This is a genomic window from Streptantibioticus parmotrematis, from assembly GCF_019890615.1.
GTDB classification, from domain to species: domain Bacteria; phylum Actinomycetota; class Actinomycetes; order Streptomycetales; family Streptomycetaceae; genus Streptantibioticus_D; species Streptantibioticus_D parmotrematis.
On record NZ_JAINVZ010000004.1, the window covers coordinates 230,687 to 287,124 of the forward strand.

Consider the following 56,438-nt stretch of genomic DNA (forward strand, 5'->3'; position numbering starts at 1 on the left):
GGCATCGGCGGCGTCGGCAAGACCACGCTCGCCGTCCACGTCGCCCACGCGGCCCGCGACGCCTTCCCCGACGGGCAGTTGTACGTGGACCTGCAAGGCCAGGACGCCAGGCCGTCCGAGCCGGAGACCGTACTCGCCTCGTTCCTGCGGGCGTTGGGCACGCCGGACGCCGCGATCCCGGAGGGCCTGGAGGACCGCGCCGCGCTCTACCGCTCGGTGCTCGACGGCCGCCGGGTGCTCGCGCTGCTCGACAACGCGCACGACGCCGCGCAGGTGCGCCCGCTGCTGCCCGGCACGCCCGGCTGCGCGGCGCTGATCACCTCGCGGGTGCGGATGGTGGACCTGGCGGGGGCGCACCTGGTGGACCTGGACGTGATGAGCCCGGAGGAAGCGCTCCAGCTCTTCACGAAGATCGTGGGCACGGAACGGGTGATGACGGAGCGTCAGGCCGCGCTGGACGTGGTGGCCGCGTGCGGCTTCCTGCCGCTGGCCATCCGCATCGCCGCATCCCGGCTCGCGACCCGGCGCACCTGGACGGTCTCCGTGCTGGCCCGCAAGCTCAGCGACAGCAGGCGCCGCCTGGACGAGCTGAAGGCGGGCGACCTGGCGGTCAAGGCGACGTTCGAACTCGGCTACGGCCAGCTCGCCGACCACCAGGCCCGCGCGTTCCGCCTGCTGGCGCTCCCCGAGGGCCCCGACATCTCGCTGGACGCGGCGGCGGCCGTGCTCGACATGGACGCCTACGAGGCGGAGGAACTGCTGGAGGCCCTGGTCGACATCAGCCTCCTGGAATCCGCCGCCCCCGCCCGCTACCGCTACCACGACCTGCTGCGGCTGTACGCCCGCGACCGCGCGGAGCAGCACGAGACCCCGGCGGACCGCCGGGCGGCGCTCTCCCGGCTGCTGGACTTCTACCTGGCGACGGCGGCCAGCGCCTACGAGATGGAGAACCCGGGCGACCGCGTCCTGTCCCACATGGCACCGACCTCGCGGGAGGGACGGACGTTCACCACCCAGGCGGAAAGCCTGGAGTGGCTGTTCACGGAGGCGACAGGCGTGCTGGCCGCGGTACGGCAGGCCTCCGGCGCCTCGGGGGCCGAGCAGGTCCGGCAGCCCGGGGAGGAATCCGTACGCGCGGAGCGGACGACGGGGGCCGGATGCCTGCGGCGGGCCGTCGACCTGCTGTTCATGACGCAGAACCTGATGGAGTCCGGCGTTCACGCCCGCGCCTACGAGCAGTGCGCCCAGGCGGTGGCGACGGCGGCCACCGGGAGCGGGGACGCCTTGGTGGAAGGCCGGGCGCGGGTGCTGCTCGGGCGCATCCAGAGCTGGTCCAGCAGCCGCTGGGCGGAGGCCGATGTCCAGGCACAACGCGCCCAGTTGCTGGGCCTCGCCAGCGAGGATCTGCTGACCTGCAGCTACGCCCCCAACCTGCGCAGTCTGATCGCTCGCGACCAGCGCAGGTTCGCCGAGGCGGAGGAGTACTGCCTGCACGCGCTGCGGTCCTTCCGGGACGACCACAACGAACACGGCGCGGCGTCCGCTCTCAGCAACATCGCCCGAGTCCGCATCGAACTCGGCCAGCCCGACGCCGCGATCGACGCGGCCGAGCAGGGCGTGACCCTCATGCGCAGGATCGGCGCGGGCTACCGGCTGGGCAACAGCCTCTACGCCCTGGCCATCGCCCTGACGGTCAGCGGCCGCCTCGACGAAGCGCTGACGGCGCTGGACGAGGCGCTGGCCATCTTCCGCGACGCCCGCCAACCGTTGTGGGAGGGCCTGACGCTCTACCGGATGGCCGACGTCCACTTCACGGCGGGCCACTTCAGGCTGGCCGCGACGCACGCGGAGCAGTCACTCGTCCTGCTCAACGAGGGCAGCGGTCACTGGATGAGGACGTACGCGCTCACGGTTCTGGGCCACGCGCTGGACGGCATCGGCCAGCCGGACCGCGCCCGGGCCTGCTGGCGGGACGCGCTGGACTCGTCCCCCGACCCGAAGAGCGGCGAGGCGCAGAAATTGCGGCTACTCCTGGAGCGGCCCGCAGCGTCGGCTCTGGCGGTCTGAACGCCCGATTCGCCCCGAAACAGCCCTGGTCAACGGGATCACCACCCCCGTTTATCGGTTGCTTATCGACTGCTGCCAGGATTCCATCACAGCGAAATCGCTCGCCTGGTGACGCACGGGGGTCGCCACCAGGCGGGCATCGGGCTCCGAGAACACCAACGGGGAGAACCGCATGGACACCAACATTCCGAACGACGGCAAGGGGCAGCGTCCCGGCTTCGACCTCGGCGCGGGCGTCGGCGACCTGCTGGGGAACCGCGCGCCGAAGGAGCAGCCGCCCGCTCCCGTGGAGGAAGCGGAGGAGACGCCGAAGGACGGCAAGCCCGTCATCGGCCCTGACAACTGGCAGAACGGCTGATCCCAGCCGCGACGCCGGCTCGGAGCTCCTCGGGGGAACGGGGGAACACGGGGGTACGGGGGAGAACGACACGGGGGAACAACGGGGACGGGGGACAAACGGGGCCCGCGGGGGAAGCACGTGAACGGGGGAACCCGGACCAAGTAAGGGCCGTACACGGCGCGTTCACCGCGTACGCGATGCCGGCCGTAGCGCGGAGGGGGCGCCACGGCCGGTGTCCGGCGTACGCCCTTTTCCGGAATCAGCCACTCCGACCATGGAGCAGACAATGAGTCTCATACGCAGGGCCGCCCTCGTGGTGGCCGGGACGGCGGCAATCGTCGCCGCCATCGTGATACCGGCGACGGCGGCCAACGCGTCCACGCCGACCGGTATCAGCGCGGCCGTCCAGCCCGACAACTGGGCGTCCGGCTGACAAGGCCCTGCCCCTGAGCGGGGTGGCGACGGCACCGGGGGGTCCGTCGCCACCCCTTTTTTCGCGTTCTCACGAAGATTTCTCGCGTTCTCACGAAGAGCCCGCACAGCGCCCGGTGAGCCGGGCGCCCCCGCGCGGCTCACCGGGCTCCCGCCTCAGGCTTCCTGCCTGCGGGAGCCCGTGCCCTTTCCCGCGTCCAGCGCGTACACGCAGCGGTCCTTGCTGCACGCGTACACCACGCCGTCCCGCACGACCGGTGCGCCGGTGATCTCGCCGCCGGTCTCCAGCTTCCAGCGCAGCTGGCCGGTGCTCGCGTCGACCGTGTAGAGGCAGTGGTCCATCGACCCGAAGTGCAGCCGCCCTTCCGCCGCGACCGGTGCGCCGACCACCTCGCTCTGCGTCGGGAAACGCCACTTGGGCGTGCCCACCGCCGCGTCCAGGGTGTACAACGCGCTGCCGCTGCCGAGGTGGACCAAGCCGTCCGTGACGAGCAACGGCTCCGCGGACTGCCGGGCCTCGGTCGCGACCCGCCAGCGTTCGGCACCGCCGCGGGCGTCGAGTGCGTAGACCGTGCCGAGGTAGTCCACCGCGTACACGCCACCCGCGGCGTACGCGGGGGGCGCGAAGAGGACCGCGGGCGCGTCGAAGCGCCAGTGCTCGGCGCCGTCCGCGACGCCCAGCGCGAGCACCCGGCTGCCCGCCGTCACGTGGACCCGCCCGTCGGCGACCTCGGGCCGCACCGGCATCGTCCCGGCTGCCTCCTCGCCCAGCGGGTACGACCAGCGCTCAGCGCCGGAGCGGGCGTCCAGCGCGAACAGCCGCCCACCGCCCCGGTAGTAGACGACACCGTCGACCAGGGCAGGGCCCGCGTCCGGCGACTCGAAGGCGGTCTGCGCACCGGAACGCTCCCAGCGCGGTTCGCCGGTGACCGCGTCCCAGGCCCGCACCCCGCCGCCGCGCACTCCGGTGACGACCACACCCGCGCCCGCCCGCAACGCGTACACCCAGCCGTCCACCGCGGTCCGCCACAGCTCACCGCCGTCGGCGGCGTCCAGCGCGTACAGGCTCGGGCCGTCCGAGGCGAGGATGCGGCCGTTCTCGACGGTCATCGTCCAGGCGACGTCACGCGTCTTGAACTGCCGCTGCCCGGTGGCCACATCGAGCGCGTGCACCTCGAACGACGTGACGTACAGCCGGTCGGCGGCGACCGCCGGGGTACCCCACACGTCGTTGGACATACGGAACCGCCACGGCCGCCAGCGCACGTCGCGGTGGTGCGGCTCCGGCTGCTGGACGGGGAGGGAGGTGCGGTGTGGAGGTGCGTGCGGGGGCGTCGCGGGGCGGCCGTTGTGCGCTGCGGCGCTGCCGTTGGCGTGCTGCGCGGGGGCGGGGGCGTTGTCCCGGGCGGGGGCGTTGGTGGGCGCGGGGCCGTGGCCCCGCGCGGACCAGTCGATGGCGGGCCCGGCCCCGGCGGCCGCCGCGCCCCGCGGGTCCTTGGCGTCCGCCACGCGCGGCCCGGGCCCTATCGGAACGTTTCCCGCGAGCTTGACCGATCCGCCGTCACCGCCGGCACCGACCAGGTCGCCCCGGGCGGGCGGTTGCGCGGGCATCGGGGGCACGGGGTGCGATGCCGGGCCGACGGGGGCGCCGACGGCCGGGCCGCGCGGCGACGCCGCGGCACGCGCGGGCGCTCCGGCCGCCGCTGCCGCGGCCGCCGCGGCGGCACTGCGACGGCCGCTGCGCTGCTCGATCATCGCGACCGCGTGCGGAGGCAACCAGGCGGAGACCGTCCCACCGTCGTCCGCGGGGGAGAACAGGTGCGGCGCCAACTGGGCCTGCAGATCCGCCGGACTGGGCCGGTGCCCGGCCTCCATCCGCATGCACGACTCGATCAACGGACGCAACTCGTCCGGCAGCCCGGTCAGATCGGGCCCCTCACGCAACAGCATGAAGACGGTCTCGACCGGATTGGCACCCCGGAACGGCGCGTGCCCCGTCCCCGCGAACACCAGCGTCGACCCCAGCGAGAAAATGTCGCTCGCCCCGGTGACACTGCGCGAGTCCCGCGCCTGCTCGGGCGACATGTACGCGGGCGTGCCCACGGCCACGTTGGTCATCGTCAGCCGGGTGTTGGACACCCCGCTCGCGATGCCGAAGTCGATCACCCGCGGGCCGTCCTCGACCACCAGCACGTTGGACGGCTTCAGGTCACGGTGGACCAGCCCCGCACCGTGGATGGACTGCAACGCCTCCGCGATCCCGGCCGCCAGCCAGCGCACCGCCTGCGCGGGCAGCGGCCCCGACTCGTTGATTATTTCCTCGAGCGAGGGGGCCGGTACGTAGGCGGTCGCGAGCCACGGCACCGCGGCCCGCGGATCGGCGTCGACCACCGCGGCGGTGTAGAAGCCGCTGACCGCCCGCGCCGCTTCGACCTCGCGCGTGAAGCGGACCCGGAACAGCTGGTCCTCCGCCAGCTCGGCACGCACCGTCTTGATCGCCACGCGTCGGCCGGACGCCGAGCGGGCGAGATAGACCAAGCCCATGCCGCCGGCGCCGAGCCGCCCGAGGACCTCGAAAGGACCGATCCGTCTCGGGTCGTGCTGCGTCAGCTGCTCCACCACTGCCCTGCCACCTCCCCGTCCCCCGAATTCTTGCAGCCCCGGGCGACCACTCACCGCCGACCGCCCCGGGGTCGGCTGCTGATTCTTCCTGGGATACGTCCCGGTTGCGAACCCGGGGCGCGCGCCCGTGTGGCGCACCCCGCCCCCGTCCACCCCGCGCCCCCACGGACCCGCAGGTCAGACCACATCCGGGCACTTCGGCCGACCCCGCCCTTACCTCGAAGACGGCGAGTCGGCCCACAGAAGAGGGGAAAGGGCTTTTTGTCGGATGTATCGGTTGATTCGGTGTATATCAGCGGGGTGGATTGTCGGTACGGCGGTACGGCAGGACGACGCGCGGCGGGGGCGGCGGTGCGGCGGGCTCGCAGGGTCCGGGGGCCTGCGGGCTCGCGAGGTCGGTGGACCTGCGGGCGCGCGGGGGCGGCGGGCCCGGCGGGCCTGCGGAAGCGCCGGGCAGCAGGCTCGCGAAGACGACGGGCCTGCGGGCGTGCGGGGGCGGTGGGCACGGCGGGCCGGCGGAGGGCGGCACGGGCAGCGGGGCCGAGGCGCCGGGGCCGGGGCGTGCGAGCCGGGGCGGGTGCCTACTCCTGCCCGGTCCGCCTGGATATGTCGATCACCGTGAAGTGCGTGCCCTGGTTGTCCACGACCGAGGCCAGTCGGCCGTGCGGGCTGTCCTGGGGCTCCCGGTCGACCTTGCCGCCGAGCCTGCGGACCGTCGCCACCGCCCGGTCGCAGTCCTCGACGCCGAAGTACACGACGAAGTGCGAGGGCAGCTCGGCGGGGGAGTCCGCGCCCATGCGCATCCGGCCGCCCACGTAGACCTTCTCCTCCCTCTCCGCCTCTTCCCCCTCCGCGTCCTCCCCCTGTACGGCACCCCCGCCCTCCGGCCCCCGTTCGCCCTTCACGGTCCACACCTCGTAATCGAAGGGGCCGTCCGCCTGGCCGATCTGCTCCGCGTCGAAGCCGAAGACCTGCCGGTAGAAGGGGTCCACCGCGTCCTTGTCCCGCGCGTACAGCTCCGTCCAGCAGAACGAGCCAGGCCCGTTCCTCTCCTGGAAGCCCACGTGCCCCGCCCCCTGCCAGACTCCGAACACCGCGTCCCCGGGGTCGGCGGCCATCAGCAGCGAGCCCGCCTCACCGACCACCGCGGGACCGGTGATGATCTGACCGCCCGCCTTGCGGACCCGCGCTGCCGTGCCGGGGAGATCGGGCGAGGCGAAGTAGACGTTCCACACGGTGGGCATGCGCCCGTCGGGCTTGGCGATCAGGCCCGCGACGATCTTGTCGTCCCGGCGGGCCAGCGTGTAGGAGTGGCGCTCGTCGTCTCCCTCGTCGAACGTCCAGCCCAGCAGTTCTCCGTAGAAGCGCTTGCCCGCTTCCAGGTCGGGGAGCATCGCGTCCGCCCAGCAGGGCTCCCCCTCAACGAATGCCGCCATGACCATGGCTCCTCCCGTGCGAGGCATCCCCCTCGACCGGGGGGATGTCGTGATAGCCACGCTATTCCTCGTTCACGGCTTTCGCCCGGCCTGTGGACAACCTCCACTCGAACAGGTGATCAATTTATCCCGAGCATGTCGTCATACCGCGTGAGCTGACCCAGGCGGCACGCGTGGCCGACGTCTCCATGCCATCGCCTCACGCCATCACCCCAATCCCATCACCCCGATCCCATCGCCCTCACGCAATCGCCCTCGTGGAGCCGCCATCGCGCCGTCCCCCTCACACCCAGCCGCCCTCCCGCCGTCGCCCTCCCCCAGTCGCCCCCCGCCGCCGAAGACGCGTCGCCGACCCCTCATGCCGTCTCGGGGGACCTGTCAACAAAGGGCGCCTCCTCGCCGCACCCCACACCATCCCTCCGGGCGTCCACAGCCGTTCGGCGCAGAGTCAGCGCAGAAATGGCCTTTGCGCAAAGGGAGTTGTCCCGAAGCGACGCCCAAGAGCGGATCGGCCGTCACCATCGAGCGTCCTGGCCACTCCTGACGCCCGGATCGATTCCGCGTCACCAGAACGAACCCCACACCACTCCCACAGGCCATTCCCAGGGAATCCCATGAAACGACAGGCAATGGCACGGCGTGGCATGACAGAGCGTGGAGCGATGGGCTTCTCCCGACGCCATCGCAGTTCCCTTTACCCTTCCGGCATCTGACGGAGCACGCTGGGTAACCGGTGCTGACCTGCGCGTTCATGGTCGCGGGGAGCCTCCTCCCCATTTGCAGGCTGCCGAATCGCGCGCTGATCACCCGAAGGTAAACTGACGGCATGACAGGACAAGTTCGCACCGTCGACGGCCGGGTTGCCGGGCGCCGCGGGCAGGCGACGCGGCAGAAGCTGCTCGAATGCCTCAGCGAGATGCTCAGCACCCACCCGTACCGGGACGTCAAGGTCATCGACGTCGCCCGGATGGCGGGTACCTCCCCCGCAACGTTCTACCAGTACTTCCCCGACGTCGAGGGCGCCGTCCTCGAGCTCGCGGAAGAGATGGCCAAGGAAGGCACGACCCTCACCGACCTCGTCGCCGGCCGCAACTGGGTGGGCAAGCCCGCCTACGCCGCGGCCGAGGACCTGGTGGACGGGTTCCTCACCTTCTGGCGCAAGAACGACGCCATCCTGCGCGTCGTGGACCTCGGAGCGGCGGAAGGGGACAAACGGTTCTACAAGATCCGTATGAAGATCCTCAACGCCGTGACCAACTCCCTCACCGACTCCATCAAGGAGTTGCAGAGCAAGGGGAAGGTCGATAAGACGGTCAGTCCGGCGGCGATGGCCGGTTCGCTGGTCGTCATGCTCGCCGCGGCGGCCGCGCACCAGAAGGGCTTCCAGTCCTGGGGCGTCAAGCAGGCCGAGTTGAAGCCGAACCTGGCCCTTCTCGTGCATCTCGGCGTCACGGGCAAGAAGCCCACGAAGTAGGCCCCGCCCGCTTCTCGTTTCACGTCATCCGTCAGTCCTGCCACGCAACGACGCGGGCGTCTGCCGGCCCTCGGGGGAGGTTGCCGGTCCAGGCGCCCGCGCGCGTGCGTCCGGGCCCATCCGGCCCGCGCCCGGCGCACGCCCCTCTTCGCCCCCTCACGCCCCAGCGATCCCCCGCGCCCCGGCCCTGCCGCGTGATCGCCGGGTGTCCAGGCATGATCGGGGGATGCGACAAGAGACGCCGAAGAGTTCCGCCATGCGTCGGCTCACCCCGACCGAGGACAGTTCCTGGACGGTGCTGCGGACGCACCTCGTCATCTGGATCCTCTTCGGACTCCTCTGGATCAGCTGGCAGTTCTGGGGCGACGGCTCGACGTCACGCAGGCTGCTCGGCGTGGTCCTGACGCTGGTGGCGATCGCGCAGATGCTCAGCACGGTCGGCCTGATGCGCAAGAAGCGGCAGAAGGAGCGCGAGCAGCCTCCGCTGTGACCGCCCGTTCGACGCGGTGGCGTACGACGCGATGGCGTACGGCGCGATGGCCTTCAACACGGCAGCGCACGACGCGGCAGCGCACGACGCACGAGTCGGCGCGGCCAACGCGTGGACGGGGCGCACGGGAGCGTCGGTCCGGCCCCGGTCCGCCCCCGGTGCGCACGCAAGCCGTCAACGGTCCCTCGTCCGCCCGTCAGCCCTGGCCGCCGTCCGGGCCGTGGTGACGTCCGGTGCCGGATCCGTGGTGAGGCGGGCGTGCAGATGCACGGTGAGGAAGCCGCCGTCCACGTCGGGCAGCGCGTCGCGCAACGTGCCCTCGTACGCGTACCCGCAGCGCCGGGCGACGCCGCACGACGCGTCGTTGCCGACCGCGTGGCCCAGCTCCAGGCGGTGCAGCCCGAGGTCGCGGAACGCCCACCGCGTGCAGGCTTCCAGAGCGCGCGACGCGAGGCGGCGGCCGCGCGCTTCGGGCAACGTCCAGTAGCCGACCCGCCCGCTGCCCGTTCGCGGGTCGATGCTGTTGACGTTGATGCTGCCGCGTACGACACCGTCCTCGAGGACCGCGAACGACGCCGTCTCACCGCGCCGCCAGCCCAGAGCGCGGGTCCGCACGAAGTCGATCGCCCCCTCGATGTCCTCAACGGGCTCGGCCGCCGGAGGGTTCCAGCGCAGGTAGTCGCGATCGGTCAGTCCGCGCAGCATGTCGGGGGCGTCGCCCTCCTCCCACGGTCGGAGCAGCAGCCCGTACGCCTCGATCTCCACCGGTCGCAGCATCGTTTCATTCAACACCGGGCCGGACGAGCGGCACCCTCACGGAGTCGGTCCACCCGCACAGCCGCGGCCCCCGCCCTCGGCCAGGAACGGCAACCTTTACCGTGCAGCGCGGTTCCCGCCCACCCGACGCCCCAGTAACATGACTGGGCGTCAATTCTGTTGGCCGGCTCACCAGAATCGGACGGGACCCATGCTTGGATCCACACACGGCTCCCTCAGCACCGATCCCCGTACGACACGCGCCGCGACCTGCGGTGAACGTCGGGTGTCCCACGCCGGTGACACCACGGACCTCGACGTCGGCGGCCGTCCACTGCACGCGTCCGTTCCCGACCTCGACGCGTTCTTCCGTCCCGCGACCGTGGCCGTCATCGGTGCCCGCGACGCCGACGACAGCGCCGAAGCCGCCGTCACCCGGCACCTCATGGCGTGGGCCGAGCGGCTGGACGCACGGCTGCTCCCGGTGAACCCGCGTCACCGGACCGTCTTCGGCGTGCCCTGTCTGCCGTCCGTCGCGAGCCTTCCGTGCCCGGTGGACCTCGCCGTCGTCCTGACCGCCGACCCCGCCTGCGAACTGGGGGAACTCGCCGCTGCCCAAGCGAAGTCCGCCGTCGTCCTCGCCCCCGGTCTCACGGCGGCCGAGGGCCGGCGGCGACTGGCCGACGTGGTCTCCGGTTCCGGTCTGCGGCTGCTGGGGCCTTCCACCGGCCTCGACGCCTTCGCCCACCTGCGCGACGATCTCGGCGGCCCCGCCATCGCGTTGGTCACCCAGCACGGCGACCAGGGCCACCCGGTCCTCGCCCTCCAGGATTTGGGCATACGAGTCAGCCACTGGGCGGTCACGGGCGACGAGGCCGATCTCGAAGTGGCGGATTTCGTCGCGTACTTCGCCGAACAGCCGGAGGCCGGAGCCATCGCCGCGCACGTGGACGGGTTCAGGGACGGCAGGGCGTTCCTGCTCGCCGCCGATCGCGCGGCACGCAACGGCGTTCCCGTCGTCGCGATCACGTCCGGCCGCACGCGGGCCGGAACGCGTACGGGGACCGGAAGCCGTACGGGGACCGGAAGCCGTACGGCCGCATCGCGCGCCGACGGGCCGACCGGTTCGGCCTCAGTCGAGGACGCGGTCGCGGACGCGGCGTTCCGGCAGTTCGGCGTCATCAGGGTGGACGGGCCGGACCGGTTGCGGGACACGGCCGCGTTGCTGGCCCGTGCCCGGCCTCCGAAGGCCGACGGCGTCGCCGTCTACGCCCCCTCGGGCAGCACGGACGGAACCGGCGGTACCGGCGCGTACTTCCGCGACCTGGCGACGGCGGCCGGGCTGCTGGTCCCCTCGTTCGACGCCGAGAAGCAGGCAGAGCTGCGCCGGTGGATACCCGGCTCCCTGAGCGTGGCCAACCCCGTGGAACACGGCGGTCGGTCGGTGGGCGGCCGGTACGGGCCGAGGATCCTCGACGCGATCCTGGCCGACCCTTCGGTGGGCGTCCTGGTCTGCCCGATCACCGGTCCGTTTCCTCCGATGAGCGACGCACTCGTGCAGCAGCTGGTGGACGCGGCGGACCGTACGGACAAGGTGGTGTGCGTCGTCTGGGGCTCGCCGGTGGGCACGGAAGTGGCCTATCGCCGCACGCTTCTGCGCTCGTCCCGTGTCGCCACGTTTCGTACGTTCGGCAACTGCGTCGCCGCCGTCGGGGCCCACTTGGACCACCACCGGTTCGTCGTCGGCTACCGCTCACCGTTCGAGAGCGCGCCGCGCACTCCGTCCCCCTCCGCGCGCAGGGCCCGCGCGTTCCTGCGGCCGGGTCAACGGCTGAGCGAGCACGCGGCGAAGCGGCTGCTGCGGGCGTACGGCGTCCGGGTACCGCGCGAACACCTCGTGACCAGCGCCGCCGGAGCGGTCCGGGCGGCCGGGCTGGTCGGCTACCCCGTGGTCATGAAGGCCTCGGGGGCACACCTCGCGCACCGGTCCGAACGCGGCCTGGTCAAGCTGGGATTGACATCCGCGAGCCAGGTGCGCGACACGTACCGGGACCTCACCGACATCGCCCGCCACGAAGGCGTCGGTCTCGACGGCGTCCTCGTCTGCCAGATGGTCGAGCCCGGGATCGAGATGGCCGTCGGTGTCGTCGACGACGGCGTGTTCGGGCCCGCGGTGACGGTCGGGCTCGGCGGCGTCTTCGGGGCTGCCCTGGGGGAACCGGCCGTCCGCGTCACACCGTTCACGGAGGCCGAGGCGCGGCGGATGCTCCACGAACTGCCGGGGTGCGCCCTGCTGGAGGGGGTGCGAGGGCGGCCCCCCGCGGACGTCGACGCGCTGGTCGACATCGTTCTGCGCGTGCAACGCATGGCCATGGAACTCGGCGACGAGCTGGCCGGGTTGGACGTCGATCCCCTCGTGGTGCTGCCGCGCGGGCAGGGAGCGGTGGCACTGGACGCGAACGCCGTCTGCCGTTGAGATCGCCGTCCGCCGCTGAACGGGGGCTCGCGGTGGCGCGAGGCGGGGGCGCGTGCCGGAACGTGTGCCGTTCGGGGGCCGCCGCCCGCCCCCCTTCCTAACCACCGTCACGTCAGCTTCAATTGACGGTGTGATGGGACACGCGGGAATGGCCGCCGCAGCCGTCCGCTACCTCAGGTCGGTCGGCGCCGCGACCTCCGTCGAGCCGGTGGAGCCGCTGCCCAGGCCGGAGTTGCGGGCCGTGCGGGAGGACGAGCGGGCGCCGTTCGACGCGGCGCGGTTCCGCCACGTGCTGGGGCACTTCGCCAGCGGCGTCACCATCGTCACGGCACCGGGCGTGGCCACCGAGGCGCCCGACGCGTTAGGCGGCCGGGCATCCGGCACGTTGGACGCCGACGCGGCAGAGCCGCCCGCACCCGCCGGGTTCGCCTGCCAGTCCTTCTCGTCGCTCTCCCTCGACCCCCCGCTCGTGGCCTTCATGGTGGCCCGTACGTCGGGCAGCTGGCCGCGCATCGCCCGCGCCGGGGTCTTCTGCGTCAACGTGCTGGCGGCCGGACAGGAGGCCCTGTGCCGCGCCTTCGCGGTCAGCGGTGCCGACAAGTTCGCCGGGGTCGAGTGGACGCCCGCGCCCGCGACGGGCGCGCCACTGCTCGCGGGGGTCGCGGCGTGGGTCGACTGCGAGGTGCACGCGGTGCACACCGGGGGCGACCACCTCGTCGTCGTCGGCCGCGTCAAGGACCTGGGCGCACCGGCGGAACCGCTCCCTCCGCTGCTGTTCCACCGCGGCCGGTTCGGCGGCCTCGCCTGAGCGGCAGCCCCCGAGCCGCACCCACGCGACCCCCAACACCTCACGCGGGAGCCGGAATCGCGACGTCCTTCCGTGGCCCCGGCGTCGCGCGGCGCCGGATCACCAGCGCCATCAGTGCCGCCATCGCGCACAGGGCGCCGGACGTGTACCAGGCGAGGTCGTACGAGCCGAAGGTGTCACGCGCCCAGCCCGCGAGGAACGCGACGAAGGCGGCGCCGATCTGGTGCGAGGCGAGCACCCAGCCGAACACGATCGGGGCGTCCTCGCCGTAGTGCACGCGGCACAGCGCCAGTGTCGGCGGCACGGTGGCGACCCAGTCGAGGCCGTAGAAGACGATGAAGAAGACCATCGGCGGACGTACGGTGGCGGCGAAGAGCATCGGCAGGAACATCAACGAGACGCCGCGCAGCGCGTAGTACGTCGCGAGCAGCCGACGTGCGTCCAGACGGTCGGTGAACCAACCTGACGCGATGGTGCCCACGATGTCGAAGATCCCGATCACCGCGAGGAGGCTCGCGGCTATCGTGGCGGGCATGCCGTGGTCGCAGGCGGCCGGCACGAAGTGGGTGCCCACCAGGCCGTTCGTGGACGCGCCGCAGATGGCGAAGGTGCCGGCGAGCAGCCAGAAGGGTTTGGTGCGGGCCGCCGACAGCAGCGTGGTGACCGCCTTGCGGGCCGCGCCGGGCCTCCTCGGTGGTACGGGGACCGGGACCGCCGGGTCGGCCCCGTAGGGCTGCAGGCCGACGTCCTGCGGGTGGTCGCGCAGCATCCAGACGACCAGGGGCACGACGGCCAGGGCGGCGCCGGAGACGACCAGCGAGGCGGTGCGCCAGCCGTGGTGGGCGATGAGCGCGGAGACCAGGGGCAGGAAGACGAGCTGGCCCGCCGCGCCGCCCGCGGTGAGGATGCCGGACACCAGGCCGCGACGCCTGACGAACCAGCGGCCGGTGATGGTGCCGACGAAGGCCAGCGCCATGGAGCCGGTGCCGAGGCCGACGAGCACGCCCCAGCAGAGCATGAGCTGCCAGCTGGCCCGCATGAGGACGGTCAGGCCGCTGCCCGCGCTGACCAGCAGCAACGCGCAACTGACCACCCTACGTATGCCGAACCGGTCCATCAGGGCGGCGGCGAACGGTGACGTCAGCCCGTACAGCGCCATGTTGACCGACACCGCGGCGCTGATCGTCGCGTCGGACCAGCCGAACTCGGCGTGCAGCGGGTCGATCATCACACCGGGTACCGCACGGAATCCGGCGGCGCCCACCAGCGTCAGGAAGGTGACGACCGCGATCCACCAGGCCCGGTGGACGCGCGGCGTACGGCGGCGGGTGGTGGTCTCGTGCGTCGGCTCTTGGCAGGTCTGCGTCACCAGGCCATCCTTCGGCCGCGGGCCCGCCCGAACCAGTGGCCTGATGGACACGATGTGCAAGGATCGGGCCATGAGCACACCGGCTGTGGCAGCCCGCCCCCATCGCGTCGCGGTCCTGGTCCTCGACGGGCTGATCCCGTTCGAACTCGGCATTCCTGCACGCATACTGGGCGGCGCGCGCGACGCCTACGGCGAGCGGCTGTATTCGGTACGTACGTGTGCCGCCGTCCCGGGCCGTATACGTACGGACGCCGATTTCACGGTCAACATCGAGCACGGTCCCGAGGAACTGGCCACCGCCGACACCGTGGTCGTGCCGGCGTCGCACGAACTCGGGCCGGTCTTCGAGGAAGGACGGCTCACCGCACCGCTGGAGCGGGCGTTCTCCGCGATCCGGCCCGGCACCCGCATGGTGTCGATCTGCACCGGCAGTTACGTGCTGGCGGCGGCCGGACTGCTCGACGGGCGCCCGGCGACCACCCACTGGAAGAACGTCGAGCACTTCCAGCGACTGTTCCCGCGCGTCAGGGTCAATGCGGACGTGCTGTTCGTCGACGACGGCGACGTGCTGACCTCCGCAGGGGTGGCCTCCGGGATCGACCTGTGCCTGCACCTCGTGCGGCGCGACCACGGCGCGGCCGTCGCCAACGACGTCGCCCGCGGGACCGTCGTGCCCCCGCACCGGGACGGCGGGCAGGCGCAGTACGTACGGCGGCCGGTTCCCGACACCCAGCTGGCGTCGACCTCCGCCGCGCGCGCCTGGGCCCTGGAGCGGCTGGAGCAGCCCCTGACGCTGCGGGAGTTGGCGGAGCGCTCGTCGATGAGCGTACGGACCTTCACGCGGCGTTTCCGGGACGAGACCGGCGTCAGCCCCGGCCAGTGGCTGGTGCGGCAACGCGTGGAGCGGGCACGGCAGTTGCTGGAGTCCAGCGAACTGCCGGTGGACCGCGTGGCGCGGGAGGCGGGTTTCGGCACGTCCGCGTCGATGCGGATGCACCTTCAGGCGGTCCTGGGGGTGTCGCCGACGGCGTATCGGCGCACGTTCCGGACCGACGAATAGCGACCGGCGGGCGGCGGGGGCGGACCGGCGGGTGCGAGGGGGTCTGACGGGCGCGGGTCAGCGCACGCGGTCGGGGAGCGGGAGTTCGGAGCGCGGTACGAGGCCCCAGCCGGCCAGCGCCGTCACCGGAGCCGCGGGCGGGGCGGGCGGCCCGGCCGCGGCGCAGCGGTCCACCTCGCACCAGATGTGCTTGCCGGATCCCTCGCGCTGCCAGCCCCACCGGTCGGCGAGGCCGTCGACCAGTTCCAGGCCGCGGCCACCGGTGTCGTCGCCGCGCGCGTGACGCGGGGTGGGCGGGCGTTCGCTGGTGTCGGCGACCTCGACCCGTACGGTCCCGGCCTCCGGGACCTCGGGCTGCGGGAAGAGCATGCGCAGGACGGCGGGGCAGCCGGTGTGCACGACGGCGTTGGTGACGAGTTCGGAGATCAGCAGGAGCAGGGTCTCGGCCAGTGGCTCGTCCGCGCCTATGCCGGATCCCTGGAGCCGGGAGCGGGCCCACCTGCGGGCCCGGCCCACCTCCGCCGGGTCAGGGCGTACCTCCAACTGCACCTGAAGCACCTGCACCGTTCACACCATCCGAACCGGCGGACACATCGCCTCGCGCTTCCACCTCGTCACGGATCGTGACGCCGACGGAAGACAGCATGATTGACGTTCAGTCACCGCAACAAGCGCTTCCGGCATATTCCCACGGGATGCGGCGGTGAAGTCGCGCACCGGCCCGCGATTACTGTAAGCTCCGCGCTCGACGCGCTCCGTGAGCCTCGTGTGCGTCTGACGAGCATCGCGCTCCGGCGCACCGGCCGCCACTGGGGCGCCGCCGCGTTCGTCGCGCAACCGAAGCACTCGCACCCGATGGAGCGTACCCGAGCACGGCCCTGACTCCACGCCGTGACGAGTCACACCTAGGACACAACCCGATATCAACGCTCGGTGATCCTTTATTCCGGGCAAAGCGCCACATTTCGACAACCGGGCCCCAGGAAGCGGTGTCCGCCGGTGGCCGGATGCCCCGCCACCGCCACCTCGCGGCTACGCGTCCGCCGCCTCCGCGAACACCTCGTAGGCCGCCTCGTCGAACAGCACGAACCGCACCTCCTCCACGCTCTCCGCGGACGCCTCCCGCACGGTACGCAGCGCGATCCGCGCCCCGTCGGCCATCGGCCAGCCGTAGACGCCGGTGGAGATCGCCGGGAACGCGACCGTGCGCGCCGCCAACTCCCCCGCCACACGCAGCGATTCGCGGTAGCAGGACGCCAGCAGCTCGGAACGGTCCTCCCGCGCCGACCAGACCGGCCCCACGGTGTGGATGACCCAGCGCGCCTCCAGCCGTCCCGCCGGGGTGGCCACCGCCTGCCCGGTGGGCAGGCCGCCGCCATAGTGCGACGCCCTCAACTCCCGGCAGGCGGCGAGGATCTCGGGGCCACCCTTGCGGTGGATCGCGCCGTCCACCCCGCCGCCACCCAGCAACGAGGAGTTGGCCGCGTTGACGACGGCGTCGACGCGCTGCGCGGTGATGTCGCCCCGGACGAGCGTGATGCGTGCCATGCGGCCATCCTCGCACCGCGGACGGCCGAGCCGCGCGCCGCCGGCTCGCGCACCAGTGGCCCACTCGTACGGCCCACGACCGGCCCTCGGTTCCAGGCCACCCGGGCGCCTAGCCTCGGATGTATGACCACGACCAGGGTTGACTTCTACTTCGATCCCATCTGCCCCTTCGCCTGGATCTCCTCCCGCTGGATCCTGGAGGTCGAACGCCACCGCGACATCGACCTGCGGTTCCGTGTGATGAGCCTTTCCGTGCTGAACGAGGGCCGCGAGGGGCTGCCCGAGCGGTACGAGCGACTGCTCACCACCGGCTGGGGCCCCGTGCGCGTCTGCGTCGCCGCCGCCCAGGCGCACGGCCAGGAGGTCCTGCGCGACCTCTACACCGCGCTCGGCACTCGCATCCACAACGCCGACCGCGAGGTCTCCGACGAACTGATCGCGGAGGCCCTCGCCGAAGCGGGCCTGCCCACGGAACTCGTCGCGGCCGCCCACACCGCCGACCACGACGAGGCGCTGCGCAAGAGCCACCACGAGGGCATGGACCCGGTCGGCGAGGAGGTCGGCACCCCCACCCTCCACGTCGACGGCGTCGCCTTCTTCGGGCCCGTGCTGAGCTCCATCCCGCGCGGCGAGGACGCCACCCGGGTCTTCGACGGTGTGCGGCTGCTCGCGGGCTATCCGGACTTCTTCGAGCTGAAGCGCACCAGAACCGGGGAGCTGGACTTCGGCTGACGAACGGCACGCCGCGCGGTAGTAGCCTCGTAGCTCCGCCGGGCCCGCGCGGCCCCGTCCCGCGAAGGGCCGTCCCACGAAGGGTCGTCCTCCGGAGGTCCGACCTCCGAAAGGCCCGTCCCTCAAGGTCCTCGTCCAGAAAGGCAGCACGGTGGCCAGGAGCCGGATTCCCGTCATGATCCTCGCGGGCTTCCTCGGCGCCGGGAAGACCACGCTGCTCAACCACCTCCTGCGCAACAGCGGCGGCACCCGCATCGGCGTCGTCGTCAACGACTTCGGGGCCGTCAACATCGACGCCCTGTCCGTCGCGGGACAGGTCGACTCGATGGTGACCCTGGGGAACGGCTGCATGTGCTGTGCGGTGGACGCGGGTGACCTGGACGACATGCTGCGCAAGCTCACCCGGCCCGGCGCGGGCATCGACGTCGTCGTCATCGAGGCGAGCGGCCTGGCCGAACCCCGCGAACTGATCCGCATGCTGCTGGCCAGCGGCAACCAGCGCATCTCCTACGGGGGCCTCGTCGAACTGGTCGACGGCGCCGAGTTCGAGTCGACCCGCGAGCGCCATCCCGAGCTGGACGCCCACCTGCGCTGCGCGGACCTGATCGTCCTCAACAAGACCGACCGCGTGGACGCCACCGGCCGCGAACGGCTCCTCGGTCATCTGAACGCCGTCGCGCCGGACACCCCGGTCGTGACCGCCGCCCACGGCCGGGTCGACCCCGAGCTGCTCTTCGACCGGCACCGGCGACCGGCCAGGGAGCCCGCCGTACGACAGTTGTCCTTCGACGACCTGCGCACCGGGACGGACGCCGAGGGCGGCGGCCACGGGCACGACGGCGAGCACGGGCAGCACGGCCAGGAGCAGCACGGCCACGAGGCCCATCCGCACGCGGCCTACCAGACGATGTCGTACACCTCCGAACTCCCCGTGGACCCACGCGCGTTCATGGACTTCATGGACACCCGCCCGCCCGGAGTCTTCCGGATCAAGGGCTTCGTCCACTTCGGCGCGCCCGGGCAGGACGAGAAGTACGCCCTGCACACCGTCGGCAACTACCTGCGTTTCCGCAGCACCCCGTGGCGCCGCTCCGAACCGCGCCTGACCCGACTGGTCTTCATCGGCAGCGGCATCGACACCGACGCGCTCACCAAGGGCCTGGAGGCGTGCGCCGACCAGCCCCCTGCCGCCGACCCGCCGCTCGCCGCCACCGACCAACTCCTCGCCACCGACCGGCCCCCCGCAGCCGACGCGTACCCGCACCGCATGATGCCCGTGCTGCGGTACCTGGAGACCTGACCGCGCCGCCCAGGCGGGCACCAGGGCCCCGGGGACGGACCGCTCCGTCGGCTCAGGCGATGCCCGCGAACAGGTCGGTCTCCGGGAGGGCGACGGCGACGCGGCTGCGCGCCAGCACGTAGTCCTCCGTGGGCCAGACCGCACGTTCCAGGTCGCGGGGGTGGGCGAAGAACGGGTTGTCGTCCGCGGCCTGCGTGGCGTGCGCGCGGAACGCCCTGTCGCGTATGGGGAAGTAGTCGGCGCACTCGACGCGGCTGGTCACCTCCAGGGCCGGCGCCCACTCGGGCCAGTCGTCCAGCACCGCTCCCATCTCCGACTCCAGTCCGCGGTCCGTCATCGCCTCGTGCAGCGTCTCGAACCACCTCTTGGCGAAGGCCGCCTGGTAGTAGAGCTTGTGCGGCCGCCAGGGCCCGGCCGCGGTCGCCTCGAAGGCGGCGAGGGCGACCCGGTGGGTCTGGACGTGGTCGGGGTGCGGGTAGCCGCCCGAGGGGTCGTAGGTGATGACCACGTGCGGCATGAACTCCTCCATCACCGCCCGCAGTTCGGCAGCGGCGTGGTCCATCGGGGCCCGGGCGAAGCAGTCCGGTGGCAGCGGCTCGCCCTCCCCTTGCAGGCCGGAGTCGGTGAACCCCAGGAACCGCTGCCGCACACCGAGCACCTCGGCCGCGGCGGCCATCTCGCGCCGCCTGATCGCGGGCAGGTCGGCACGGACCCGTGGGTGGTCCAGCGCGGGGTTGAGCACGTCGCCGCGTTCGCCGCCGGTGCAGGTGACCACGAGGACCTCGGCGCCCTCGGCCGCGTAACGGGCCAGCGTGGCCGCGCCCTTGCTGGACTCGTCGTCGGGGTGCGCGTGCACCGCCATCAGCCTCATCCCCGCGGCTCTCCCGGCGCCTTTCGCCCGCATCCCCGTCGCCCCCATGTCCCCCTCCGCCGCCTTCGTGCTTCGCGCGCTCGCCGTGCCTCGCGTCTTCGACATCGCAGGTCATCCTTTCGCGCGGGCCGCGCCCGCCGGGTAGAAGAGCGCCGGGACGAAGCCCAGCAGGGACAGGCCGAGGGCCCACACGAAGGCGTGGCCGTAGGCGGTCGCGGCTCCCGCGTGGCCCGCGAGCCCGCGTTGCAGCACCACCGTCAGCACCGCCGTGCCCAGCGAACCGCCCAGCCGGTTGAGCACGTTGACCGTGCCCGCCGCGCGCGGGGCGTCCGCCGTGGAGACCGACGCGTAGACGGCGGCCATGCCGGGCACCATCGCGATCCCGAGCCCCGCGCCGCGTACCACCAGCGCCAGCGTCAGCAGCCGGCCCGCCGGGTCGTGGCCGAGGAAGGCGAACGGCAGCGTGCCCAGCAGCGCCAGCGCCAGCCCCGTCAGCATCAGCGGACGCGGTCCGTGGCGGTCGTTGAGTCTGCCGGTGAAGAACGACACCGCCGCCGTGCCGACCGCCTGCGGCGCCAGCAGCAGCCCCGCGTGCATCGCGTCGGCCCCGCGCACCTGCTGGAAGTAGAGCGGGAGCAGCAGCATCGCGCTGTAGAGCGAACCGCCCAGCAGGAAGGACGAGGCGGTCGCGGCGGCGAAGCCGCGCCGGGCGAACAGCCGCAGGTCGATCAGCGGGGTGCCGGTCCGGCGCCGCAACGCGTGGACCGCGTAGGCGGCGATCAGCACCACGCCGACCAGCGCGATGCCCCAACCGCGCGACGAGCAGCCGTACATCAGCCCGGCCAGCCCCGGCGACAGCAGGAGCAGTCCGCGCACGTCGAGCCGCGCGGGCGACGCCGCCCTGGTGGTGCGCGGCAGCACGCGCGCCGCCAGCACCAGGGTCACGATGCCGACCGGCAGGTTGACGTAGAACATCCAGCGCCAGTCGAGGTCCTGGACGATCAGGCCGCCCAGCACCGGCCCGGCGACCGGCGCGAGCGTCACGGGGATGACGCTGGCGCTGATGACCCGGCCCAGGCGTCCGGGCCCCGCGGCCTGGGCCAGCATCGACTGGCCGACCGGCTGGATCATGCCGCCGCCGATGCCCTGGAGCACCCGGAAGACGATCAGCGCGGGCACCGACCAGGCGAGTCCGCACAGCGCCGAGCCCGCGGTGAACAGGGCTATCGAGGTCATCCAGACCGCCCGGCCGCCGAAGCGGTCGGTGGCCCAGCCGGTCAGCGGCATGACCAGGGCGACGGCCAGCAGGTATCCGGTCGACACCCACTGGACCGTGGTCAGCGGGCTGCCGAGGTCGTGTCCCACGGAGTCCAGGCCGACGCTGACGATCGTGGTGTCCAGCAGCGCCAGCACCGGCCCCAGCAGGAGCACGGCGGCCAGCCGCCACACGGCCCGGTCGATGGGCGCGCGGGCGTCCGCGACCTCGACGGGCCGCCGGGCGGAGGCTGCCCGCGCCCCCGCACCCTCTGTGACCGTCTTCTCGCCCGCCTCGGGTCCCGTCGTCGCGGGGGACGGTCGTCGCGAAGTGATTAGCATGGACCTAAATTTAGGTCGGACCTAGCAATGGAGTCAAGAGGATTTTTAGGTCCGACCTAGGAATCCGGGCTAGGCTTGCGTGCATGGCCCAGCTCCGTGAACTCAAGAAGCAGCAGACCCGGCAGACGATCAGCCACGTCGCGACCGGGCTGTTTATCGAGCGAGGCTTCGAACGGACGACGATCGCCGACATCGCCCGGGCGGCCGGGGTGTCGAAGATGACCGTCACCAACTACTTCCCGCGCAAGGAGGACCTCTTCTTCGACGCGGCCGAGGAGCTGATCGAGGGCCCGGCCAGGACGGTTCGCGAACGGGCCGAGGGGGAGAGCGCCCTTGCCGCGCTCCGCCGCGCGTACCTGACCGCCGCCGAGCGGCACGACCCGCTGCTGGGGCGGTTCTCCCCCGGATTCGCCCGCCTGCTCCAGGACAGCCCGGCGCTGCGCGCACGGCTGCGGGAGATCTACGACCAGCAGGAACAGGCGCTCGCGGAGGCGCTCAGGGAGGCGGTCGGCGAGAAGGGAGGCCGTCTCGAGCCCGTGCTGGCGGCGGCCCAACTGGGCGGCGTGCAGCGGGTTTTGCTGGACGAGGCGCGGCAACGGGTGCTGCGCGGCGAGACGGAGGAGGAGTTCTTCGCCGGTCTGGCGCGGGCGGCACGTGAGGCGTTCGACCTGCTGGAGCCGGCCCTGGGCGACTACGCGGTCCGCTGACCGCCAGGACACGACCGGCCCGTCCCTCAACGCCACTGGCTACGCAGCCCCTTTCCGTTCTCCGGGTGTTCCGGGGCCGCGCCCTCGGTCGCCGCGTGACGGGACGACGGCACGGTGTCACGATGCCGCCGCGTCGCGCGCGTGACGGCGATCCCTTCCCCGCAATCCCCCGTTCACACCCACCCGACACATCGCCCGAAACGTTCACCCTCGGCAAGAACCCGAAACCGTTCGGTTGTCGCTTGATGCAAAGGGGCGCACTCTGTCGGACCCGGCCGATACATTCGACGGGTACGGCAAGGACGGAGAGGCAGGACCGACGAGCAGGGACGGACGGGCCAGGACGGACGGGCGGAGCCGGTGCGTGTGACGATGCGCACGGTTGCGCCGACCGGTATCGGGAACGGAAGCGGGGAGCCGAGAGAGGACGGCCGGATGGCAGCGCCCGCACCACCACGGTGGGACCGCAAGATGCAGCAGCGGCTCGCCCGCGGCGAGGAGGCCGCGCTCGGCGAGCTGTACGACCGCTTCGCGACGCTCGTCCACGGACTCGCCCACCGCGTCATGGGGGACGAGGAGGCGGCCGGCCTGATCACGCGTGAGGTCTTCGGCTACATCTGGGAGAACCCCGACGCGTACGACCCCAAGGACGGCAACATGCGTTCCTGGATCGCCACGCTCACCCAGCGCCAGGCGGTCGGCAAGCTGCGCAGTTGCGAGGCGGAGCGTGTGGCGTCCGGTGGCGAGCGGATATCCGAGCAGTTCGAGGAACGCGTCCGGGAGGCCAACACCGCGGCCCGCGCCGACTTCATCCGCGACTCCATGCCCGCCTCCATCCGCGCCGCGCTCGACCTGGCCTACCTCCAGCGGCGCGACTACCGGCAGGCCGCGCACGAACTCGGCCTCACCGAGGTGGAGGCCCGCCGCAGGATGCGGCTCGGCCTGCAGATGCTGTCCACCGCGATCCAGCACGAGCACCCCGGCGGTACCCGGTGACCGACTCCCACGGCCCCGACGATCCCCAGGACCCCCACGGCCCCGAGGGACCGGACGAACCCGACCGTCCCGGCGACCGGAACGACCCCGCGGGTCCGGCTGACGTCCCCCGCGGTGCCCACGAAAGCGGCTCCTACGAGGACGGCAGCGCGTACGGCAACGGCAGCGCGTACGGCGGCGGTTACGACGGTTCGGGGCCCTATGACGGCTCCGCCCCCTACGACGGCCCCCATGACGGCGGGGCGCGCCGGGAGGTCGGCGGCTCGACACGGCCCGTTCCGCCCGGCAGGCCGCTGCCGCGGGTGCCGCTGCCCCGGGGCGCCGCGGAGGACCGGCCGCTCGGGCCGGCACCGGTGCCCCCGGTGACGCCCGTGCCGTCGTACGACCACTCCACGCTCAAGTCGCTGCTCGGCGCCTGGGCGCTGGCGGCCTGCTCGCCCGAGGAGACGACCGCGGTCGAGGCGCACCTGACGGACTGCGCGTTGTGCGCGGACGAGGCGCTGCGGCTGCGCGACGCGGTCGAACTGCTGCGTCCCGAGGACCCGTTGGACCTCGATCCGCTGCTGCGCGCCCGGGTACTGGAGAACTGCCTGGGGCGTCGTCCGGCCCGCGTCCCCGTGCCCGAGTGGGCCGGTCCGTACGACGCGGAGACCGCGCGGCTCGACGCGCTCCTGCGCGATCTGGGCAGCGGCGACTGGAACGCCTCGGTGCGCCTGGAGTGGCACGACGGTTCGTGCGACGTCACGGTCGCCGAGGTGATCGGCCATCTCACCGCCGTCGACGGGCTCATAGCCGCAGCGCTCGGCATGAGCGAACCGCTGGGCACCGGCGCGCAGGACCCGATCGACCCGGCGGAACGCACCAAGGCGTACTGGCACCGCTTCGGCGACCGGTCGCCCGCCGAGGTCCACGACACCTGGCGCGAGCAGGGCCACGCGCTGCTGCGTACGGTGTCGTTCGCGGGCCGCGCGGCCGGTGGCCTCGACGTGCCCTACGGTCCCGCGCGGCTGCCGCTGCGGGACGCGCTCGTGGACCGGGCGATGGAGTGCTGGATCCACGCGGGCGACATCGCGGAGGCGGTCGCCTATCCCTACGGCCCGCCCGCGCCGCGCCATCTGCACCGCATGATCGACCTCGCGGCGCGCACCCTGCCCGGGGTCCTGGCGGGCCGCCGCAGGGCCGGGCTCGCGGTCTCGCCCACCCGGCTGGTCGCGGCGGGCGCGCCGGGCCGGTCGCTGCACCTGGAGGTCGAGGGCGCGGGCGGCGGCGACTGGTACATCCCGCTGGACTCCCCGGCGGCGGTGGGCACGGCGGCCGGGAGCGTGGCGCACGTCGCGCTGGACGGCGTGGAGTTCTGCCAGCTGACCGCGGGCCATCGCAGCCCGCAGGACCTGGCGGCGGGCCAGGAGGGCGACCGCGCCGTGATCAGCGACGTCCTGGCAGCGGCGGCGGGCATGTCCCGCATGTGACCGCGCCGGCGGCGCCCCGGCCCGGAAGCGGGCCTACGGGAAGACCACCGTCCGGCGCCCGTCGAGCAGCACCCGGTGCTCGCTGTGCCACTTGACCGCGCGGGCCAGCGCCTGGCACTCCACGTCGCGGCCGACGGCGACCAGTTGCTCGGGCGTCACGCCGTGGCCGACGCGCTCGACCTCCTGCTCGATGATCGGGCCCTCGTCGAGGTCCGCCGTGACGTAGTGCGCGGTCGCGCCGATGAGCTTGACGCCGCGCGCGTGCGCCTGGTGGTAGGGCTTGGCGCCCTTGAAGCTCGGCAGGAACGAGTGGTGGATGTTGATGATGCGACCGGACAGCCGCTTGCACAGGTCGTCGGAGAGCACCTGCATGTAGCGGGCGAGCACCACCAGGTCCACGCCCTCCTCCTCGACGATGCGCAGCAGCTGCCCCTCCGCCTCCGCCTTGGTCTCCTTCGTCACCGGGATGTGCCGGAACGGGACGCCGTAGGAGCCGGCGAGTTCGCGGAAGTCCTCGTGGTTGGAGACGACCGCGGCGATCTCGACCGGCAGCGCGTCGATGGAGGCGCGGAAGAGCAGGTCGTTGAGGCAGTGGCCGAACTTGCTGACCATGATCAGCACGCGCATCTTCTGGTCGGCCGGGTGGATGCTCCAGTCCATCTGGAAGCTGTCCGCGATCGCCGCGAAGCTGGCGCGCAGCTTGGCGGTGCCGGCGTCCGGGTCGGTGCCGACCTCGGCGGAGAAGTGGACGCGCATGAAGAACAGACCGGTGTCCTGGTCGCCGAACTGCTGGCTGTCCACGATGTTGCAGCCGGTCATGAACAGGTAGCTGGAGACGGCGTGCACGATGCCCTGCTTGTCGGGGCAGGACAGCGTCAGGACGTATTGCGCATCGGTCACCGCAACAGCCTCGCACATCCCCCCGTACGAGCCCCACCTCGTCCGGGTGCCGAGACCCGCCCCGGCGCCGCCCCGGACACCGGCGCGACGCGCCTCACGCCGACCGTGTGCAGCGCGCGCCTCACGCCGACCGTGTGCGGACCGCGCCTCACGCCGACCGTGTATAGATCGCCAGCACGTCCAGCGAGCGCGGCGGGGCGTCCACGTCGTCCTCGTCGTTGCCGGCCAGCATCACGTGCGCCTCGCGGGCCGCGCGGACCGCCTCCGGCCAGTCGGGGTGCTCCAGGTAGACGCGCACCGGCGCGTCCGCGCCGACGTCGTGCAGCACGCGCAGCACCCGCAGCACGGCGGCGTCCACCACCGCGGCCTCCGCATCGTCTCGGAAGACGGTCCCCACGTATTTCTCGGCCGACCAGTTGTCCAGCCAGGTGTCCTCGACCAGCCGGTAGACGGCGTCGGTCACGTCCCCGTAGCCGGGGCGGGCGGCCAGCCAGCAGTCCTGCTGGAAGACCGGGTCGCTGATCATGTGCAGCGCGGAGCGCACGTTGCTGCGCCAGCGCCACCAGGGCATGTCGTTGAGCGGCATACGCCCCATCGTGGAGGAGCGGGCGCCCCGGCGGGAAGACTTCTCCGAACTGTGCACGGTCATCGATCGTACGTACCGCTTCTACGACCCCGCCGCCCGGGACCTCGGGACGCGGCACGCGGCCACCCCCGCCGACCTCGTACGACACGCCCCGCACGGCCTGTTCACTCCTCCGTCACCCTTCGTTGCCGTTCGGTCACGCATACGTTGACCGCCACCGTGAACCGTAGGGGCCCATGAGGCGTTACGTACGGTTCGGTGCCGTGGGCGCGGTGGCGTCGTTGCTGCTGACGGCCTGCGGAGTCGTCCCCGGGCTCTCGGGGCAGTCGCACGATCCGATCGTCGTGATGACCTGGGCGCCGGAGAACACCAACTCCACGAACATGCCCGGCATGCCCGCCATGGCGCAGGCCTACGCGCGCATGGTCGACGCCCAGGGCGGCCTGAACGGGCGCCCGTTGAAGGTCCTCACCTGCGACGAGCACAACGACCTGATCCGCGCCGAGCAGTGCGCCCAGGACGCCGTCGACGCCAAGGCGGTCGCCGTCGTCGGTTCCTACAGCCAGTACGGCACCAGCTTCATGGGCGATCTGGAGGTCGCGGGCATCCCGTACCTCGGCGGGTACGGCGTCGCGCCGGAGGAGTTCACCAGCCCGCTGTCGTACCCCGTCAACGGCGGCGCCCCGGCGCTGCTCGCGGGCAACGGACGGCAGCTGGCCGGGGTGTGCCGGAACATCGCGCTGGTGCGTCCTGACACCGCGACCGGCGACCAGTACCCGGAGTTCCTCGACGCGGGGCTCGCCTCGCTCGGCCACAGGCCCGCACTGGACGTGCGAGCCCCGGAGACCGCGACCGACTACTCGGCGGCCGCGACCACCGCGATCGGCGACGACGCGCCGGGGCGCTGCGTGACGGCCGTGATGGGCGACAGCACCGGCACGTTCTTCGACTCCTTCCGGCGGCTGGGCGACGAGACCGGGGTGCGCACGGCGTCCGTGCTCGGCAGCGTCGAGCAGTCGCTGCTGGACAGCACCGGCGGCGCGGACAGCCCGCTGGAGGGCGCGTACGCGACGAGCTGGTACCCGCCCGCGAGCGATCCGGCGTGGAACGCGATGCGGGACGCCGTCAACCGCTACGCGTTCGGCGACACCCGCATCGACGTGGCCGACCCTGGCGCCGAGACCACCTGGATCGCGTACACGGTCCTCGCCACCGTCGTGCGCTCCCTGGGCCACGGCCAGGTCACCGCGCAGACCGTGCACGACGCTCTCGACCGCGCGCACGGCCTGTCCACCGGCGGACTGACCCCGCCGCTGGGCTGGCGCTACGCGGACCAGCTCGGCGTGCCCAACTATCCGCGCATGGTCAACCCGGACGTGACGTACCAGGTCGTGCGGGACGGGGAGTTGACGGGGTTCGGCAAGGGCGGCTTCGTCGACGTCCGGACCACCTTGGACCGGCCGGCGCCCGGCGGCGGCTCCTGAGGGAACGGCTCCTGAGCGAACAGCTCCCGAGGGAGCGGCTCTTGAGGGAGCGACCCCTGAGCGGGCGCCTCCGGGCCTCCCCCGGCGTGGGCTCCTTGACCGCTACAGCTGCGTGTACTGGCGCTGGGTGAGCCCGTAGCGCTGCGCGATCGGGTTCCACAGGTCCGCCGCGCGCTTCTTCGCGAGCGTCGCCTCACCGCTGGAGGCGTTGCCGCGCTGCGCCTCCACGGTGCTCTTGGCGTGGCCCTTCTGGCAGCCCTTCTTGCCCGCGACCTCGTCGGCCCAGGCGGCGTAGTGCTTGTCGGCCGCCGCCGACGCCTTCCACGCGATCGTCAGCTGGCTGACCAGCTCGGCGTGGTCGGGCAGTTGGCCGAGGTCCATGTGGGACAGCTTCGTCACCAGATCGTCGCGCTGACCGGCGGCGGTGCGCAGGTCGGAGGCCGAGGTGCCGAGGTTGGAGCAGGTCTTGATCGAGGCCACGGCGTTGATGACCGCGGTGCGGCTGCCGTCGCTGGTCTGGAGCAGGCCGTCGAGCTGCTTGGCCTGCGCCTGCGCGGCGTCGCTCCCGCCCGACGAGCCCGCACCGGCCGACGAGGTGGCGCCCGCCGGCTGCTGGTCCTTGCCGCTGCCGCCGCCGCTGAGCAGCGCGCCCGCGCCGACGCCCACGACCGCGAGCACCGCGACGCCCACGCCGACCAGCACGACCGGTGACGGCTTCTTGCGGCGCGGCCCGTCGTCGTACCGCCCTCCGTCGTATCCGCCGCCGTCGTAGCGGTTCGCACCCGGACCGCCGTCGTGCGGGCCGCCGTGGCCGGGCATCCTGTCGTACGCGGCAGGGGCCTGCGGGGCCTGCGGCGCGGGCTGCCGGGGCGGCTCGTCGTCGCGGCGGTAGAGGTAGTCGTAGTCGTCGTCCGGCGCGGCCTGGCCCTGCTCCTGCGCGCCGAAGCCCGCGCCGCCCTGGCCGTGGCCCTGGCCCTGGTGCGGCCCCTGGGGGCCCTGGTCCCAGGAGTCGGTGAAGCGCGGGAGCTGCTGGGTCGGCTCGACCGGGGCCGGTTCGTTCCCGTACGCGGGCGGCGGGTGCTCGTCCGGCGTTCCGGGGCGGATGGCGTAGGGAGCGGCGCCCGGCATCGGCGCCTCGACGGCGGCCGGGATGCGCGCTCCGGCGGGCGGCGGGCCCTGCGGCAGCGGCGGGACGGGCGCGGCGAAGCTCTGCTCGGGCGGCAGCGGCTGCCGCAGTTCCTCCGGCTGCGCGGGCAGCGCGGCGGACGGCTCGCGGTAGGGCGCCATCAGCTGCGTCTTGTCACCGTCACCGGCCACCCCGCCCGGGCCCAAGTGCGCGGGGCCGTCGAGGGGCGGCAACGGGTGCTGCGTGTACGGCGGGATGAGCTGGGTCTTCTCCGCGTCGCCCGAGCCGGGCCGCGGGCCGCCGCCGTAAGGGTCGCCGTACGCGGCATCGGGGGCCTGCTGGCCGGGGTGCTGGGGCTGGGCGGGGTGGCCGCCCTGCGGGAAGTGCTCGGGCTGTCCGGTGTACGGCGGCTGGCCGGTGTAGGACGGCTGGTCCGGGTGGCCCAGCTGGACGTAGCCCTGCGGTTCGCCGAAGCCGGGGGCCGCGGGCGGCACGGGAGACGTGGGGGCCGCGCCGAAGCCCTGCTGCTGCGGGGCGCCCGCGTGCGTGCCGGAGCCGTACGGCGTCAGCAGTCGCGTCGCCTCGGCGCCCTCGTCGGGCTGCGGCGGCGTGGGCTGCGGTTCGCCCCACGGCCGTCCGGCCGCGGGCTGCGCGCCAGGTGTGGCGGGTCGCGTCGCGTCGGCGCCGGGCTGGGCCCAGCGGTCCTCGGCGGGCGGCTGCCAGGGGTCGCCGTGCGCGGGGAACACCACGCCCTGCCGAACCTCCGAGGCCGCCGGCGGGCGCGGCTCGTCCGGGAGCGGCATCGGCCGGTAGGTGTTCTCCGACGCCTCGTCTCCCTGTCCGCTGTGCATCACCGGAACTCCTGCCTGCTGCGTGATCCCGGGGTCTCCCCCGGGGCCCCGACCGGACTTTCGGAACGTCGGCTCACGCTACCGGGTGAATTCCGGTCCCCACCACGCACCGGTGGCCAAGACCCGCGCCGGGCGGCCGGACCGTCGTTCGCAAAGACCGAACAGTCCGGGATATGCAACGCGTTATCGCAGGCCAGGACGGCTGTGTCGGTAGCGTAACGATTCCGTCCGGATCCGTGGCCGACCCGTCGCGCCCGTCACGTAACCTTTTCCGAACGCGATGTGACGGCGCGCGACGGCCGGTTCGCGGTGGCTGGTTCACGACGGAGGACGGTCCCCGGGCGGCCAGGTGCGGCCCGCCCGGGTCCCGTTCGCCGCCGGTTCGCGGCACGTCAGGCGGCCACCTCGCTCTCGTCCTGGAGGCGGGCGCCGAACTCCCGCACCACCGGCTCGTTCCTGAACGGCTCCAGCCGGCGCCGGAAGTCCTCCAGGTACTCGGCTCCGCGGTTCGAACGCAGGCCTCCCAGCAGGGCCGTTGCCTGCGCCGCGGTGTGGCAGGCCTGCTCGACCTCGCGGGCCTGCACCTGCGAACAGGCCAGCACCAGCAGCCCGATGGCCCGGCGCCGCACGCGGGTCGGCGGATGTCCCGCGAGCGCCTCCTCGGCCCGCTGCACCGCGGGCCCCGGCTGGTCGAGGTCGCGGTGGCAGTGCGCCAACTCGTCGGCCAGGTAAGCCTGGTCGAAGTGGGCGATCCACTCCGGGTCGTCCTGCGGCGTGGCGTGGCCGAACGCGTCGACCGCCCGCCCCGCCGCCACCGCGCACGCCCGCGCGTCCCCCAGCAGCGCGTGCCCCCTGGCCTCGGCCGCGTGGAACATCGCCTGCGCGGTCGGCGTGACGTGCCCGCGCGCCCCTTCCTGTGCGGCGCGGGCGAGTTGGGCGATCTCGCGCGGGTTGCCGAGGGTCGCCGCGAGGTGGCTCATCCCGGCCGCCAGCACGTAGCCGCCGTACGCCCGGTCCCCGGCGGCCTGCGCCATCCGCAGCGCCTGGATGTAGTAGCGCTGCGCCAGGCCGGGTTGGCCGGTGTCGACCGCCATGTACCCGGCGAGCTCCGTCAACCGCGCCACGGCGGCAAAGAGTTGACGGCCGGTCGCCTCCCGGTACGAACCGGCCAGCAGTCCCGACACCACACTGTTGAGGTAGTGCACCACGATCGGGCGAACGTGGCCGCTGCCGAAACGGTGGTCGAGATCCGTCAGCGCCCGGGTCGTCGCCCGCACCGCCTCCACGTCCGCCATGCCCACGCGCGGTCCGCCGCTGCGCGCCACCCCCGCGTCCGGGCCGGTGATCAGCCAGTCACGACTGGGCTCCACCAGCGCGGAGGAGGCGACGGTCGAACCGCTCAGGAAGTCCCGGCGGCCGACGTCGCTGCGCCACAGCTCGCACGCCTGCTCCACCGCGCCCAGCACGGTCGGCGCGAAGTGCAGGCCGACGCCGGACGCGAGGTTCTTGCCGTTCGCCATGCCGATCTCGTCGATCGTCACCGTGCGGCCGAGCTTGCGGCCCAGCGCCTCGGCGATGATGGCCGGAGCCCGGCCCCTCGGCTGTTGTCCTCGCAGCCAGCGGGCCACGGAGGTCTTGTCGTAACGCAGGTCGAGGCCGTGTTCCGCACCGCACATGTTGACCCTGCGGGCCAGTCCGGCGTTGGAGCAGCCTGCTTCCTGGATGAGCGCCTGGAGCCGTTCGTTCGGCTGGCGCGCCACGAGCGGTCGCGCGGCCATCGTCGTCCCCCTCACGTTGCGTACCTGTTCAGGTACCTCTTCCGGTGCTCACGACCGGTCGTTGACGTCCGTCGCTCACGTTCCGGCGGTCACGAAGCGTCCCTGACGGTCCCGTTGGTCACGGGCCGCCCCCTCCGGTCACGTGCGGTCCCCTTGGTCACGGGCGGTCCCGCTGGTCATGTCGGTCACGCCCTGACCCGCACGTTCCGGTCGGTGCGTGATCTCTGCCCCACCATGCCGGGAGAATATGCCGTTGATGTCGTGGTTTTTCCTCCCTTCTCACCGATTCTCATCACTTCGCGTTGTTTTGAGGCACGAGAGCTGCCGCAACGTGCCGAAGAGGACCTACCCAGCACGGGTGCCACAGCTCACCACGCGCCCCCGTACGTGCACCCGTGCGCCCCGCGTGCCGGACCGGCGGGGCCAATGAGGCCGCGAGGCCCCGTAACCCTTGCTGACAAGGGGAGTTGTGCAGCACGTGGAACACACCATCGGAGCCCCGGCCACCGCCACACGTCCTCCCGCGCGCCCCGCCGTGCGCCCCGGCGGCGACCCGGCGCCGTCCGCCGGTCTGCTGGAGACCGCCGTGCGGTACGCGCAGGAGCGGCACTGGGACGTCCTGCCCGGCACGTGGCTGGAGGACGTGGACGGCGGCCGCCGGTGCTCCTGCGGCGATCCGGCCTGCCCGGCGCCCGGGGCGCACCCGACGCGGCCCGACTGGCCCGGCCAGGCCACCGGGAGCGGCGCGGCGGTGCGGCGGATGTGGGCGCGGGAGCCGAGGGCGTCCATCCTGCTGCCGACCGGCCGCGTCTTCGACGCGATCGACGTGCCCGAGGTCGCCGGCTGCCTGGCGCTGGCCCGGATGGAACGGATGGACCTGCCGCTCGGCCCCGTCCTGTGCACGCCGACCCGGCGACTGGTCTTCCTCGTGCTGCCCGGCGCCACGGCCAAGGTGCCGGACCTGCTGCGCAGGCTGGGCTGGCCGCCCGCCTCCCTCGACCTGGTGGTCCGGGGCGACGGGGACTACGTGGCGGCGCCCCCGACCCGGATGAGCGGCACCGGTCACGTCCAGTGGGCCCGCCACCCCGGCGCCGTCAACCGCTGGCTCCCCGACGCGGAGGAACTGCTGAGCCCTCTGGCGTACGCGTGCGGGCGGGAGGCGGCGGCGCAGCGGGGTCGCTGAGGTCACCGGGTCTCTCGGCTTCGTAACGCAGGTCACCGGCGAGGGTGTCGATGTCGTCCAGGGCGGCGATGAGGCGGGCCGGGTCGGGGTGCAACGCGAACAGGCAGGCGCAGTGCGCCGGTTGGCCGTCGTCCCCGCGCAGGTACCAGGCGTACCGCAGGCAGGGCAGCAGCGCGCCGCCCGCGCGGTCGTCGGTGGTGTAGCGCAGGACGCGCAGCCCCTGCCCGAGGAACGGATTGCCGAACTCCTCGACCACGGGCGGCTCGACGGCGTACGGGTCGTCGGCACCGGTGAGGTGGCGCAGGATCTCGTGCCCGGGGTCCTCGGGTTCCGTGGTCAGGTCGCCGAGGTAGACGGGCAGAGGGTTGTCGCGGGGCCCCGGCAGGTGGAGGAGGACCTCGAACCCGGGGAAGGCGCCGGGGAAGTGGTGGGCGGCGTAGGCCAGGACGTCGGTGAGCCCGGTGACGTCGGCCGGGCCCGGGGTGAGCGGGCTGTCCTCCCAGATCGCGCGGGCGGCGGTCGCGGCCCAGGTGGCGGGGTCCGGGAACTCGCGCTCGAAGCCCGGCAGGGGCCACTCCGTGGGCAGCCCGACCCAGCGGGCGGGATCGCGGTGCGGAGTGGAGAGCCGGAGTCCGGACACGGTCACTCAGGCCACCTCGGCCTTCAGGGTCCAGCGGAACGTGGTCATCAACGCGTCGAACAACTCCACGACGGCACGTGTGAACTCACTGTCCGGGTCGCCGTTCCCCGCGGTGGCGAAGGTGACGGCGAGGTAGCGGTGGGGGTCGCGGGGGACGGGTAAGGCGTAGTCGACGTGGCGCGAGGCGAGCGGGACGTCGCGTTCGGGGGCGGCCGGGCGCACGTACTCACGCCGGACGGCGGGGAACCCGGCGATGTCGGTGAGGTCCCTGCGGCGCCCGGCGCACAGGGCGTCCAGCACGGCCCGCGGGGACATGGTCCCCGGCAGCACGACCTCGGACACCAGGAAGGAGGCGGCGAGGGCGGCACGGTAGCGCGGTTGGACGGGGAGATAGAGGTCGAGGCCGTTGGCCGCACGGGCGGCGGCGACCTGGGCGTTCAGGGCCTGACGAACGGCGAGACGGTAGGCGGTCGCGTGATCGCGGGGGATGTGCGGGGGGATGTGGCGCAGCCGCGCCAGCACGAGCTCCTCGACCGCGTCCCGGGTCCCCTCGCGCAACGGCACCCGGACCCACCCCGGCGGCAGCACGATCCGATACCCCCCGGCACCCGCCCCGACCCCCCGAACGACGCGCTCCGCGTTCCCGCCACCCCCGGAGGGTTCGCCTTCCGGGGGAGGCACCGACCGCTGCCGACACACGCTCTCCGGGGACTGCCCCTTCCCGGAAGGAATCTCCTTCTCCCTGTCTCCCGACATCCCGTCCCGTCCCATCCCGTCACCACTCATCCCGCACGTCACGCCCCCACCCCCGCGCCCACTCCCCGCCGCCGCAAAAGCCGCCGCTTGGCCACAGTGGCAACTACGGGGGGAATCCAGGGGATGAGGGCCGCGACGTACGTCGCCTTGGAACCGATGGTCAACAGAGTTCCCCCTGCCACGAGGCTGGTCATGAGGGCCCCTGACCACAGGTATCCGATGATTCCGCAATCCCATCCGGCACTACGCCTGAGAGAGTTCATGCCGATCCAGACAACCGTCTCGCCCAGTACAGCGAAAGCGAGGACAACGGCCACGTATTGCCCCCTGCTGATGAGCGACTTGGACAGCGGGGAGAGCAGAACGAGCGTGAAGTTGAGGAGCGCCCAGGCCAGTGACGGCACCATTGAGCCGTACCTGGCAATCCGTTCGCTTCTGCTGATCTCCGGGTCGTCATTCGGGTTGACGATGAAGGCCACTACGCCTCCTTTCTGAGTTGCACTTGCGCCGTGGAGGATCACCAGCCGGTACCCACAGTGCTCGTGAACTGGTCCTTGAAGTCGTCGTACGGGCCGAAGGAAGGCTTCATCGGAAGCGCGTCGCTGTGCCCCAAGGTCTTGTCGATCCCGTCCGATGCCATACCGACTCGCCAGCCGGCATTGAATGTTGATCGCCATCCCTCCATATGGGCGCTTGCCTTCTGGACCTCTGGGCTTTGGGCGTACTCCTCGCGCAGGCGCGTGATGTTCTTGCAGGCGCTCGCCGCCTCCCTGTCGCCGCCGAAGGCGAACGCCTCGCGTGGGGTCGCCTCGAGCAGCTCACGGGATCGTTCTGCCTGGCGGGCCGCGAGGCCCGCCTGCCGCGCTCGGGCCAGCGCCCCCGCCCGAACCCTCCGCGCCTCCGCCTTCGCCGCCCCCGAAGAACCGCGCCGGTTCGTGATCCGGTACGTCCGGTCCAACACCCCCCGCGACTCGTGCAGGCTCTCCGCCGCGGCCCGTTCCTCCGCCACCGCCTCCGCCGCGGCGCCCGTGGCCGTCTGGATGCCCTTGAGCATGCCGAAGGCGACCTTCCCCGTGCCCATCGTCAGGAAGCCGAGGGTGTCCATGCCGATGTCGAACCACGAGCCCTCGCCGACCGCCAGCGCCAGCACGTCCTTGGCCGCGAGCGCGAAGGTGATCCCCAGGGCCAGGTCGACGACCCAACCGGCGGGGGTCACGAAGAGCGCGACCACGCCGACCACCGTGACGACCCAGCTCGCGAGTTCGAAGAACTTCTGGCTCCACTCGTTGTCGAACACCGCGTCCGCCGCGTCCTCGAAGGACTCCCACGGGCTGTCCTTGATGACGTCCTTGCAGGCGCGTTTGATGCGGCCCGCGTAGTGGGACGCTCGTTCGTCGCGCAGGGCGGTCAGGCGGGTCAGGGCGTCTCGGTAGGGCTTCAACGCGTCGTCGTCCCCGGAACGGCGGGGAGCCGCCGTGTCCTGGGCCCGGCGCAGGATCGTGGCCGACTCGGACTGGAAGTCCTCCAACTCGTCCGCCCAGGACGCCAGATGGCCTTGGACGTGCTCGTAGCGTTCGGCCGTCTGCCGCAGGTGGCACTCCAGCTCGCGTGCCCCGCCGCGCAGCGCGTCCGCGTACTGACCCTTCAGGCCGTCCTCCGCACCGATCGCCTTCAGTTCGCGGGCCTGGTCGCGCAGCGTGGACGCCAGCCGCCGCATGTGGGTGACCTCGTCGCGCAGCGCCGCCGGGTCGCCGGGTACCGGGTCGCGTTCGGCGAGCGGGGTCCAGTCGTACGGGCGCCTGCCGCGCGCCCGCATCAGCGGTCGCCCTTCGCGCCGGAGGCCAGGCGCTCGTCCACCCGCCGGAACGTGGACCGCGTCTGCGACACCAAAGTGCCCACCGACTCGATGGAGCTCAGCAACTTCTTGCGGTAGTGGGACCAGTTGTCGAAGAACTCGTCCATCGCGTCCGTCATCGCCGAGTCGCCCAACTCGGCGTGCAGCGCATCGCGTTGACCGTCCAGCCGGGCGAACTCGCCGTGCAGGCGGGACAGTCGCCGCTCCGAATCCGCCAACACGCGGTCGTCAACCTGCAAGTCCGCCATACGAAAGGCCCCTGAAGCGCGATGTGACCGTTAGGAACCGGAGAGTCCGGCTACTGATCGTATGGGAGCAAAACGTACGACTCGGGGGCTCGGTCGGCGCAGAAACGTGCAGCCTCACGTATTGTGATCGGTTCGTTACCGCATGGCGGACTCCTGCGTCGGCCCGGCGTCCAGGAAGGCGGTCAGCGCCTGCTGCCACTCCTGCGGGCGGTCCCACGGCACCAGATGGCCCGCGTCGGATATTTCCGCGTACTCGCCGCGCGGCAGCACCCGGACCATCTCCTGGGCCTCGGCCCGGCCCAGCTCGCCGTCCACGCCCCGGACCACGAGGGCGGGGCAGCGGACCTGGGCCAACTCGTCCCAGTGCGCGTCGCTCACCCAGGCGTCGCGCGAGCTGAGCATGTGGTCGAACGAGAACTGCGGCCACCAGCCGCCGCCCCGCTCCTCCATGACCTCCGCGAAGAACGCGCCGCGCTCCGGGCGCGGACCTTCCAGCGTCGGGTCCTCCTCGGCGAACCACCTGCGCACGTCGGCGAGGGTCGCGAAGGGCAACGGCCACGACTTGAACCACTGCTCCCAGTCGCGCTGGCTCGACTCCCCCACCGCCGACGCCCGCATGTCACACACCACGAGGGCGCCGACGAGATCGGGACGGCGCGCCGCCGTCTGCCAGGCGGTGAGGGCACCCATCGAGTGACCGACGAGCACGACCGGCGCCAGGTCCAGCTGCTCGATGGCGGCCTCCACGTCGCGGACGTAGGCCTCGCGGTCGTACGCGGCGGTGTCTGGCTTGCCGGAACGGCCGTGGCCGCGCTGGTCCAGGGCTATCACCCGGTACCGGGGGGCGAGCGCGCGGGCGGTGGCCGCCCAGTGGGCGGCGCGGCCCATCAGCCCGTGCAGGAACAGGATCGACGGGCGGACCTGCTCGCTCACGTCGGCGCCCTCGCCCACGCCGACCCCCGCGCCTACGCCGACTCCCGCGCGCACGTCGACCCCCGCGCCGCCGGCGACTCCCCCGCCGTCCCTCGGCTCCGCACGCTCCTCGTCCGTGAAGTCCCAGGCGGCGAGTCGTACGCCGCCTGCTCCGGTCACCTCGACGCGACGCACCATGATCGGCACCCCCGGGTCACCCTCGCCCACTCCGTCCGGTCGGGTGACCGGACGCCTCCACGTTATCGAACTCACCTTCGAAAGAGGCCGTTCGGCAAGCAAGATCGCCCTTTCGAGTGACACCGCTCAAGTGTTGCCCCCCGTTGCCGAGGGGAGGACTTCCAGCGTGGAGGGGAACGTCCTCGACGGGCGAGGGGAAGGGCCCGGACAGCTCGGGGTTCCGGGTAGAACGCCCAGGGGACGATGGGCCCCGGCGCCTGATGGCGCCGGGGCCTTCAGCCTGCCCGACCTCCGCCGCACTCGCGATCACCCCTGTGATCGACGGGTGACGAGGCGTACGCGGTGGGTGATGAGCGGCGGCCCTGGCGGGCCGCACCCGCAAACGCGACGCGCCCGCCCCCGGCTCGGGCTCCGGCTCCGGCTCCGGCTCCGGCTCCGGCTCCGGCTCCGGCTCCGGCTCCGGCCACAACGACCGCCTAGCCACTGCCGCCCGCCTCACTGCCGACCGCCTCGCCACCGCCAACCCCTGGCCCGCCCGCCAGTCGCCGCGCCGCCGCCGACCGCCCGGCCCGCACGCCGCCCGCCCCGCCCTCGCCCCGCGAAACAGCCGCCGAAAAGCGACAAGCGCGCCCGCCACCGCGTTCCCGCGGCGCGGACGCGCCTGTCACCCATCTCAACCGTGCGAGGTGGCGCCGCGCTCCGCCCGGAGCGGCCCGATCGGGGCCGTCCCACAAGCGGAACGCGGCGAAGCCTCAGCTCTTCGCGACGAAGACGTGGCCCGCGACCTCCTGGGTCAGTTCGGCCGCCTCGCCGCCGCTGCCGACCAGGACGCCGCCCGCGGAACCCGTCACGCTCACCACGGCGCCCGGCTGCACACCGGCCCGCCGCAGCGTGTACATCAGCTGCGCGTCCATCTGGATGGGCTCGCCGATGCGGCGGATGACGACGTTCTTCGGGTCGGTGTCCGGCGCCATCTCGGCCAGGCTCAGCGTGCCCTCCTCCAGGAACGGGTCCGCCTCGCCCTTCTCCCCCAGCTCCGCCAGGCCCGGGATCGGGTTGCCGTACGGAGACTCGGTGGGGTGCCTGAGCAGTTCGAGGACGCGGCGCTCGACCGCCTCGCTCATCACGTGCTCCCAGCGGCAGGCCTCGGCGTGCACCTGCTCCCACTCCAGGCCGATCACGTCGACCAGGAGGCATTCGGCCAGCCGGTGCTTGCGCATGACGCGCGTCGCCAGCCGCCGTCCTTCCTCGGTCAGCTCCAGGTGGCGGTCGCCCGCGACCTGGACCAGGCCGTCCCGCTCCATCCGCGCCACCGTCTGGCTCACTGTGGGACCGCTCTGGTCCAGCCGTTCGGCGATGCGGGCGCGCATGGGGACCACACCCTCCTCCTCAAGCTCCAGGATGGTGCGGAGGTACATCTCGGTCGTGTCGATGAGGTGTCCCGACATACGTGCCCCTCAGTAACTCGTGCGGTGGCCCTGTAGCAATTCTGACGCATACCGCCGACAACCCGGGTCCCGTCGTGTTGACAGGCCCCGTCGGCAGGCTCCACGGTGATCGGCGACTACGAGCGGGAGGACGCCACATGACGGCCGGGGATCTTGCCGAACGGTACTTCGACGCGGCCATCGGCCTGCTGACCCGGGTACGGGACGAGGAGGCGGAGCACGTCGCGGAGGCCGGGCGGCTGATCGCCGAGGCCGTCGAGGCGGGCGGCCGCGTCTTCGCGTTCGGCGCGGGCCACTCCTCGCTGCCCGCGCAGGACGTCGTCTACCGCGCGGGCGGCCTGGCCCTGGTCAACCTGCTCTCGGTGCCCGGCACGGTCGGCGTCGACGTGATGCCCGCCGTCCTCGGCAGCGCGCTGGAACGGGTCGACGGGCTGGCCGGCGTGGTGCTCGACGCCAGCCCGGCCCGAGCGGGTGACGTTCTGATCATCATCTCGCTGTCGGGCCGCAACGCGCTGCCGGTGGAGATGGCCCTGAACGCGCGCGCCCTGGGCCTGAAGGTGATCGGGGTGACGTCGCTCGCGTACCCGCCGAGCACCAAGTCACGTCACGCTTCGGGGACGTATCTGAAGGACCACTGCGACGTGGTGCTCGACAGCAAGATCGCGGTGGGGGACGCGGAACTGGAGGCGGACGGCGTGCCCGCGCGCTTCGCGCCCGCGTCGACGGTGGTGACCTGCGCGCTGGTGCAGGCGGCGGTCGCCACGGCCGTGGGCACGCTGGCCGAGCACGGCGTCACCCCGCCGCTGCTGCGCTCGGGGAACGTGGACGGCGGCCACGACTGGAACGGCCGGGTGATGGACGAGTACCGCGACCGGATCTTCTACCGCCACTGACCCGCGCCCGCCGTCACCCCGACCCGCGCCACGACGCCACGACGCCATCGAATGCGCCGCCGCGACTGATCCGCGTGACGACAGCGTCGAACGCGGCGCCGCCGCCGACCCTCGCGGCTGCGGCCCGAACGCGACGCCGCCGCCCCCCTACTCCCCCGCCCGCAGGTCCAGCGCGGAAGCGACCCGTGCCGCCACGTCCTGCGCGTACGCGGCGTCCTCGCGGTCGAACGGGGGGCGCCCGGCGCCGCGCAGGAACGTCAGTACGCCCACCGTCCGCCCCCGGTTGCGCAGCACCGCGCACAGGCCCGCCACCGTGCCGTCCGGCCAGCGCAGCTCCTCCGCCCGGCGGGGCGAGAGGTCGGCGGCGCGCACCGGGCCGGTCCTGCTCACCGCCTGCAACGCCGGGTGCCCGTCCTCGTAGCGCGCCGGGATCCCGGCCGACGCGACCGGCAGGCAGGGCCCGGGTCCGCCCGGTGTCCCCGCGGCGCGCACCAGCCGGGGTGCGGCGGCCGTCTCCGCGTCGTCGTCGGGGGCGGTGTCCCGCGGGGCGAGCAGGTCGAGCAGGACGTGGTCGGCGAAGCCCGCGAGCGCGTAGTCGAGGTAGCCGGTGGCCGCCTCCATCGGGTCCTCGCACTCGGCCGCGGCGGCGGCCGCCCGGCGCAGCTGGGTGGTGCGGAAGCGCAGCCGGGACGCCTCGCCCGACGCCTTGCGGTCGTCGGTGACGTCCTGGAAGAGCCAGCCGACGCCGAGCGGCACGGGCTCCTCGCCGAGCGGCGAGCCGAGCCGGACGAACCCGACGCGCCAGCAGCGCCGCCGCCGCTCGGCGTCGCCGCGCAGCGTGACCCACAGGTCCAGCGGGGCCGGCGGGGTGCCCTCGGACAGCACGTGGTGCAGGGCGTTCTCCAGCTCGTCCACGCCCTGGTCGAGCAGTTCGCCGAGCGGGCGGCCGAGCAGCGACTCGCGGCCGGTGCGCAGCAGGCGGGCGGCGTGGTCGTTGACGACGGCGGGACGCAGGTCGGCGTCGATGAGCACGACGCCCCAGGACGCCTCCTGGAAGAGCGCGTCGCTGAGCGCGATCGAACGCTCCAGGTCGATCTGGGCGTGGACCTCGGAGAACGCGCAGTAGACGCCGACCGGCCGCCCGTCCGGTGCGTGCACGGCGGCGGTCTGGGCCCGTACCAGGACACGGTGGCCGTCCTTGGTGAGCAACGGGAACTCGTTGACCTGGCGTTCCTGGCGGCCCTGCCCGGTCATGACGCCCAGCAGCCGTCCCATCAGGTCCTCGGCGTCGGCGCTGCGCACCGCCCAGCCCGCGAGTCCCGGGCGGCCGATGGCGTCGTCCGGGGACCAGCCGAGCACCCGGGCGGCCTCGGCGTTCCAGTGGGTGACGACGCCGTCCGCGTCGAAGGCGCACAGGGCGGCGTCCATGCTGGCCAGCAGCGCGGCGAGGAGCCGCTCGTCGACCCCGGTCAGCGGCTGTGCGGGCTGCGCGTCGGAAGGCTGCACGTTTCCCCATTCAACCCCTCTGTGACGCAGCCCACATCAGGTTCCGGAAAATCGCTTGTTCTGGCGTGAAGTGGTTCTTAGGCTGGCGGTACACAGGAAGGGAGGTGGTCCGAAGAATGAGTGATTATCGGACGTGTGAGGTGGCTGCGGGCTGAGGCCCGTGCACCACGCCTGCGGCGCGTTGTTCGTACCGCAGCCTTAAACCAACGCAGTCACCCGACCCGTGGGCTCGCCGGATACGTCCGGCCGGTAGCCGGAAGATCTCTTCCGGTTGGCAGCCCACGGGTCGTCTGCGTTTTCGGGCGCCTACGTTCTGAAAAGTCCTCGTACGTATACGTGCGGAACTCGTACGTATACGTGCGGAAAACGCCCCGCCCCCGCCGCCCTCACGGGCACAATCGCGCCACCGTCCAGCCGCTTCCGGCCATCGCGCCGCGCGCCTCAGCGGTCCCGCCCGCCACCGCGGCCTCTCCCGCCGCCCCGGTGTCCTCCGACCGCTCGTAGACCAGCCGGTCGTGCAGCCGGTCGCCACGGCCCTGCCAGAACTCCACCGTCCGGGCCGCCACCCGGAAGCCGCCCCAGAACGGCGGCGCGGGCACCGTCTCGCCCTGCGGGTAGCGGTCGGCCAGGTCGGCGAAGCGGTGCTCCAGCTCCTCGCGCGAACCCACCCGCGACGACTGCTCGCTCGCCCACGCGCCGAGTTGCGAACCGTGCGGGCGGGTGCGGAAGTAGGCGACCGTCTCCTCGCGGCTGACGCGTTCGACCGGGCCGGAGACGATGACCTGCCGGGCGACGGCGTGCCAGGGGAAGAGCAGCGAGGCGTACGGGTTGGCGGCCAGGTCGCGGCCCTTGCGGGAGCCGTAGTTGGTGTAGAAGACGAAGCCGCGCTCGTCGTAGCTCTTCAGCAGCACCGTGCGCGAGCTGGGGCGGCCCTGGGCGTCGGCGGTGGAGACCACCATCGCGTTGGGCTCGGGCAGACCGCCGGTGGCGGCGTCGGCGAACCAGCGGGCGAACTGCTCGTACGGATCCGCCGCGAGGTCGGACTCGTGCAGACCGGCGGCGCGGTAGTGGGCGCGCATCGCGGAGGGATCGGGGTGGGGCACCCGTTCATCTTGCAGCACCCGGTGCCCGCCCCACACGCGGCACCGCGCCCGCGAAGACGTTCCTCCTGGTCGGGGCAGGGGCGGGACCGGAAGGTGGCACTGTGTGCCACGTCACGCTTCCCGTCATGTGCGGAAACCGCCAAACTTACGGGTTGGACCGCTGTGACAACCCGACATCCCGCGATGTCGCGTCGCTTCGCAACGACCGTCCGTCCGCGTCCGCAACGCCGGTGCAGACCAGGCCGCCACCGTCCCGTGCCTGATTACTCCCCGGCAGGGTGACCCACACCCGAGCGGGGCATGACCGGGGTGTCACCTGCCACCCGTCGCACACATCGTGAGGAGCCGCCTGATGTCCGACTTCGTTCCCGGGCTCGAGGGAGTCGTCGCGTTCGAAACGGAGATCGCCGAACCCGACAAGGAAGGCGGTTCGCTGCGGTACCGGGGCGTCGACATCGAGGACCTGGTCGGCCAGGTCTCGTTCGGCAACGTCTGGGGGCTGCTGGTCGACGGCCGGTTCAACCCGGGCCTGCCGCCCGCCGAGCCGTTCCCGATCCCGGTGCACTCCGGCGACATCCGGGTCGACGTGCAGTCGGCGCTGGCCATGCTGGCGCCGGTGTGGGGCCTGAAACCGCTGCTGGACATCGACGCCGAGCAGGCCCGCGACGACCTCGCCCGCGCGGCCGTGATGGCGCTGTCGTACGTGGCGCAGTCGGCGCGCGGGCAGGGCCTGCCGATGGTGCCGCAGAAGCAGATCGACAAGGCGGAGACCATCGTCGAGCGGTTCATGATCCGCTGGCGCGGCGAGCCGGACCCGAAGCACGTCAAGGCCGTCGACGCCTACTGGACGTCCGCCGCCGAGCACGGCATGAACGCCTCCACCTTCACCGCCCGCGTCATCGCCTCCACCGGCGCCGACGTGGCCGCCGCGCTGTCCGGCGCGGTCGGCGCGATGTCCGGCCCGCTGCACGGCGGCGCGCCCTCCCGTGTCCTCGGCATGATCGAGGAGATCGAGCGGACCGGCGACGCGACCGCGTACGTGAAGAAGACCCTCGACAAGGGCGAGCGCCTGATGGGCTTCGGCCACCGCGTCTACCGCGCCGAGGACCCGCGCGCCCGGGTGCTGCGCCGCACCGCCAAGGAGCTGGACGCGCCGCGCTACGAGGTCGCCGAGGCGCTGGAGAAGGCGGCGCTGGAAGAGCTGCACAGCCGCCGTCCGGACCGGGTGCTCGCCACCAACGTGGAGTTCTGGGCGGCGATCATGCTGGACTTCGCCGAGGTACCGGCGCACATGTTCACCTCGATGTTCACCTGCGCGCGCACCGCGGGCTGGTCGGCGCACATCCTGGAGCAGAAGCGCACCGGCCGTCTGGTGCGGCCGTCCGCCCGCTACATCGGCCCCGGCCCGCGCGACCCGCGCGACGTCGACGGCTACGGCGAGACGCACCACTGAGGCGTACGCGAACGACGGCCGCGGCCCGGCCTCCCCACGCGGGAGGACCGGGCCGCGGCCGTCTTCGGGCCGGCGCGAGCCCGCGAGCGGCGAACCTCGAGTCCGCGAACTCCGCGGTTCCTCGGGGCGCAGCCCGTCCGCCTACAGATACTCCGCCAGCACCTCCGCGAGATGCCGGGCCTCCACGCCCGCGAGCTGCGCGAGCTGGGTGTGGCAGGAGAGCCCGTCGGCGAGGACGACCGCGCCGTTGGGCGCGTTCCGTACGGCGGGCAGCAGGTGTTCCTCCGCGCAGGCCGCCGAGACCTCCCAGTGCCCTCGCTCGAAGCCGAAGTTGCCCGCCAGCCCGCAGCAGCCGCCCGCCAACTCTCCGGTGAGACCGGCACGTTCGCGCAGCGCGCGCTCCGCCGCGTCGCCCAGTACGGCGTGCTGGTGGCAGTGGGTCTGGCCGGTCACCGGGCGGTCGACGCGCGGGGGCGTCCAGTCGGGCGCGTACGTCCGGAGCGCCTGCGCGAACGTGATGACGGACGCCGCGAGCCGCCGCGCGTCCGGGCCGCCGAGCAGCTCGGGCAGGTCGGTGCGGAGGGTGGCGGCGCAGCTCGGTTCGAGCCCGACGACCGGAAGACCGGCGTCCAGCGCGGGCCGCAGCGCCTCGACGGTGGCGCGCATCGCGGCGCGGGCGCGGTCGAGTTGCCCGGTGGAGACGTACGTCAGGCCGCAGCAGACCGGCCCCGGCGGGACGACGACCCGCAGTCCGGCCGCCTCCAGGACCCGCACGGCGGCCCGGCCCACGCCCGGCCGCAGGTGGTTGGTGAACGTGTCGGGCCACAGCACGACCGTCCGCCCCTGACCGCCGCCGGCCCGCCGCGTCCGCCCGCGCCACCACCGCTGGAACGGCTCCGGGGCGAGGCGCGGGATCCCGCGCCGCCCGTCGATCCCGCCCAGCCGCCTGGCGAGCGCCGCGGCAGGCGTCGTGGCCAGCGCGTTCACCGCCGGGGCCAGCCGCAGCGCGGCGATCACGCGCAGCCACACCGGCAGCAGCCCCAACGAGTAGTGCGCGGCGGGCCGCCGTCGCCCGGCGTAGTGGTGGTGCAGGAACTCCGCCTTGTACGTGGCCATGTCGACGCCGACCGGGCAGTCGCCGCGGCACCCCTTGCACGACAGGCACAGGTCCAGCGCCTCGCGCACCTCCTCGGAGCGCCAGCCTCCGGTCACCACCTCGCCGGCCAGCATCTCGTGCAGCAGCCGGGCCCGGCCGCGCGTGGAGTGCCGCTCCTCGCCCGTCACGCGGTACGAGGGACACATCACGGACGCCGAACCCGCCGCGCTGTCGCGGCACTTGGCGACGCCCACGCAGCGCCGCACGGCCGCCGTGAAGTCGCCGCCGTCGCCGGGGTAGCCGAACTCGACGTCGACCGGGCGCCGGGGCAGCGGGGTGAAGCGCAGGTTCTCGTCGAGGCGGGCGGGGCGCACCAGGATGCCGGGGTTGAGGCCGCCGTCCGGGTCCCACGCGTCCTTGAACTCCTCGAAGACGCGGACGAGTTCGGGCCCGTACATCCTCGGCAGCAGTTCCGCGCGGGCCTGCCCGTCGCCGTGCTCACCGGACAGCGACCCGCCGTGCGCGACCACCAGGTCGGCCAACTCGCCGGAGAATCCCCGGTATCGGGCGATGCCCTCGGGCGTCAGCAGGTCGAAGTCGATCCGCACGTGGACGCAGCCCTCGCCGAAGTGGCCGTAGGGCGTGCCGCGCAGGCCGTGAGCCGCCATGAGGGCACGGAAGTCGCGCAGGTAGGCGCCGAGTCGCGGCGGCGGCACCGCGCAGTCCTCCCAGCCCGGCCACGCCTCGGAGCCGTCCGGCATCCGGGTCGCCGTGCCCGCGGCGTCCTCCCGCACCCGCCACAGCGCCCGCTGCGCGGCGGCGTCGGTGACCACCTCCGCGGCCGTCGCGTCCCCGGCGCGCACCACCGCCTCGGCCGCCGCCCGCGCCTGGGCCGCCGTCGCGCCGCCGACCTCCACGAACAGCCAGGCGCCGCCGTGCGGCAGGGTGCGCGCCGCCGCACCCGCGAGGTCGGCCGCCATGCCCTCCACGGTCAGCGGCCGCAGCGGCAGCAGCCCGGGCGCCGCGTCCGCCGCCGCGCTCTCGTCGGGGTAGCCGAGGACCGCGAGGGCGCGCGCGGCGGGCACGTCGACCAGGGCGACCGTCGCCTCGGTCAGCACCGCGAGCGTGCCCTCGCTGCCGGTGAGCGCGCACGTGACGTCGGCCCGCCGCTCGGGGAGCAGCGCGTCCAGCGCGTAGCCGGAGATGCGGCGGGGCAGGTCGGGGTAGCCGGTGCGCAGCAACGCGAGGTGGCGTGCCGTCAACTGCTCGATGCTGGTGGCGATTTCGGGCGGCAGACCCGCGATCCCGGAGCCGCTCCCCGATCCGGCTCCCGTTCCCGTTCCCGCTCCTGTCCCCGTTCCCGCCCCCGTCGTGAACCGCCGCCCCCGGTACGTCACCCCCGCAAGGCCGCGCACGTTGTCCGCCGTCGTCCCCCACGCCACCGAGTGCGCGCCGCAGGAGTTGTTGCCGATCATGCCGCCGAGGGTGCAGCGGGAGTGGGTGGACGGGTCGGGGCCGAAGGTCAGGCCGTGCGGCGCGGCGGCCTCCCGCAGGCGGTCGAGGACGACGCCGGGCTGCACGACGGCCGTGCGCGCCTCGGGGTCCAGGGAGCGGATCGCGTTCATGTGGCGGGTGAAGTCCAGCACCACGCCCACCCCGGTCGCCTGGCCCGCGATGGACGTGCCACCGCCGCGCGCCACCACCGGCACGCCGTGCTCCCGGCAGACCGCGAGCGCGGCCTCGACGTCGTCGGCGTCCCGGGGCGCCACGACCGCGGCCGGGACCCGCCGGTAGTTGGAGGCGTCCATCGTCATCAGCGCGCGGGAGCCCGCGTCGCACACCACCTCACCGCGTACCGACGCCCGCAGCGCCTCTTCCAGGTCCCGCGTCACCTCTGCCATGGTCACTACAGTGCCCGTCCCGCTCCGTGTCGCACCGCGTCTCGCGTGGTCGCCCCGGGGTGTCTCATCGACTGGAACACGGTCCGCACCGGCCCGGTGACGGATTACGCTGCGAACGTGGCCGATATCCAGATTCCCGCAAACATCAAGCCCGCCGACGGTCGCTTCGGTTCGGGCCCGTCCAAGGTGCGGACCGAGGCGCTCGACGCCCTGGCCGCCACCGGAACCTCCCTGCTCGGCACCTCCCACCGCCAGGCTCCGGTCAAGAACCTGGTCGGTTCGGTGCGCGACGGCGTCCGCGAGCTGTTCTCGCTGCCGGCGGGGTACGAAGTGGTGCTGGGCAACGGCGGGTCCACCGCGTTCTGGGACATCGCGACGCACGGCCTGATCCGGCGCAAGTCCCAGCACCTGTCGTTCGGCGAGTTCTCCTCGAAGTTCGCCAAGGCCGCGAAGCTCGCGCCCTGGCTGGCCGACCCGACCGTGATCGAGACCGAGCCCGGCACCCACCCCGAGGCGTCCGCCGAGGCGGGCGTGGACGTGTACGCGTTCACCCACAACGAGACCTCCACCGGTGTCGCCATGCCGCTGCGGCGCGTCGACGGCGCCGACGAGGGGTCACTCGTTCTGGTGGACGCCACCTCCGGCGCGGGCGGCCTGCCCGTGGACATCGCGCAGACGGACGTCTACTACTTCGCGCCGCAGAAGTCGTTCGCGGCGGACGGCGGCCTGTGGATCGCGGTCTTCTCGCCCGCCGCCCTGGAGCGCGCGGCCGAGATCGCCGCGTCCGACCGGCACATCCCGGCCTTCTTCGACCTGCCGACCGCGATCGACAACTCGGCGAAGAACCAGACGTACAACACCCCGGCGCTGGCCACCCTCTTCCTGCTGGACCAGCAGCTGAAGTGGATCAACGGCCAGGGCGGTCTGGAGTGGGCGGTCAAGCGCACCGCCGACTCCTCCTCGCGGCTGTACGGCTGGGCCACCTCCTCCGACCACGCCACGCCGTTCGTGCACGACCCGGCCAAGCGCTCGCAGGTCGTCGGCACGATCGACTTCACCGAGGGCGTCGACGCCTCCGCGATCGCCAAGGCGCTGCGGGCCAACGGCATCGTGGACACCGAGCCGTACCGCAAGCTGGGCCGCAACCAGCTGCGCGTCGCGATGTTCCCGGCCGTCGACCCGGCGGACGTCGAGGCGCTGACCGCCTGCGTCGACTACGTCATCGAGCGCCTCTAGCCGTCACGGGCGGCGGGCCCACGCGGGCCCGCGTCCCCCGGCACACCCCGGCGCCGCGGTCTCACCGGCCGCGGCGCCGCAGTCTGCGCGTACCGACGACCAGCAACGCGGCGACGGTGAGGAAGGCGAGGCCGAAGAAGGTGTGCCGGTGGCCTCCCGAGCCCGCCGCCGCGCCGCCGGAGGCCGGTGCGCCCGATCCCGAGGGATCCGCCGACGCCCTTACGGAGTCCGGGAGTTCGCTGCCGGACAGCGGCACCCGGTAGACCTGGCTGTCCGTGCCCTCGCTGCCGGTCATCAGCGCGCGCCCGTCCGGGGTGAACGTGACCGACTCGCCCTGCTGCTGGACCGGCACGTCGGGATTGCCGATCTCGGCGCCGAGCCGGTCGCCGTTCCAGCGGTACTCGCTGCTCATGAAGTAGCCGCGGAACACCAGCCGGGTGCCGTCCGGCGAGAACGCGCCGTCGGTCACCCAGGGCACGTCGGCGATCGGCCTGAAGACGTTGATGCCGGAGGCCGACAGCTTCGCCGGGCCCTCGTAGAGGTGGCCGCCGTCCTCGTTCTTGCTGGCGATGTAGACCCGGCCGGTTTTCGGCTCGACCATCAGCGACTCGGCGTTGCGCGGCCCGTCGGAGTAGCGCACGGTGTACGTCGTGGCGTCCACGGTCTGGTCGCGCAGCGTCTTCGGCTCGGGGAAGCGGTAGAGGTAGACCTCGGGCCAGGCCCCGTTGAGGTTGTCGCCGATGTCGCCGAGGTAGATGTCGCCGTCCGGGCCGATGGAGATCGCCTCGCAGTCGCGGGCGTGCACGCCGCGCAGGGTGATCCGGGCGACGGTGGCACCGGTCCTGGAGTCGATCGCGTAGACGTAGGGGCCGTCGCCGCTGTCGTTGTGCGTCCAGTAGACGCCCCGGTGCAGGTGGCTGGCGGCCAGGCCGCTGGACTCGGTGATGCGCGGGTCCTTCATGGTGAAGGCGACGGCGGGACCGCTGTCGGCGCAGGCCGGGACGGCGGCGGTGACCGCGAGGACGGTGGCGGCCAGCGGGACGGCCCAGGTACGCGCGCGCATGCGCCCAGCCTGCCATCCCGGCGGAGTGCCGTCGTCTCCGGCGTCCGCGTCCCGCTGTCGCCTGTGGCCGCGCGTCGCTGTCGCCTGTGGCCGGATTCACGCGGCCCGGCCTCGCGGCGCGGCGCGGTCTTCCAGGATGATGCGCGCATGCGGTATCTGTTCGTCGGCGACTCGATGACCATCGGCAGCGCCGGCGACCACACGTGGCGCTACCGGATGTGGCGGCACCTGAGCGCGCTGGACGAGCCGTTCGCGATCACCGGTTCGCGGACCGCGCTGTACGACAAGGACGCCGACGCTCCCGTCTCGCACCGCTACGCCGACCCCGCCTTCCCGCCGTCCGCGCGCGGGCACTTCGCCGGGTGGGGCGAGGGCTGGCTCCAGCTGGCGCCGCTGGTGCGCGCGGAGGTGGCGGCGCAGCGGCCGGACGTACTGCTGGTCTCGCTGGGCCTGATCGACCTCGGGTTCTACACCGACGCGGCGCGCACCGAGGAGTCGCTGCGCTCGTTCGTGGCCGAGGCGCGGGCCGCCTCGCCGTCGGTGCGGATGGTGCTGCTGCCGGTCATCCCCAACACCCGTGCGCAGAGCGACGCGTGGTTCGCCGCGCAGTGCGACGAGCTGAACGTGCGGACGGCCAAGGCGGTCGCCGACCTGGACTCGGCCACCTCCCCGCTGCTGCTGGCGTCCCGCCCGCCGGGCTACGACATCCACCGCGACACCTACGACGGCACCCACCCGAACGCGACCGGCGAGCACCGCATCGCGGCGGCCTTCGCGAACGCAATGCACCAGGCGTGGGGCGTGGGCGGGCCGTACGCCCTGCCGAGCTGAGCGGTTCGCGGCGCGCGCCTCATCCGCCACCCCCGCCGCGTCGTCGGGCCGCCTCGATCGGTGGCGACAAATGCCCTGACGGGGTCATCGTCCGCCATGGAGAACGCTACTCTGAGTTGTGCATTGCGTCACACCAAGTAGCTGTCAGGGAGCGGCCCATGGACGTCCACAAGGTGGTGGGCGAGCGCATCGCCAAGGCGCGGCGCCGCAAGTACTGGTATCAGCGGGAGCTGGCCCTGGCAATCGGCAAAGGCGAATCCTGGGTCTCGCAGATTGAGCGTGGGGCGCTGTCCCTGGACAGCATGAAGACCGCCGAGAAGATCGCCGAGGTGCTGGGGCTGTCCGTCCCGTACGTCTTGGCGTTCGATGTTCGCTGTCCTGACTACCGTCCTGTCCCTGACGCCACCCGTTCGGACGACCTTCCCGCTGCGGCTGTGGATCTGACAGACTCGGACATCGTGTTACGACGTACGTTTCTCAGTACCTCCGCAGGAGTCGCCGCGACGGCCGCCGTTCCGCACGAAGAGCACGGAAGCGGTCTCGACTCCACGACGATGACTGATCTGCGGTCCACCTCAACGGCGTACCGTCGCGCATATCGTGCAGTGCCCGCCGAAGCGCTGCTGCCCGCCGCGCGGGCACAAGTCCACCTGGTGCACTCATTGCGGCCGGAGGCACAGCCCGATCGCCAACGACGTGAACTGCTCCGGCAGTTGAGCGAGATGGCCGCGCTCACCGGGATCATGTCGTACATGGACGCCGGCGACGAGCGAACGGGCAGGGCGTACCTGGATTTGGCGCACCGAGCTGCCAAGGCTGTCGGCAGCGCGGACCTGCTGGCGATGGCGCTTGCCACGAAGGCCTTCGTGAACAGCTACACCGGTGATCCGGACGGTGGGCTGGACTGCGCACTGGCGGCAGTCGACCATGCCGAACACGGCACCGATCCGCGGATGCACGGCTGGGTACTCGCGGTGTGCTCCGAGATGCACGCCAGCCTCGGAGAGGAACGCGAGTGCCGCCTCGCCCTGGACCGTTCGCGTCAGATCATCGACGGTCTCGACCCCGATCCGGTGTGGTCCGGGATCGGCTGGTACGACATGGCGAAAGCGGATGCCTACGATGGCGGAGATCTGGTTCGGCTGGGCCGCTATCGCGAGGCACTGCCATGCCTGAATGCCGCGTTGGCCTCGCTCACGCCGGACATGATGCGCCACCGGTGCACGGCCCATGTGGACCGGGCGGAGGCGTACGCGGCAGCTGGTGAGGTGGACGCGGCCGTTGAGGACGCCCACACCGCGCTGACCCTGCTGGAGCAGACTCACCACGCCAATAGTTTGGACCGGATCACCCGGCTCCACCGGAATTTGCGTCAACGCGACAGCAGGGCTACACGAACACTTGCCGAGCATTTGATCCACACCCGAGCCCTCGTCTCCGCTGGAGCGCCCGCATGAACCGTACTGGTCTCGTACTCGACTTCGGTGGCGTGCTGACCACGCCCTTGTTGCCTGCGGTTCTGGCCTTCGAACAGCGTGAGGGGCTGGCCGAGGGGGCCTGCATCACCGCGCTGTACCTGGACGAGGAGGGAACCCGGCGGACCCACGACCTGGAGCGCGGGGCGATCTCACAGCGTGAGTGGAACGAGGCTGCGGCGAGGAGCCTCGGGGTAGCGGCGGACAACCTGATGGGCCGCATCTTCGCCGACCTGCGCCCCGAGGCCCGGATGATCGAGGCCGCCGCCGCGGCACGGCGCGCGGGGCTGAAGGTGGCTGTGCTGTCGAACTCCGTCGGACTGGACCCGTGGGATCTGTACGACGGGTACGACCTGGACCGGCTGTACGACGCCGTGGTGATCTCGGAGCACCACAAGATGCGCAAGCCGGAGCCGGAGATCTTTCACGTCGCGCTGGAGTTGCTGGGGCTGCCGGCCAAGGAGTGCGTCTTCGTGGATGACACTGCCCACTACCTTCCCGCCGCAGCGGAGCTGGGCTTCGCGACCGTGCACGCGACAGCCCCTGACGCCACGATCGGCCAGTTGGAGGGCTTGCTCGGGATCCCCCTCACTCAGGAGGTCTAGACCCACCCACAGTCACATTGCGGGTGACAGCATGACTGCGCACGGCGGATCCCGGATCTCGGTTCACTGAATTCCGGCGTCACCATCACAGAACCCACGGCGACGCCCTCCACAGGAACCGAACGAGGGACGACCCGATGAGGCACAAGTCGGCGTACGAGGAGTCGGCTTCGAGCACCACGAACACTTTGCGATTCGACATCCCCGGCCAGCCGTACTTCGTCAGCGTCGCGAGAAGACGACTCGTCGCCACCGTCCGCGACTGGAATGGCAACGCGGTAGCGGCAGATGCGGCGGAGGCTGTTGGGCTTGTCGCCTCCGAACTTCTGACGAACGCCGTGTCGTACGCGGAAGGCTCATTGGCCATCAGCCTTCGGCAAGAGGGAACGCGCGTCCTCCTGGAAGTGCGCGATCAGAACCCCCAACTCCCTATGCTCCGCTGCCCGTCCGAAGACGACGAGCACGGGCGCGGCCTGGCACTGGCCTCGGCTCTGGCGCTGAGATGCGGCTGGGAAACAGTGGCGGGCGGGAAGGTCGTCTGGGCTGAGTTGGCCGTCTGTCCGGCTCAGCCGGACCCCACGGTCCGCCGTCCGCTCCGGCCCACCACGCTCGGGCCCCTCCGGCGTGCACCAGCTCCCCTACCCGCTTCCGCTCCCGGCCGTCGCGTGAAAGCCGTTCCGGCCATGGCGCATCCGAAGAACGGTGACGGCCGGCCCGACGACCTGCCGACGAAGACGCCGGCCCGGCCGCCGCGTCCCGGCGCGGACTGACCACTTCACACACCACCATCCTGACCCAGCGCAGAAGGGCGGAAGCTCATGGGGACCCATGGCGACGGCAAGGGCGGCGCGGAAGGCGACAAGAAGCAGCCGCCTCGGGAGTCGGACGGCCAGTGGCCACGACCGATTCCGAAAAAGTGAGGACGTCGTGACGACACCGGAACGGCTGATCGAGATCCTGGCCAACAAGAAGACCCTGCCTGCCTCGTGGCGTCAGGCGGTCGCCACCGTCGACCGGGGCCTGTTCGTCCCGGGCACCATCGAGGTCGATGACCGGACGATCCACAGGAGCGATGGCTCCGATGAATGGGCCAGAGCGGTCTACGGTGACCTGTCGCTGATCACCCAGATCAACGACGGCAGGCCCACGGGCGAAGACGCTTACCGGCTTCCCACCTCATCGTCCTCCATGCCCACCGTCATGCTGGAGATGCTGGACGCCCTGGATGTGCGACCGGGGCATCGCGTACTGGAAATCGGCACAGGAACGGGCTACAACGCCGCCCTGCTGTGCCGACGGCTCGGGGATGAGAGCGTGACGTCGATCGAGGTCGATCCCGACGTCGCCGCGACTGCCCGGCGCAATCTCGAGGCCGCGGGCAGCAGCCCGAGGCTTGTGGTCGGCGACGGTCTCGCCGGGCACGCTCAAGGCGGCCCGTACGACCGGATCATCGCCACCTGCACAGTGCGGGACATCCCGTTCGCCTGGATCGAACAGCTGGCTCCCGAGGGCAGGCTGATCACCCTTTGGGGAAGCTCCTACTTCGCCTACTCGTACGCGTCCCTCACAGCGACCAGGCGGGGGGAGGCGACGGGTCGGCTGTGGGGGCGTCCGGCGTTCATGTGGCTGCGCGGCCATCGTAGCGGCGCCGGGCTCCTCCGGGAGTGCCTGCACCACCGGGACCAGGCAACGGTCCGACGCACGCGGCTCAGCCCGTACGACGTGGAGGACCTCGACCCCAGATTCGCCGTCAGTCTGTCCGTGCGTGACGCGTGGCCTTTGCTGTGCACCGCCGAGGACGGCAGCGACGAGGCCACACTCTGGGTCATCTCCGACGACCACGCTTCCTGGGCCGCCGTCGAGTACGTCCCCGGCCAGACCGACTTCGGGGTCAGGCAATACGGCCCACGATCGGTGTGGAACGAGGTCGAGCGTGCCTTCGCCTCCTGGGAGGGTGCGGAGAACCCTGGCCGCGAAAGATTCGGGCTGACGGTCGACACCAACGGACAGCATCTCTGGCTGGACTCTCCCGATCGGCCATGGAATCCTCCGTCCGATTGACCGCTGCGGCAATACACGCCACGGACAAGACACGGTCTTGCTTCGAGCGCACTCCAACCTGGTTGGCTGGGGCGCATGGAGTACACGCAGCTCGGACGCAGCGGTCTGAAGGTCTCCCGACTGGTGCTGGGCACCATGAACTTCGGGCCGGTCACCGACGAATCCGACAGTCACGCCATCATGGACGCCGCGCACGACGCGGGGCTGAACTTCTTCGACACCGCCAACGTCTACGGCTGGGGCGAGAACAAGGGCCGCACCGAGGAGATCATCGGCTCCTGGTTCGCCAAGGGCGGCGGCCGCCGGGACAGGACCGTCCTGGCCACCAAGGTCTACGGCGACATGGGCGGCTGGCCCAACGAGGGCAGGCTGTCCGCCCTCAACATCCGCCGCGCCGCCGAGGCCAGCCTCAAGCGCCTGCGCACCGACCACATCGACCTCTACCAGTTCCACCACGTCGACCGGAACACGCCCTGGGACGAGATCTGGCAGGCCGTCGACGTCCTGGTCCAGCAGGGCAAGGTCGTCTACGCGGGGTCCAGCAACTTCGCCGGCTGGCACATCGCCAAGGCGAGCGAGGCCGCGCGGCGCCGCGGGTCGCTGGGCCTGGTCTCGGAGCAGTGTCTGTACAACCTGATCGAGCGCCGCGCCGAGCTGGAGGTGATCCCCGCCGCGCAGGACTACGGCCTCGGGGTCATCCCCTGGTCGCCGCTGCACGGCGGCCTGCTCGGCGGCGCGATCCGCAAGGAGCGCGAGGGCGGCGCGGGCCGCAGCGGCACCGGGCGCAGCGCCGACGCGCTGAAGAACGCCGCCCAGCGCGACCAGATCCAGGCGTACGAGGACCTGTGCGCCAAGCACGGCCACGAGCCGGGCGAGGTCGCGCTGGCCTGGCTGCTGACCCGGCCCGGGGTGACCGGCCCGATCGTCGGCCCGCGCACCGGCGAGCAGCTCGCGTCCGCCCTGCGGGCGGTGGAGCTGGAGCTGGGCGGGGAGTTCCTGGCCGGTCTGGACGAGATCTTCCCGGCCACCGGACCGGCGCCGGAGGCGTTCGCCTGGTGACGCCGGTGGCGGTCGCGAGCGGTCGACGGACCGCGGCCGTCCCCGCCGACCGGGGTCAGCGGACCGCGGCCGCCACGACCACCACGGCCAGCATCAGCACGAGGGCGGCGGTCATCACTCGGGTTCGGGTCTTGGGATCCACCCGACGAGCGTAACCGGACCGCCCTACCGGCCCAGCGCCCAGGTCCCGGCCGTCTCGTACCGGGGCCGGGCGCCGGGCACCCCGGGCGTGGGCGCAACGCTGTGGACCAGCTCGATCCGGTCGGCGGTCCATGTCTCGCTCTCGTACCCGGCGAGCGCCGCGACGTGCGGCCGCAGGCCGGGCCCGCGCGCCCCGCCCCGGCCGCGCCCGCGGGCCAGTGTGACGTGGGCCCGGAAGGCGCGGCCCTCCTCGACGGCGATGCCGCAGCGCCTGGCGGCGGCGGTCACCGATCCGGCCAGGTGCCGCAGCGCGTCGGTGTCGCCCGCCACGCCCGCCCACAGCACCCGGTCGCCGAACCGGCCGGCGCCCGCCAGCCGCAGCGTCATCGGCGGATGCCGGTGCGCCGCCCGGTCCAGCCGCTCGCCGAGCGCGGGCAGCGTGCCGGGGTCCACCTCGCCGAGGAAGGCCAGCGTGAGGTGGCGGTCCGCGTCGGCGGTCCAGCGCAGCGCGTCCCCGGTGTCCGCGAGGGTGTCCGTCAGCGGGCGCACGGCGGCGTCGAGCCCGCGCAGCACCTCCGGTGGCGGCACGAGGGCGACGAAGAGCCTCATACGCCGATCATCCCGCCTCCGCGCGCCCCGATCACCCCCGCGCCCGCCCGCCCCGATCACCCCGCGCCCGCGCGCCTCCGTACCCCGCGTCGTCCAGGATCCGGCCGGAAGACGACGGTTGCACGCCTGCTGTCATGTTCCCGCCATAGCCTGTTCGCGCCGCGTACCGCTTCTTGAGCGGGCCGCTCGCCCCAGCCCATGCTGAACGCCGTCCATCCCCCCAACTGCCTCTGGAGGCACGGCACATGGGCATGAAGACGACTTCGGCACGCAGCCGTTCCCGGGCCGTCGCGGCAGCCACCGCGGCCCTGGCGACCACCGCCGTCCTGGCGCTCGCGGGCAGCGCCGCGCCGGTGGGCGCGGCGACCGCGTTCGGTCCGCAGACCCCGCTCGCCGCGGGATCGCACGGGACCGGCCAGGTCAGACCGTACGACGACGGCGTGTGGGGCGGTTACGTCGCGCAGGGCCGTTTCACCAGCATCAGCGGTTCCTGGGTCGAGCCGCAGGCGACCTGCAACACCAGCAACGACCTGTTCGCCCCCTGGGTCGGCATAGACGGCTACGGCTCGCAGACCGTCGAGCAGACCGGCGTGCAGACCGACTGCTCCAGCGGCCGGCCGGTGCTGTCGGCGTGGTACGAGATGTACCCGGCGGCGCCGGTGTACTGGAGCAACCCGGTCAGCGCCGGTGACACCATCACGGCGTCGGTCGTCACCAAGAGCCGCGGCAGCTACACCATCACCCTCAGCGACACCACCAAGGGCTGGACCCAGCACACCACCCAGCGGCTGTCGGCGCAGAACGTCAGCGCCGAGGCGGTCATCGAGTCGCCGACCCAGAGCTACCCGTCCTTCGACGAGCTCGACTTCTCCAACGTGACCGTCAACGGCCA

Annotated in this window: 49 protein-coding genes (2 of these 49 running past the window's edge); 25 read left to right on the top strand and 24 right to left on the bottom strand. The window is 72.6% G+C overall.

What is annotated here, in order from left to right:
* The 3 genes from K7472_RS08355 to K7472_RS08365 all read left to right on the top strand — a co-directional run.
* Positions 1-2,067: the 3' portion of an AfsR/SARP family transcriptional regulator gene (locus tag K7472_RS08355; RefSeq protein ID WP_222975656.1), read on the top strand. 927 nt of this gene lie to the left of the window's left edge; 2,067 of the gene's 2,994 nt are visible here — the last part of the coding sequence; its start codon lies beyond the left edge, outside the window; the stop codon is at positions 2,065-2,067.
* A gap of 172 nt (positions 2,068-2,239) precedes the next feature.
* Entirely contained in the window at positions 2,240-2,425 is a 186-nt protein-coding gene (locus K7472_RS08360) for a hypothetical protein (protein ID WP_222975658.1), read from the top strand.
* A 268-nt stretch (positions 2,426-2,693) separates the two neighbouring features.
* Entirely contained in the window at positions 2,694-2,840 is a 147-nt protein-coding gene (locus K7472_RS08365) for a hypothetical protein (protein WP_222975660.1), read from the top strand.
* A gap of 155 nt (positions 2,841-2,995) precedes the next feature.
* Here K7472_RS08365 and afsK read toward each other — a convergent pair whose 3' ends face one another.
* Positions 2,996-5,461 carry a serine/threonine-protein kinase gene (gene afsK / locus K7472_RS08370; RefSeq protein WP_222975662.1) on the bottom strand — a complete coding sequence of 822 codons (2,466 nt, stop codon included), beginning with the start codon at positions 5,459-5,461 and terminating at the stop codon, positions 2,996-2,998.
* 581 nt (positions 5,462-6,042) lie between these two features.
* Complete coding sequence (locus tag K7472_RS08375; RefSeq protein ID WP_222975664.1) at positions 6,043-6,897, bottom strand: VOC family protein; 855 nt, start codon at positions 6,895-6,897, stop codon at positions 6,043-6,045.
* A gap of 826 nt (positions 6,898-7,723) precedes the next feature.
* Between K7472_RS08375 and K7472_RS08380 the strand changes: the two genes are divergently transcribed.
* On the top strand, positions 7,724-8,371 hold the full coding sequence (locus K7472_RS08380) for a TetR family transcriptional regulator (protein WP_222975666.1): 648 nt from the start codon (positions 7,724-7,726) through the stop codon (positions 8,369-8,371).
* Between the two features lie 226 nt (positions 8,372-8,597).
* A complete protein-coding gene (locus K7472_RS08385) occupies positions 8,598-8,861 on the top strand; it encodes a hypothetical protein (RefSeq protein ID WP_222975668.1) in 264 nt (87 codons plus the stop codon).
* A 174-nt stretch (positions 8,862-9,035) separates the two neighbouring features.
* Here K7472_RS08385 and K7472_RS08390 read toward each other — a convergent pair whose 3' ends face one another.
* Positions 9,036-9,638, bottom strand: a complete 603-nt coding sequence (locus tag K7472_RS08390) for a GNAT family N-acetyltransferase (RefSeq protein ID WP_222975669.1) — start codon at positions 9,636-9,638, stop codon at positions 9,036-9,038.
* Between the two features lie 190 nt (positions 9,639-9,828).
* Between K7472_RS08390 and K7472_RS08395 the strand changes: the two genes are divergently transcribed.
* Positions 9,829-12,093: an acetate--CoA ligase family protein gene (locus tag K7472_RS08395; RefSeq protein ID WP_222975671.1), complete on the top strand. Its 2,265-nt coding sequence runs from the start codon at positions 9,829-9,831 to the stop codon at positions 12,091-12,093.
* A gap of 148 nt (positions 12,094-12,241) precedes the next feature.
* Positions 12,242-12,901: a flavin reductase family protein gene (locus K7472_RS08400; protein WP_252395275.1), complete on the top strand. Its 660-nt coding sequence runs from the start codon at positions 12,242-12,244 to the stop codon at positions 12,899-12,901.
* A gap of 40 nt (positions 12,902-12,941) precedes the next feature.
* On the opposite strand, the gene K7472_RS08405 is transcribed toward K7472_RS08400, so the two are convergent.
* Positions 12,942-14,270 carry an MFS transporter gene (locus K7472_RS08405; RefSeq protein ID WP_308013812.1) on the bottom strand — a complete coding sequence of 443 codons (1,329 nt, stop codon included), beginning with the start codon at positions 14,268-14,270 and terminating at the stop codon, positions 12,942-12,944.
* A 70-nt stretch (positions 14,271-14,340) separates the two neighbouring features.
* On the opposite strand from K7472_RS08405, the gene K7472_RS08410 reads away from it, so the two are divergent.
* On the top strand, positions 14,341-15,330 hold the full coding sequence (locus tag K7472_RS08410; RefSeq protein ID WP_222975677.1) for a GlxA family transcriptional regulator: 990 nt from the start codon (positions 14,341-14,343) through the stop codon (positions 15,328-15,330).
* A gap of 57 nt (positions 15,331-15,387) precedes the next feature.
* Here K7472_RS08410 and K7472_RS08415 read toward each other — a convergent pair whose 3' ends face one another.
* Both K7472_RS08415 and K7472_RS08420 read right to left on the bottom strand, forming a co-directional pair.
* Complete coding sequence (locus K7472_RS08415) at positions 15,388-15,894, bottom strand: ATP-binding protein (protein WP_222975679.1); 507 nt, start codon at positions 15,892-15,894, stop codon at positions 15,388-15,390.
* A 468-nt stretch (positions 15,895-16,362) separates the two neighbouring features.
* Positions 16,363-16,878 (bottom strand): O-acetyl-ADP-ribose deacetylase, encoded by a 516-nt coding sequence (locus K7472_RS08420; RefSeq protein WP_222975681.1) that lies wholly within the window; start codon positions 16,876-16,878, stop codon positions 16,363-16,365.
* Positions 16,879-17,001: 123 nt separating this feature from the next.
* Between K7472_RS08420 and K7472_RS08425 the strand changes: the two genes are divergently transcribed.
* Positions 17,002-17,610 carry a mycothiol-dependent nitroreductase Rv2466c family protein gene (locus K7472_RS08425; protein ID WP_222975683.1) on the top strand — a complete coding sequence of 203 codons (609 nt, stop codon included), beginning with the start codon at positions 17,002-17,004 and terminating at the stop codon, positions 17,608-17,610.
* A 175-nt stretch (positions 17,611-17,785) separates the two neighbouring features.
* Positions 17,786-18,910 carry a CobW family GTP-binding protein gene (locus K7472_RS08430; RefSeq protein WP_252395276.1) on the top strand — a complete coding sequence of 375 codons (1,125 nt, stop codon included), beginning with the start codon at positions 17,786-17,788 and terminating at the stop codon, positions 18,908-18,910.
* Between the two features lie 52 nt (positions 18,911-18,962).
* Here the strand turns inward: K7472_RS08430 and mca are convergent, their stop codons facing one another.
* Together mca and K7472_RS08440 are read right to left on the bottom strand one after the other, a co-directional pair.
* Positions 18,963-19,772: a mycothiol conjugate amidase Mca gene (mca, locus tag K7472_RS08435; protein WP_222976114.1), complete on the bottom strand. Its 810-nt coding sequence runs from the start codon at positions 19,770-19,772 to the stop codon at positions 18,963-18,965.
* 120 nt (positions 19,773-19,892) lie between these two features.
* Positions 19,893-21,377: an MDR family MFS transporter gene (locus K7472_RS08440; protein ID WP_252395277.1), complete on the bottom strand. Its 1,485-nt coding sequence runs from the start codon at positions 21,375-21,377 to the stop codon at positions 19,893-19,895.
* Between the two features lie 83 nt (positions 21,378-21,460).
* Between K7472_RS08440 and K7472_RS08445 the strand changes: the two genes are divergently transcribed.
* From K7472_RS08445 to K7472_RS08455, 3 genes are all read left to right on the top strand, one after another.
* On the top strand, positions 21,461-22,084 hold the full coding sequence (locus K7472_RS08445) for a TetR/AcrR family transcriptional regulator (RefSeq protein ID WP_222975687.1): 624 nt from the start codon (positions 21,461-21,463) through the stop codon (positions 22,082-22,084).
* A 435-nt stretch (positions 22,085-22,519) separates the two neighbouring features.
* On the top strand, positions 22,520-23,080 hold the full coding sequence (locus tag K7472_RS08450) for a sigma factor (RefSeq protein WP_222975689.1): 561 nt from the start codon (positions 22,520-22,522) through the stop codon (positions 23,078-23,080).
* Complete coding sequence (locus K7472_RS08455; RefSeq protein WP_222975691.1) at positions 23,077-24,549, top strand: maleylpyruvate isomerase family mycothiol-dependent enzyme; 1,473 nt, start codon at positions 23,077-23,079, stop codon at positions 24,547-24,549. The genes K7472_RS08450 and K7472_RS08455 overlap by 4 nt, the downstream gene beginning before the upstream one ends.
* Positions 24,550-24,582: 33 nt before the next feature.
* Here K7472_RS08455 and purU read toward each other — a convergent pair whose 3' ends face one another.
* The gene (gene purU, locus K7472_RS08460; RefSeq protein WP_222975693.1) at positions 24,583-25,467 is read right to left on the bottom strand and encodes a formyltetrahydrofolate deformylase; all 885 of its coding nucleotides are present in this window, start codon (positions 25,465-25,467) and stop codon (positions 24,583-24,585) included.
* Positions 25,468-25,597: 130 nt separating this feature from the next.
* A complete protein-coding gene (locus K7472_RS08465) occupies positions 25,598-26,098 on the bottom strand; it encodes an SCO4402 family protein (protein WP_222975695.1) in 501 nt (166 codons plus the stop codon).
* A 173-nt stretch (positions 26,099-26,271) separates the two neighbouring features.
* Between K7472_RS08465 and K7472_RS08470 the strand changes: the two genes are divergently transcribed.
* Positions 26,272-27,519 carry an ABC transporter substrate-binding protein gene (locus K7472_RS08470; protein WP_222975697.1) on the top strand — a complete coding sequence of 416 codons (1,248 nt, stop codon included), beginning with the start codon at positions 26,272-26,274 and terminating at the stop codon, positions 27,517-27,519.
* A 102-nt stretch (positions 27,520-27,621) separates the two neighbouring features.
* Here the strand turns inward: K7472_RS08470 and K7472_RS08475 are convergent, their stop codons facing one another.
* Both K7472_RS08475 and K7472_RS08480 read right to left on the bottom strand, forming a co-directional pair.
* The gene (locus tag K7472_RS08475; RefSeq protein WP_222975699.1) at positions 27,622-29,496 is read right to left on the bottom strand and encodes a hypothetical protein; all 1,875 of its coding nucleotides are present in this window, start codon (positions 29,494-29,496) and stop codon (positions 27,622-27,624) included.
* Positions 29,497-29,888: 392 nt separating this feature from the next.
* A complete protein-coding gene (locus K7472_RS08480) occupies positions 29,889-31,274 on the bottom strand; it encodes an NsdA family TPR-like regulatory protein (protein WP_222975701.1) in 1,386 nt (461 codons plus the stop codon).
* A gap of 535 nt (positions 31,275-31,809) precedes the next feature.
* Between K7472_RS08480 and K7472_RS08485 the strand changes: the two genes are divergently transcribed.
* Positions 31,810-32,457 (top strand): bifunctional DNA primase/polymerase, encoded by a 648-nt coding sequence (locus K7472_RS08485; RefSeq protein ID WP_308013829.1) that lies wholly within the window; start codon positions 31,810-31,812, stop codon positions 32,455-32,457.
* Here the strand turns inward: K7472_RS08485 and K7472_RS33190 are convergent.
* From K7472_RS33190 to K7472_RS08520, 7 genes are all read right to left on the bottom strand, one after another.
* Complete coding sequence (locus K7472_RS33190) at positions 32,369-33,103, bottom strand: hypothetical protein (protein WP_222975703.1); 735 nt, start codon at positions 33,101-33,103, stop codon at positions 32,369-32,371. The genes K7472_RS08485 and K7472_RS33190 overlap by 89 nt on opposite strands.
* Positions 33,104-33,685 carry a hypothetical protein gene (locus K7472_RS08495; protein WP_222975705.1) on the bottom strand — a complete coding sequence of 194 codons (582 nt, stop codon included), beginning with the start codon at positions 33,683-33,685 and terminating at the stop codon, positions 33,104-33,106.
* Positions 33,686-33,891: 206 nt separating this feature from the next.
* Positions 33,892-34,332 carry a hypothetical protein gene (locus K7472_RS08500; RefSeq protein WP_222975707.1) on the bottom strand — a complete coding sequence of 147 codons (441 nt, stop codon included), beginning with the start codon at positions 34,330-34,332 and terminating at the stop codon, positions 33,892-33,894.
* A gap of 38 nt (positions 34,333-34,370) precedes the next feature.
* Positions 34,371-35,669, bottom strand: coding sequence for a hypothetical protein (locus K7472_RS08505; RefSeq protein WP_222975709.1), 1,299 nt, complete (start codon positions 35,667-35,669; stop codon positions 34,371-34,373).
* Positions 35,669-35,956 carry a DUF6317 family protein gene (locus K7472_RS08510; RefSeq protein ID WP_222975711.1) on the bottom strand — a complete coding sequence of 96 codons (288 nt, stop codon included), beginning with the start codon at positions 35,954-35,956 and terminating at the stop codon, positions 35,669-35,671. Before K7472_RS08510 ends, K7472_RS08505 begins: the two co-directional genes overlap by 1 nt.
* Before the next feature lie 135 nt (positions 35,957-36,091).
* Positions 36,092-37,066: an alpha/beta fold hydrolase gene (locus K7472_RS08515; protein ID WP_222975713.1), complete on the bottom strand. Its 975-nt coding sequence runs from the start codon at positions 37,064-37,066 to the stop codon at positions 36,092-36,094.
* A 752-nt stretch (positions 37,067-37,818) separates the two neighbouring features.
* The gene (locus tag K7472_RS08520) at positions 37,819-38,514 is read right to left on the bottom strand and encodes an iron-dependent transcriptional repressor DtxR (protein WP_222975715.1); all 696 of its coding nucleotides are present in this window, start codon (positions 38,512-38,514) and stop codon (positions 37,819-37,821) included.
* A gap of 137 nt (positions 38,515-38,651) precedes the next feature.
* On the opposite strand from K7472_RS08520, the gene K7472_RS08525 reads away from it, so the two are divergent.
* Positions 38,652-39,407 (top strand): SIS domain-containing protein, encoded by a 756-nt coding sequence (locus tag K7472_RS08525; RefSeq protein WP_222975717.1) that lies wholly within the window; start codon positions 38,652-38,654, stop codon positions 39,405-39,407.
* A 147-nt stretch (positions 39,408-39,554) separates the two neighbouring features.
* Here K7472_RS08525 and K7472_RS08530 read toward each other — a convergent pair whose 3' ends face one another.
* Complete coding sequence (locus K7472_RS08530; RefSeq protein ID WP_222975719.1) at positions 39,555-40,913, bottom strand: PAS domain-containing protein; 1,359 nt, start codon at positions 40,911-40,913, stop codon at positions 39,555-39,557.
* 386 nt (positions 40,914-41,299) lie between these two features.
* Positions 41,300-41,992 carry a pyridoxamine 5'-phosphate oxidase gene (pdxH, locus tag K7472_RS08535; RefSeq protein WP_222976120.1) on the bottom strand — a complete coding sequence of 231 codons (693 nt, stop codon included), beginning with the start codon at positions 41,990-41,992 and terminating at the stop codon, positions 41,300-41,302.
* Positions 41,993-42,368: 376 nt separating this feature from the next.
* Here pdxH and K7472_RS08540 point away from each other — a divergent pair, with 376 nt between their 5' ends.
* Positions 42,369-43,469, top strand: coding sequence for a citrate synthase 2 (locus K7472_RS08540; protein WP_222975721.1), 1,101 nt, complete (start codon positions 42,369-42,371; stop codon positions 43,467-43,469).
* A 141-nt stretch (positions 43,470-43,610) separates the two neighbouring features.
* Here the strand turns inward: K7472_RS08540 and K7472_RS08545 are convergent, their stop codons facing one another.
* Positions 43,611-46,466 carry an FAD-binding and (Fe-S)-binding domain-containing protein gene (locus tag K7472_RS08545; protein WP_222975723.1) on the bottom strand — a complete coding sequence of 952 codons (2,856 nt, stop codon included), beginning with the start codon at positions 46,464-46,466 and terminating at the stop codon, positions 43,611-43,613.
* 117 nt (positions 46,467-46,583) lie between these two features.
* On the opposite strand from K7472_RS08545, the gene serC reads away from it, so the two are divergent.
* Positions 46,584-47,702: a phosphoserine transaminase gene (gene serC / locus K7472_RS08550; RefSeq protein ID WP_109446068.1), complete on the top strand. Its 1,119-nt coding sequence runs from the start codon at positions 46,584-46,586 to the stop codon at positions 47,700-47,702.
* Between the two features lie 61 nt (positions 47,703-47,763).
* Here the strand turns inward: serC and K7472_RS08555 are convergent, their stop codons facing one another.
* On the bottom strand, positions 47,764-48,765 hold the full coding sequence (locus tag K7472_RS08555; protein ID WP_222975745.1) for a hypothetical protein: 1,002 nt from the start codon (positions 48,763-48,765) through the stop codon (positions 47,764-47,766).
* Between the two features lie 147 nt (positions 48,766-48,912).
* On the opposite strand from K7472_RS08555, the gene K7472_RS08560 reads away from it, so the two are divergent.
* The 6 genes from K7472_RS08560 (at position 48,913) to K7472_RS08585 (ending at position 54,796) form a co-directional block, all read left to right on the top strand.
* Positions 48,913-49,596 carry a GDSL-type esterase/lipase family protein gene (locus tag K7472_RS08560; RefSeq protein ID WP_222975747.1) on the top strand — a complete coding sequence of 228 codons (684 nt, stop codon included), beginning with the start codon at positions 48,913-48,915 and terminating at the stop codon, positions 49,594-49,596.
* 158 nt (positions 49,597-49,754) lie between these two features.
* Complete coding sequence (locus K7472_RS08565; RefSeq protein WP_222975749.1) at positions 49,755-51,053, top strand: helix-turn-helix domain-containing protein; 1,299 nt, start codon at positions 49,755-49,757, stop codon at positions 51,051-51,053.
* A complete protein-coding gene (locus K7472_RS08570) occupies positions 51,050-51,676 on the top strand; it encodes an HAD-IA family hydrolase (protein ID WP_222975751.1) in 627 nt (208 codons plus the stop codon). Before K7472_RS08565 ends, K7472_RS08570 begins: the two co-directional genes overlap by 4 nt.
* 137 nt (positions 51,677-51,813) lie before the next feature.
* Positions 51,814-52,446 carry an ATP-binding protein gene (locus K7472_RS08575; protein ID WP_222975753.1) on the top strand — a complete coding sequence of 211 codons (633 nt, stop codon included), beginning with the start codon at positions 51,814-51,816 and terminating at the stop codon, positions 52,444-52,446.
* Positions 52,447-52,603: 157 nt separating this feature from the next.
* A complete protein-coding gene (locus K7472_RS08580; protein ID WP_222975755.1) occupies positions 52,604-53,737 on the top strand; it encodes a methyltransferase domain-containing protein in 1,134 nt (377 codons plus the stop codon).
* 75 nt (positions 53,738-53,812) lie between these two features.
* Positions 53,813-54,796, top strand: coding sequence for an aldo/keto reductase (locus K7472_RS08585; RefSeq protein WP_222975757.1), 984 nt, complete (start codon positions 53,813-53,815; stop codon positions 54,794-54,796).
* Between the two features lie 165 nt (positions 54,797-54,961).
* Here K7472_RS08585 and thpR read toward each other — a convergent pair whose 3' ends face one another.
* Positions 54,962-55,546 carry an RNA 2',3'-cyclic phosphodiesterase gene (thpR, locus tag K7472_RS08590; RefSeq protein ID WP_222975759.1) on the bottom strand — a complete coding sequence of 195 codons (585 nt, stop codon included), beginning with the start codon at positions 55,544-55,546 and terminating at the stop codon, positions 54,962-54,964.
* 251 nt (positions 55,547-55,797) lie between these two features.
* On the opposite strand from thpR, the gene K7472_RS08595 reads away from it, so the two are divergent.
* Positions 55,798-56,438 carry the 5' portion of a G1 family glutamic endopeptidase gene (locus K7472_RS08595; RefSeq protein WP_222975761.1) on the top strand. It continues 160 nt past the right edge of the window, so only the first 641 of its 801 coding nucleotides appear in the window; its start codon is at positions 55,798-55,800; the stop codon falls past the right edge of the window.

What these genes read in the sequence shown, in the direction of transcription:
- K7472_RS08360 (WP_222975658.1), top strand. Translation starts at nt 2,240, where the DNA reads ATGGACACCAACATTCCGAACGACGGCAAGGGGCAGCGTCCCGGCTTC.
- K7472_RS08365 (WP_222975660.1), top strand. Translation starts at nt 2,694, where the DNA reads ATGAGTCTCATACGCAGGGCCGCCCTCGTGGTGGCCGGGACGGCGGCA.
- K7472_RS08375 (WP_222975664.1), bottom strand. Translation starts at nt 6,897, where the DNA reads ATGGCGGCATTCGTTGAGGGGGAGCCCTGCTGGGCGGACGCGATGCTC.
- K7472_RS08380 (WP_222975666.1), top strand. Translation starts at nt 7,724, where the DNA reads ATGACAGGACAAGTTCGCACCGTCGACGGCCGGGTTGCCGGGCGCCGC.
- K7472_RS08385 (WP_222975668.1), top strand. Translation starts at nt 8,598, where the DNA reads ATGCGACAAGAGACGCCGAAGAGTTCCGCCATGCGTCGGCTCACCCCG.
- K7472_RS08390 (WP_222975669.1), bottom strand. Translation starts at nt 9,638, where the DNA reads ATGCTGCGACCGGTGGAGATCGAGGCGTACGGGCTGCTGCTCCGACCG.
- K7472_RS08395 (WP_222975671.1), top strand. Translation starts at nt 9,829, where the DNA reads ATGCTTGGATCCACACACGGCTCCCTCAGCACCGATCCCCGTACGACA.
- K7472_RS08400 (WP_252395275.1), top strand. Translation starts at nt 12,242, where the DNA reads ATGGCCGCCGCAGCCGTCCGCTACCTCAGGTCGGTCGGCGCCGCGACC.
- K7472_RS08410 (WP_222975677.1), top strand. Translation starts at nt 14,341, where the DNA reads ATGAGCACACCGGCTGTGGCAGCCCGCCCCCATCGCGTCGCGGTCCTG.
- K7472_RS08420 (WP_222975681.1), bottom strand. Translation starts at nt 16,878, where the DNA reads ATGGCACGCATCACGCTCGTCCGGGGCGACATCACCGCGCAGCGCGTC.
- K7472_RS08425 (WP_222975683.1), top strand. Translation starts at nt 17,002, where the DNA reads ATGACCACGACCAGGGTTGACTTCTACTTCGATCCCATCTGCCCCTTC.
- K7472_RS08430 (WP_252395276.1), top strand. Translation starts at nt 17,786, where the DNA reads ATGATCCTCGCGGGCTTCCTCGGCGCCGGGAAGACCACGCTGCTCAAC.
- mca (WP_222976114.1), bottom strand. Translation starts at nt 19,772, where the DNA reads ATGGCGGTGCACGCGCACCCCGACGACGAGTCCAGCAAGGGCGCGGCC.
- K7472_RS08440 (WP_252395277.1), bottom strand. Translation starts at nt 21,377, where the DNA reads ATGCTAATCACTTCGCGACGACCGTCCCCCGCGACGACGGGACCCGAG.
- K7472_RS08445 (WP_222975687.1), top strand. Translation starts at nt 21,461, where the DNA reads ATGGCCCAGCTCCGTGAACTCAAGAAGCAGCAGACCCGGCAGACGATC.
- K7472_RS08450 (WP_222975689.1), top strand. Translation starts at nt 22,520, where the DNA reads ATGGCAGCGCCCGCACCACCACGGTGGGACCGCAAGATGCAGCAGCGG.
- purU (WP_222975693.1), bottom strand. Translation starts at nt 25,467, where the DNA reads ATGTGCGAGGCTGTTGCGGTGACCGATGCGCAATACGTCCTGACGCTG.
- K7472_RS08465 (WP_222975695.1), bottom strand. Translation starts at nt 26,098, where the DNA reads ATGACCGTGCACAGTTCGGAGAAGTCTTCCCGCCGGGGCGCCCGCTCC.
- K7472_RS08470 (WP_222975697.1), top strand. Translation starts at nt 26,272, where the DNA reads ATGAGGCGTTACGTACGGTTCGGTGCCGTGGGCGCGGTGGCGTCGTTG.
- K7472_RS08475 (WP_222975699.1), bottom strand. Translation starts at nt 29,496, where the DNA reads ATGCACAGCGGACAGGGAGACGAGGCGTCGGAGAACACCTACCGGCCG.
- K7472_RS08480 (WP_222975701.1), bottom strand. Translation starts at nt 31,274, where the DNA reads ATGGCCGCGCGACCGCTCGTGGCGCGCCAGCCGAACGAACGGCTCCAG.
- K7472_RS08505 (WP_222975709.1), bottom strand. Translation starts at nt 35,669, where the DNA reads ATGCGGGCGCGCGGCAGGCGCCCGTACGACTGGACCCCGCTCGCCGAA.
- K7472_RS08510 (WP_222975711.1), bottom strand. Translation starts at nt 35,956, where the DNA reads ATGGCGGACTTGCAGGTTGACGACCGCGTGTTGGCGGATTCGGAGCGG.
- K7472_RS08515 (WP_222975713.1), bottom strand. Translation starts at nt 37,066, where the DNA reads ATGGTGCGTCGCGTCGAGGTGACCGGAGCAGGCGGCGTACGACTCGCC.
- K7472_RS08520 (WP_222975715.1), bottom strand. Translation starts at nt 38,514, where the DNA reads ATGTCGGGACACCTCATCGACACGACCGAGATGTACCTCCGCACCATC.
- K7472_RS08525 (WP_222975717.1), top strand. Translation starts at nt 38,652, where the DNA reads ATGACGGCCGGGGATCTTGCCGAACGGTACTTCGACGCGGCCATCGGC.
- pdxH (WP_222976120.1), bottom strand. Translation starts at nt 41,992, where the DNA reads ATGCGCGCCCACTACCGCGCCGCCGGTCTGCACGAGTCCGACCTCGCG.
- K7472_RS08540 (WP_222975721.1), top strand. Translation starts at nt 42,369, where the DNA reads ATGTCCGACTTCGTTCCCGGGCTCGAGGGAGTCGTCGCGTTCGAAACG.
- K7472_RS08545 (WP_222975723.1), bottom strand. Translation starts at nt 46,466, where the DNA reads ATGGCAGAGGTGACGCGGGACCTGGAAGAGGCGCTGCGGGCGTCGGTA.
- K7472_RS08555 (WP_222975745.1), bottom strand. Translation starts at nt 48,765, where the DNA reads ATGCGCGCGCGTACCTGGGCCGTCCCGCTGGCCGCCACCGTCCTCGCG.
- K7472_RS08560 (WP_222975747.1), top strand. Translation starts at nt 48,913, where the DNA reads ATGCGGTATCTGTTCGTCGGCGACTCGATGACCATCGGCAGCGCCGGC.
- K7472_RS08565 (WP_222975749.1), top strand. Translation starts at nt 49,755, where the DNA reads ATGGACGTCCACAAGGTGGTGGGCGAGCGCATCGCCAAGGCGCGGCGC.
- K7472_RS08570 (WP_222975751.1), top strand. Translation starts at nt 51,050, where the DNA reads ATGAACCGTACTGGTCTCGTACTCGACTTCGGTGGCGTGCTGACCACG.
- K7472_RS08575 (WP_222975753.1), top strand. Translation starts at nt 51,814, where the DNA reads ATGAGGCACAAGTCGGCGTACGAGGAGTCGGCTTCGAGCACCACGAAC.
- K7472_RS08585 (WP_222975757.1), top strand. Translation starts at nt 53,813, where the DNA reads ATGGAGTACACGCAGCTCGGACGCAGCGGTCTGAAGGTCTCCCGACTG.
- thpR (WP_222975759.1), bottom strand. Translation starts at nt 55,546, where the DNA reads ATGAGGCTCTTCGTCGCCCTCGTGCCGCCACCGGAGGTGCTGCGCGGG.